Raw genomic sequence first — 57,671 nt, 5'->3', positions numbered from 1 at the left:
ACCGCCGCCAGGGGGCCGCCGTTCCACCTGGGATGTCTCGGGGTCGTCCTCCTCCCTGTGGGCTCGGCTGACGCGCGTGGTGACGGGCCTCGGCCTCCTCGGGCTGGCAGCGGACTGCCCCACGCAAGGACCCGGACGTTGCGCGGTGAGCCTGCGAGTCGATCTCGAGGGTGTCGGCGGCGGCTGGCCAGCGACGGAAGTGCGGCTCAGCCACCGTTCACGTCATCGGGCGGCGTGGGTCATCGTCGGGCATCGAGGGTGGTCTGTCGGTCGTGAGTCGGTCGCGTCCCGCAGAACGACCGGATCACTATGGGTTGAGCACCAGCCGCAGCGCGGCGTCGACCCGCCGCATCTCCTCGACGCCCAGGCGCCCGGCGCTGGTTCCCAGACGCTGCGGGTCGACCGCGGCGGTCTGCTCGGCCAGCACCCGGGTCACCTGCCCGCCGATCTCCACCGCGGGCCGGAAGGTCGCCGCCCGCGCCGATGTCGACGTCGGGGCGACCAGCCAGGTCGGCAACGGCAGCAGGTCCGACTGGACGACCACCGCGAACCGAGGCCCGGACTGCTCGTGGCCGCGGGCGTCGCGAGGCGCCCGGAGCCGGAACACCTCACCACGCACGCAGCGTCTCCATGTCCCGCAGCACCTGCGCCGCCTCCGCGCGATCGGCCTCGTCGGCCGCCAGTTCGGTCGCTTCCGCGCGCAGCCGCTCGGCCGCCACCGCTCGGGCGGCCCGGATCAGCGCAGCGCGCACGGCTGCCGAGACGGGTGTGCCGTCCTGGGTCAGCACCGCCAGAGCCCGCGAGGCGTCCTCGTCGGGCCGGAAGGTGATGGTGCCCGCCATCCGCCCATCGTGACCCAGGGTGTAAGACACGGGTGGACGGGAGACCTGGCCCAGGCGTCACCGACGACGCGACCACCCAGGGACAGGGTCGCGAGCCGGTACCGGCGATCAGGCCGTCACCGCAGCGGCCCGTCCTCGGCCTCGTCCTGTTCTCGATGGCTGCCGTGAGGTGTGGGAGCGACTGCGTCCCGGACGGCGCCGGCGAGCAGTGCGAGACCCACCAGGGCACCGAGGACCGCCGGCCCCCGGAACGATCTGCAGCAGGTCGAGCCCGCGAGTCACCACCGCTCGGCGAGCAGGTCACGCACCGGGCGGTGGGCCTCCGCGTCGATGCGGGCAGCGCTCTCGACCGGCCCCAGCCGCTCGGCGAGCACGGAGCGGGTGCGTGCCCAGGATGTGCGATCCGGTGGGAAGACGTCCGCGCCGATCGACCGGCGCACCGCCTCCGCCGCGCCGGTGAGACGGGCGGCGCGCTCGGGATCACCTGCGGCCACCGTCACGGCGGCCATCCCGTCGAGCGCCCGAGCGGTGGTCTCCCGGCTGTCCATGGCCCGGCTGTGCTCGAGCGCCTCGGACAGCACCCGGTGAGCCGTGTCGAGGTCACCGCGAGCGGCGTGCGCGAGCCCCAGGTTCACCAGGGCGTTGCCCAGGAAGACCTCCGTCCCGGCCGTCCGGGCAAGCGCGGCGCTCTCCTCGAGCAGCGGCACGGCGTCGTCCGGGAGGTCGCGGAAGAGCTTCGCCCCGCCGAGGGAGAGCAGCGCGAAGGCGAGGCCCCACCGGTCGCCGAGCTCCCGGAGGACGGCCACGGCTGTCTCGAGGAGGCCCTCACCCTCCGCGGGGTCGCGGCGGGCCACGAGCAGTCCGAGCGGGATCCTCGCCAGCGAGGCCGACCGGGCGTCATCCAGCTGGCCGTGGAGCTCGACCGCCGTCCGCAACGCCGGTAGGGCGCGGTCCTCCTCACCCGCCTCGAAGGTGAGCATCCCGAGCACGAGCGAGGCATCGGCGCGCACCGCCGGCGTGAGGCCTGGCCCGTGCGCCAGCAGCTCCTCCATCCAGCCGATGCCCGGCCGGAACAGGTGGTGCACCCACCAGAACTGCCACAGCGCGCGGCCGAGCCCCGCCGCCTCGACGAGGGCACCGCGATCGAGGAACGTGCGCATCGCGGCACCGAGGTTCCCGGACTCCGTGACGTACCGGTCGAGCGCGGACCGGTCGAGTGCGCCCCGCTCCGCCGAGTGGACACCGGCCGCGAACCGGAGGAAGAACCGCGCGTGGTCCTCCCGGACCCGATCGGCCTGGCCGCTGGCCTCCAGCCGCTCGAGCGCGAGCTCACGGACGGAGTCCAGCATGGTGAACCGCGGCTCGCCCGAGGCGGCGGGAACCACCTGGACCAGGCTCTTGTCCACCAGCGAGGCCACCGAGGAGAGCACCTCGGGCGCGCGCTCGTCGCCGCACACGGCCTCCGCGCCCTGCAGGGAGAACCCCCCGACGAACACGGCGAGCCGCGCGAGGACCACCTCGTCGTCGTCGTCGAGCAGGTCGAAGCTCCACTCCACGGTCCGGCGGAGGGTCCGCTGCCGCTCGGGCAGGTCCCGCGACCCGCCGACGAGGACGGCGAGCCGCGACCCGAGGCGGCGCAGCAGCTCGACCGGCTGGAGCAGCCGGACCCGCGCTGCGGCGAGCTCGATGGCCAGCGGCAGCCCGTCCAGCCGCCGGCAGATCTCGGCGATCGCCCGCAGCTGGTCGTCGTCCAGGTCGACGTCGGCCCGCGCGGAGCGGGCCCGGTCGATGAACAGCCGGACCGCCTCCGATCGGGCGAGGACCTCGATCGGCTCCTCCGCTCCGACGGTCCCCAGTGACGGGACGACGACCACGTGCTCGCCGGTGAGGTGCAGCACCTCCCGGCTGGTGGTGAGCACCGTGAGGCCCGGCGCCGCACCCAGCAGCTGCGTGATCAGCGGCGCCCCGCCGACGACCTGCTCCACGTTGTCCAGCACGAGCAGCGTCCGCCGAGGGGCGAGGAACGCCGCGAGGGCCTGCTCCGGGGGCCGCCCTCCGCCGTCGGGCAGGCCCAGAGCGGTCGCGACGGCGGCGGCCAGCAGCTCGGGGGCACGGACGCTGTCCAGCGGCACGACGGCCACCCCGTCGGGGAACGAGCCACGCACCTCGGCGGCGGCCTGCACCGCCAGCCGGCTCTTGCCGATCCCGCCCGGTCCGACGAGGGTCACCAGACGGGTGGCGGCGTCGGTCAGCAGGTCGCGCAGCCGGGTGAGCTCCTGTTCCCGGCCGATGAACGAGCTGGCCGGGGCGGGCAGCCGCCACTGCACGGCCTGGTGGCCGGTGGGCGGGGGCTCCGGGAGCGTGAACCGCTCGCTGAGCAGGACGGCGAGGTCGTCGGCCACCAGCCCGGCGAGTTCCTCGACGGTGCCGAAGCTGCGGTAGGAGAGCCCGTCCGAACCGATCCGTTCGATCATCTCCACCAGACGGGGAGCCCGGTCGGGCGCCGGCGTCTTGAGGTAGACCAGCTTGGGCTTGCCTGCGGCGGCCAGGTACTCGTCCTCGAGTCCCGACACGGTCATGCCCGGTGCGACCCAGCCGTACGACTGCCAGTAGACGCCGATGAAGACGTCGCTCTGCTGGAGGTAGGCGAGGTACAGCTCCCGCGGCGGGTGCGGTCGGGCGCCCAGCTCGAAGAGCACCGGCGTGAGGCGCAGCCGCTCGACCGCGCCGCGCACGGCGACGCGTTCGTCGGCCAGCTCCTGCATGGTCGAGCTGATGAACACCCGGAGTCTCTGGTCCGGCGTCCGGATCGGCATGACTGCCCCCTTGCACCCCAGGTCAGGCGATCAGCAGGCCGCCCGCACCACCCGGCCGGCCTCCGTCGACAGCCCGGTCAGCCCCACGTCGAGCAGGGCCGATCCGCCGATCTCCACCGCGGGCGCGGCGACGAGCAGGACGGCGGCGAGGTCGCGCGACTCCGTGGACGGCATCGCCTCTCCCCTCCGCCGGCGGGTGTGGCGTGCGCGCATGATGCCGCCTCGCGGCAGCCGCGTCACCCGGCTCCGACCCCGGACAGGGCGACGACGCGGTGATCGGGCCGGGCGGTCGCGGGGCGAGGATGGCGCGGTGGCTGACACGGCGGTCGCTCGGGCGGAGCGGGAGGTGGCCCGCGTGCGCGACGACCCGGTCGGGCGCTTCGAGCTGGCCCGGCGGTTCTACCGGCACGCCGACGGGCCACGGCGGCGGTACGGCCGGGCGGAGCTGAGGTTCCTGCGCTGGGAGCTCGCCCGCGGCGTGCTGGTGCCGGTCCACGCCGACCCTCCGGGTAGCCCCTGGTGGCGAGCGGTCAACCAGCGGCTGCTGCGCGACAAGGTCGAGGCGGACCTCCTGGTCGGCGGGGTCCCCGGGACGGCCGACACGGCCAGCGTGGAGCTGTGGACGGCGTTCATCCGGCGTCCGGACCCCGCGGCCTGGTACCGCGCCCACAACGCCAGCGTCGTCGCGGCCTATCTGGAGCACGAACCGCTCGCCGCGCAGGAGCTCCCGGTGGAGCGGTTCATGATGAACGTGGCCCTGCTGCGGCTGCTCTTCACCCACGCCCTGGTGGCTCGGCCGCGCGTGGCCCTGGGGCCTCTCGCGCGACTCGGGCCGGCCCTCGCCGACCCCCGCGGCCCCACCGTGGGGCTCTTCCTCGACCTCCGCCGGTCCTTCCCCACCCACTACCCGCTCCGGCTGCCCGTCGGGCAGGCCGTCGCGGCCGAGCAACCGCTGGCCCGAGCGCTCGACTACGGGGTCATCGCGCCCCGCTTGCCGGAGCTGTACGCGTTCTCCGCGGCATGCCTCGGCGAGCCGCGGCTGACCGGCCTGTTGGACCAGGGAGCCCCGGCGTATGCGTGGCCGCCGGAGGACCGGGACCTCTGGAAGGCCGGCAACACCGGACGACACCTGCGCTCGATCGCCCGGTTGACCGGTGCGCGCACCGGCTACGACCGGCAGTTCCTCTAATGACGTCTCCGGGCCACAGCGCCGTCGTGACGGCCGCGGCGGCCGAGCGAGCACCCCGGCTTCACGTGCGCCGGGATGCGTGCGTCAGGTGGCGGTGGACCTCCGAGATCGCCGTCGCCCCCTCGCCGACCGCGGCCGCGACCCGCTTGACCGACCCGGAACGGACGTCGCCGGCGGCGAAGACGCCGGGCACGGAGGTCTCCGACGGCAGGACCGTGGCTCCGGGTCCGGTGTGCCCTCCGTCGGACCGACCCGTGAGGACGAAGCCGTGGTCGTCGAGGCGGATCTGCTCCGGCAGCCACGCGGTGTCGGGAACCGCGCCGATCATGATGAACAGGGCGGCCGCCGGCACCTCCCGGCGCTGGTCCGTCCGCCGGTCCCGGAGGACGAGTGTCTCGAGGCGGACGGAGCCCCGTCCGTCGACGACCTCGGTGGACGGCATGACGGAGATGTTCGGAACCGCGCCGATCTCCCGGATCAGGTAGTCCGACATGCTGCTGGTGAGCGTGTCGCCGCGGACGACGAGGGTGACCCGGTGGGCGAAGCGGGCCAGGTGGATCGCTGCCTGGCCGGCGGAGTTGCCGGCGCCGACGATGTAGACCTCGGCGCCGCGGAGCACCGGCGCCTCCGACACTGCCGCCCCGTAGTAGACGCCGGCCCCGACGAGGGCCTCCAGCGGCGGGAGGCCGAGCCGCCGGTAGGTCACCCCGGTGGCCAGCACCACCGACCGCGCGCTGACCGTCCTGCCGTCGCTCAGCCCGACCCTCGTCGTGTCCCCGTCCGGGACGAGTGCCGTGACGCCGATGGTGAACAGGAACTCGGCGCCGAGCATCCACGCCTGGGCGAAGGCGCGCGCGGCCAGGTCGTGACCACTGACACCGCGCGGGAACCCGAGGTAGTTGCGGATCCGGGAACTGGTCCCTGCCTGACCACCCATCGCCTTCCGCTCCACGACCAGCGTGGCGAGCCCCTCGCTGGCCCCGTACACGGCGGCGGCCATGCCGGCCGGGCCGGCCCCGACGACGACGAGGTCGTAGCACGTGTGCTGGGGCACGGTGTGTGCACCGACGGCCTCGGCGATGTCCGCGCGGGTGTACTCGGTGAGCACCCGGCCGTCGCGCAGGAAGAGCACCGGCCGGTCCGGGTTGCGGTCGGGCACGGCGGACAGCAGCTCGGCCCCCTCCGGGGTGTCCTCGTCGAGGAAGGTGAACGGGATGCCGTTGAGGTCCAGCGCCTCGCGCAGCTCGTAGGCGACCGGATCCAGTCGTCGGCCCACGATCCGGAGCAGCTCGAACGGCGGGGTGTTGCGCCGGGCCCAGGCCTCCACCGCCTCGGAGACCACGGGGTAGAGCAGGTGCTCCCGTGGACGCCACGGCTTGGTCAGGTGGTGCTCGAGGTAGCCGAGACCCATCCCCTCGACGATCACCGGCTCACAGCGCCGGTCGCCGTAGTCGATCAGCAGCGCCCGCTGGGCCTCGGGGAAGAGCTGCTTGCTGCGGGCCAGCAGCACGGCGCCGGTGCACTCGCCCAACCAGTGCTCGGTGACGATCAGGGCCACGTCCCGGCCGTCGTCGCGGAGCCGGGCCAGCAGGTCCGAGGCGTCGTCGAACGACGTGGCCGTCGCGGTGTCGAAGTCCGCGCCGTACCGGCGCAGCAGGTCGGCGCTGAGCTGGTCCACGGTCGACCGGTCCCGGTCGACCACCACGAACAACGGTCGTTGCACGCCAGGCACCCCTCCACGTCAGGACGGCACGACCGGCCCGCCGGGGCGACGGGCACCCGGCGTCGCGTGGACGCCCGAGTGAGGAACAGGCCGATCCCGAGCGCGACGGTGGCCACATCCGCCCCCGCACTCCAGGCCCGGGCCGCCGTCAGGGCCTGGAGTGTCGAGCCGGACGGTTCCTGCTGGTCCGGCCTCCGGGGCAGCGGTGTCAGCCCGCGGAGCGCGCCGCAGCCGGTGGCCCGGAGCTGGCCACGCGGAGCGGTCAGGGTCGGCCGGCGCCGGACGCGACGTCCGCGAGCGAGCCGGTCTGCTTGGTGATGACGAGTTCGTCGACCTCCAGCCGGGCCAGGCGGAGATCACGCACCTCGGCACGGCCGATGACGAGGCGGCCCACGGCCAGGGAACCGATCGCCGCAGCACCGACCGCCAGGGCACCGACCGCGGCCGCTCCGGCCGCCGCCGCTCCGATCGCCAGCGAGCGGACGGCCACGGCACGCACGGCCATCGGGCCCACCGGCCCGACGACGGCGCGGCGCTTCGTGCTCAGACGTGCCCCTCCATCGTGTGTGCGCATCGGACTGTCCTCCTTCCGCAGCGGCAGCCGGGTGCCGCTGCTCCGATCCAGTGGGATGGGAGAGACGTCGCCGCCTCGACGGGCCTCACCGGCCGGCCCGATCGCGGCTCGGGAGCGGGATCGCGAGCACCACCCGCTGTTCGGGCCGGCCGAGCTCGAGGAGCCGGTGGCCGGGAGCGGCCTCCAGCGGGTCGAGGATCCGGAACCGCATCGCTGGCACCTCCCCCGCTCGCCCTCCCGCAGCGGATGGGGGTGGAGTCAACTCCGGTCGTGCCCGTTCCGCTAGGGACTGTTCGACGGGTCCTCGCAGCCGGGTCCGGGCCGAGCGCCCCGAGCGACCGGGCTGTCGGCCGGGCGCGTCAGCGTCGGGGTTCGACGAGGCCGGCGTCGTAGGCGTAGACGACCGCCTGGACCCGGTCTCGCAGCCGGAGCTTGGACAGGATGCTGGAGACGTGGGTCTTGACGGTGCCCTCGCTGACGAAGAGCTCGTGGGCGAGCTCGGTGTTGGTCCTGCCCTGGGCGAGCAGGCGGAGGACGGTGAGCTCCCGTTCGGTGAGGCGCTGCAGCTCCGGCGCCGGCGTGCTCCGTGGCGTCGGCCGGGCGATGTAGTCCTCGATGAGGCGGCGGGTGACCGAGGGTGCGAGCAGGGCGTCGCCCCGGACGACGCGACGGACTGCGAGGACCAGGTCCTCGGGCGGGCAGTTCTTGAGCAGGAACCCACTGGCGCCGCCGCGCAGCGCCTCGAGGACGTAGTCGTCGCGCTCGAAGGTGGTGAGCACCAGCACCCGGGTCGGGACGGAGCCGCCGAGGGCGCCGATGCGCCGGGTGGCCTCGAGCCCGTCGACACCGGGCATCTGGACGTCCATCAGGACGACGTCGGGGCGCAGCTCGGTGACCAGCGCGACCGCCTGCTCGCCGTCCTCGGCCTCGCCGACGACCGCGATGTCCTCCTCGGACTCCAGGATGAGCCGGAAGCCACCGCGGACGAGCGCCTGGTCGTCGGCCAGCACGACCCGGATGGTCACGGCGCCCGTCCGTCGTCCGGAAAGGCGGCCAGGACCCGGAAGCCACCGGCGGGCAGCGGCCCGGCGTGGAACCGGCCGCGGTGCAGCCCGACCCGCTCGCGCATGCCGATCAGACCGTGGCCCCCGGGCGCCGCTGCCCCGTCGGTCCTGGTGTCCCCGTCGTCGGTCACCTCCACGGTGAACACGCGGGGCTCGTAGCCGAGGCAGACCTGCACCTGCCCGGCGGTGGAGTGCTTGACCACGTTGGTCAGCGCCTCCTGGACGATGCGGTATGCCGACACCTCCACCGACGGCGGCAGCTCGCGGGGCCGTCCCGCGACCGACACCTCCACGGCGACACCGGTCTCCCCGACCTCGGCGACCAGCGCGTCGAGCTGGGCCAGGCGCGGCTGCGGGGCGAGCGCGTCGGGCTCGTCCTCCTGGCGCAGGAAGCCGAGCATCCGCTGCAGGTCGACCACCGCCTGCCGGCTGGTCTCCTCGACGGAGGCCAGCGCCTCGGCGGCCCGGGCGGGCTGACGGGTCATGACCCGGCGCGCCGCCCCGGCCTGCACGCCCATGACGCTGACGTGGTGCGCGACGACGTCGTGCAGTTCGCGGGCGATGCGCACGCGCTCCTCGAACACCGCCCGCCGGGCCTCCTCCGCGCGGTCGCGTTCCAGCCGGGCCGCGCGGTCCACCAGCGCCCGCTCGTGGGCACGCCGTTCGGCGACGAGGTCCCCGAACCTCCAGGCGGCGACGACGAAGGCAGCGTTGAACAGCACGAAGAAGACCGCCCGCAGCAGCAGCGGCCCCTGCACCGGCGCCCCGGCGGCCACGACCAGCCGGTAGGCGAGGAAGCCCAGCGCCGCGACGACGTTGATCCCGCGCACCCGGTTGCGCCAGCGCTCGTGCCCGTAGGCGCCGGCGCTGTAGAGGGCGAGCCACCACACGACGACGGAGACGGTCAGGTCCGGGACGTCGACGATCCGGTAGGGGAAGAAGACGACCGTGACCACGATCAGGACGGCCAGCGGACACCGGCGCCGCAGCGCCAGGGGCAGCACCAGGGCCAGCGTCAACCCGACCCACACCCCCGCCGGCGGCGGCCGGTAGCCGGGCGGAGCCGTGTCGATCCCGACCCGCACGGCCAGCACGCCCAGCACGGCGAGCACCGCCGCGGCGGCCGCGTCGGCGAGCAGGGGCCGCGCCTCGCCGGCGGCCCGCGCCCGGCGAACCCACCTCCGCACAGGGCAACGGTAGGGGCGGCGCCCGGTGAACTCATCCCCCGCCAGACAGAGACGTCCTGGCCGGAAGACGGATCCGGGAAGGTCGGGCGCGGATCCGGCGGCCGATCCGCGAGGCGGCCGTCCGACCCGCGGTGGAGACCCGGATCGGTCCGGCGGGCGATGACCCGGCCGGTGCCGGTGACCGACCCTGGATCCGGCGCCGGCCGTCCCGGCGAGCGGGCGGTGCACCGGTGCACGGCCCGGACGACTGGAGGTCCTGTCATGTACCTGCCCTCGAGCACCCTCCTCGCCGAGGACCTGCTGCTCCTCACCGCCCACCCGGTCCGGGCCACGGTGCGCCGTCCCACCGGACTCGCCCTGCCCCGGGCCCTGGCCGGCGCCGTGGTGCACGACCTCCTGGCCCTGGGCGCGGCGCGACTGCGGGGCGGTCTGCTGCTCCTGGCGGCTGGTCCCGCGGCTGGTCCCCCGGCAGCACCCCGCCCGCTGCACGACCTCTCGGACCGGCTCGCGACCGAACAGCCCGTGGACCGGGCGATCGACGTCCTGGCGGCGCCGCGGGCCCGGCTGGGACAGCACCTGCTGCAGTCCCTGGCCGACGGCGGTGCGGTGGTCCGCCGCGACCGGCGCCTGTTCGGCGTGCTGCCCGTCCCGTCCCACGAGGTCACCGCCCCGGACACCGTGCGAGCGCTGCGGACCCGCGTGGCCACCGCGCTGACCGGGCCCGTGGACGACGCCCGGGCCACGACCCTGGCCCGCCTGGTGTGTGCCGGCGACCTCCACCACCGCGTGGGGGTCGACGCCGGCCCCGCGCGCCGCCACGGCCGGTCCGTCGTCGCGCAGGATCCCGTGGCGACCGCGGTCGAGGGCGCCATCCGCCGGGCCCGCCGGGACGCCGCCACCACCGGCGCGGTCGCCGCGACCGCCGGCGGGGTCGCCGCGGCGGGCACCTGACACCGATGCGCCACGAGCCAGGACAGGACCGGGGGCCGGAGCGAGGATCACTCCCCGTGGTGCGCACGTGGATCACGCCCAAGGCCGTGAAGGGAGTACCCAGCGGGATCGCCGGGCGCGGTCTGCTGGCCGTCGAGCCGATCGGGTGGGGGGAGGTGGTCGCGGTCAAAGGCGGCCACATCGTGACCACGGAGGAGCTGCGGTCACTTCCGGAGCGGCTTCAGGACTCCGACGTCCAGATCACCGACGACCTGCACCTGGTCGCACTGACCGACGACGAGTACGAGGCCGTGATGCTCTTCATCAACCACTCGTGCGGACCCAACGTCGGCTTCGCCGGGAACGTGGTCCTGGTCGCCATGCACGACATCGCCGCCGGCGAGGAACTGACGACCGACTACGCGCTCTTCGACGACTACGACGGCGCCATGGACTGCGCATGCGGCCATCCCGACTGCCGTCGGCGGGTGGACGGGAGGGACTGGCAGCGGCCCGAACTGCAGGAGCGCTATCGCGGCTGGTTCTCCTGGTACCTGCAGCGCAAGATGACCGACACACACCCGTGATCGGTGAGCGATGGCCGCCGCCATGGACGGGATCCACCAGAGGGTGTCGCACCTCCTCCCTCGTGGACAGACCTCATCGGCGCCGGTCGTGCGCGACGACCTGCGCCGTGCCGTGGACCGGCCGGTTTCGAGTGCCTCACCTCGCACGTTCGCAAGACCGTGGCCACCCGGCTCGACGATGCCGGGCTGTCCGCCCGGCAGATCGCCGACCACCTCGGTCACAGCCGGCCCAGCCTGACCCAGGACGTCTACCTCGGCCGCGGCACCGCCAGCCCCCGCACGGCAGCGACCATCCGCCGAGCCCTGTAGCGATCAGCAACGAGAGGTTCTAGTGGCCGGCGACGACGCCGGGCGACCCGAAAGTCGGGGGTTTACAGCGAGCAGCACGATTGATGGTCGGCGCATCGCGCCACCAACGAGGCGCTCACCAGGAGCTCTGCTCCCCCGATTGGACTCGAACCAATAACCCTGCGAGTTGATCTTGAGGGTGTTGGCGGCTGTTGGTCGGCGACGAACACGCAGGTCAGATCCTCTTCAAGTCATCGATCTACGTTGGTCATCGTCGGGCGTCGAGGGTGGTTTGTTGGTCGTAAGTTGGTCGCGCCGCGGCGGAGGCCAGCGCGAACCGCCCACCAGCCTTGCGCCGACCCCGGCGCCGGACGTGGATGCAGGCCGCCCATCCCCGGACGCCTTGGCGCCTCCGCAAAGGCCAGGTTGCATCCCCGCCCCGCGGGAAGACCGAGAACGACCTCGGGCTCATCCGCCGGATCGACGCGCCCCTCCCCGGCGGAGCAGCTCCATGCTGGGTCGTTCGCCCCTGCCCGGGACGGTCGTCCTGCGTAGCGTGCGCAGGGACGCTGTCCGGGGCTCCCGGGGCGTGGACGGCCGGACCGGTCACCGAGAGCACCTCCGACCGGTTGACGGTCGGCGGGAAGTCGGTCGTCCATCGCGCCGAGTGCACGTTCACTTTGACCAGCAGCAACACCGGCGCAACGACACCGGTCACGGCGACGCTGACTCCTTCGCCCGCTCCGGTTCACGCCGATAAACAGGATGTGCTGGTCTACGGGGACGCCATCATCGAGCAAGGCAACCGGCTCGAAGTGCCCGGCGCCGCGACCGGGGGACTGCTGCAGCTTCGGTTGACGGCGGTTAAGGCTGATTATGCCGCGGTAGCCGCCTGAGCGGTGAAGGCGAGTTCGTACTCGACCGGGGTGCATTTGCCGAGGGCGCGTTGCCGGCGTCGGCGGTTGTAGGTGTGCTCGATCCAGAACACGATGGCGGCGTGCAGCTCGTCGCGGGTGCGCCAGCGGCGGCGATCCAGGACGTTCTTCTGCAGCAGCGCGCTTCCGGCTCGGCGGTGATCTGCGCGCTGACGCCGTCGGTACCGGATAGGGACTCGCCCGCGTCCTCCTCGACCCGCGGGTCCTGCGCCGGTGTCGTGCCGTCCGGCTGCAGCGGCGTTCACACCGCGCCGTCGGCCATGTCATCGATGACCAGGACGCGCACGAAAGCTGCCGTCTCGTTTCGGGGACGACCACCGCGGCTGCTGCCAACGCGCTGACTACCTTCCCCGGGCTGTCACCGGACCGTCACCGTCGCGGAGGGCAGTCGCCTGTGCCGGCGGCAGCACGACCGCAGCACGAGGCACCTGCCGCTGGTCAGCTCCGGGGCCGGTCGCTGGCTGCGCCGTCACGTTGGTCAGATGGTCGGGGTCCACGGCCCGGGGACAGCCTCGGCCTCGAGGGGGCCGGGCCAGGGCGGCATGGTGACGCCGATCGCCGCGAGCGGTTCCCGCCCGGTGTTGCGAAACTGGAAAGACGTCCCGACCGGAATGGTGAGACAGACCCCGGCGCGGAGGTCGATCTGGCCACCGTCGCCCTCGCCCCGCGCCCGCCACATGTGGCCCAGCCCGCCCAGCACGTACCAGATCTCGCTGACCGTGCGGTGACGGGTGGCACGCGAGACCGCGCCGGCGGCGAGCTCAAAGTGAGCCATGCCGCCGGCCGGGACGCCCACGAGGACGCGCACCAGGGAGCCGTCGGGTGCGACGTCGCCTGCCTGCACCGGCAGGAGGCACTCCCGGGGGTCGGCCGGGGTCCCCGGGCCGGTCATCGGCTCCGTCCCCTCATCACGCGCGTCACGCGGTGCTCACAACCAGTCCGCCGGCGCACAGCACGACCCATGCCAGCTCCCGGTGGACGATGTCGGAGTGGGCGCCCGAGGGCGGGCGCCCGCGTCGCACGACCGCCGCGACGTCCACGCTGGCGAGGTCTCGCGCCGGGAATGCGTAGGGCGACCCGACTGCCTGCATGGGCACCGCGTTCGGGCGGGGCTTGTGACCGCCGAAGCCGATAGCGCCCCACCGCCTGCGCAGCTCCTCCAGCGCCGAGGCGTCCTGCCCCCGGGCCAAGCTGGCCAGCGGGTAAAAAGTGCCGAGGGCCTGGTCGAGGTCGGAGTGGCAGGCCACGACCGGACCAGCGACGCGGGACTGCAATCCGCGCAGGACGCCGCCGCGGGCACGGTCAGTCGGCAGCTCGTCGGCGAACGTGAACTGGGAGAACGCCCCCTGTAGAAGCACGACGCCCTCCACCGACGCCGGCTCCTCGCCGAGCGAGCGGAGCGCGAAGGAGACCAGCCGGGCCCCGAAGCTGTGGCCGATCAGGGTCACCCGGAGCCCCTCGTCGAGCAGCGACCGCACGAAGGGGCCCAGGCCGCGCTCGCCTACGACACCGGCCCGATTCTTCATCTGCCAGTAGGTCGCCTGCCGCGCCAGCTCCTGCGCGCCGTGCCAGAGGCGCTGGACGTCGTCGGCCAGGCCCAGCTCTCCGCCCTGCCCCGTCGTCACGACCCCCAGGTCCTCCATCGCCTGGAGATAGGTCCTCGTGATCTCCTCGGCGCCCCGTCCGGGTTCGGCCACGGCGGGAGCGGCGCCCGAGCCGTCACCGTCGTCGACGGTCCCATCGCCCGCCGCGCCGTGCAGCAGCCCGGCGACGAGCTCGTGGGCCCGTCGCAGTTGCGACTCCTCCGGCGGACGTCGGCGGAGCAGGTCTACCAGCTCGTCGACGTCGTGGACCGCCTCGGGGAAGGCCGCACGCATGGCGTCGCGGGTCTCGTCGTCCGGCGGTGGCGGGGGGTCCTCGGCACGCGGAGCGTCGCCGATGCTCGCCACCCCGCCTCCCCTGCTCAGCTCCGGCGCCCCCGCAGGGTTGAATGCCGGTTCCCGCTCGTCGGACCAGCGTCGCGACGGCCAGTACACGCCGAGGGCGCCGACCGTCCGGTCCGGTGCGCCGTGCTCCGCCAGGAGCGGGGACAGCAGGCCGAAGAACCCGTCGTACAATCGGCGCGCCGTACTCGTGCTGTTGTTCCACCCGTGGCTAAACACCAGGACGTCGGTGACGCCCTCCTCGCGGAGGTCGGTCAAGGTCTGCTCAAGGGCGTCGTTCTGCACAACGCCCGCAGCGTCGAAGGACACCTCCCGAAACGGCAGGGCGTCGATGCGGTCCATGATCGCTCCTCCCCGGACTGCTACACGGACTGCAGGGCGCGCATTAGGTCGACTAGGCCGGCACCCTGGAAGTAGTGCTCCCTGCCGAGCGAGGTGGCGGTCCGGCAGAAGATCTCTTTGATGTGCTCGGGCTGGCCGATGAACTCCGGCCGCACGGAGAGGAAGGCGGCGACGGCGCCCGACACGTGCGGCGCGGCCATGCTGGTGCCGCTGTCCTCGATGTAGAGCGCCACGTTGGGCCGCCGCCCTCCGGCCACCTTGGCCGCGGCCTTGGCTCCGGCACCGCACGAGGCGATCCGCTCCCCCGGCGCCACGAGATCGGGTTTGGACCGGCCGTCCCCGGTGGGTCCCTTCGACGAAAAGTACGAGACCCCGTAGGTGTGGGGGCGGTCCCGGTGGGTGGCACCGACCGTGATTGCGCGCTCGGCGTTTCCCGGGTCATTGATCGTCATACCGACGCCCGCGTTCGTCTGCCGGACGACGGCGCTGAGCCGGCCGTACCCCGTGTTCCCCGCCGCGACTACGACCACGACTCCGCTCCGCACCAGGCGGTCGACCTCCCGGCACAGCGGACTCTGCCCACACGCGAACCACTTCGGGTCGAACTCGTAGCCGAGGCTGAGGTTGACCCCGTGGATGCGCATGAGACGGTCGCTGGCCGCGTTCACGTCGCGGACGTAGCGCAACGCGGCGATCACCCGGCTCGAGTCCCCGTCCTCGTCTGGGGGCAGCGCCTTGAGGCTCACCAGGCGCGTCCGCGGGGCCATCCCCATGAGCAGCTCGCGGGTGAATCCCCGCCCCGTCGCGTTGCCCGGGGCGTTCTGTTCGGCGTCGGCGAACTGGTCACGCAGCACCTCGACCTCCACCGCGCCGTCGCTCGGCGGTGCCTGCCCCGCGATGATGCCGGCGACGTGGGTGCCGTGACCCCGCTCATCGGTGAGCGCCGAGGCGGCGGTACCGGCCTCCGGCCGCAACGACGCCGTGAAGTCACGGTGCAGTTCTCGGACGTCGTCGTGGTCGACGTTCAGGTGGTGCTGGAAGTGCGGGTGCCCGCGGTCGATCCCTGAGTCGACGACCGCCCAGACGACCCCGTCACCGAGCGCGCTGAAGGAGCGGCGGGCGGCGTCGGCCTTGATGGCCCGGGAGGACGAGTCGATCAGCGGCTGCACCGGGAAGTCGGGCCAGACCCGGTGGATCACCCGATCGCGCTCCGCAGCGGCGTCCTGGGCGTCCGTCGTCACCATCTCCTGCATGGCGTCCATGGACAGCCGGACCGCGACAACGTCCTCCGTGAGCCGGGAGATGCGGTCCTGCGGGAGGTCCGCCACAGCGAGGGCCATCTCTGCGAAGCGATCCTGGGCCTCCAGGACGCCTCCCCGATAGCGGACGTTCAACTCGACCAGCACGGGGATGACGGCGGTGCTCTCGACGGGGAGGCCGATGCGTGCGCGCTCGTCGGGGTCGAGCAGCGGGTTGGCGATCACACTCGGCCGTACCAACGAGCGGTCCTCCGGTCGGCTGGTGACCGGAGGCAGCGGCCACGTGTCACCAGTGCCCTGCAGTCGGGAGTCCGCCTCCTGCGCCACCGACCGACCGACCTCGGTCAGCTGCCAGTGCCGGCGGTCGACCCGGACCCACTGGGCGGCGATCAGCCGCCGCAGGGCGATGTAGACGCGGCGCTGCCATTGCAGTCTCTCTGTCGACGAGGGCTCCTCGTCCACGGGGACCGGCGTCCTGTCCTCCGCCGTGAGCTTCTGGCCGAAACGCTGGTCGATGCGGTCCAGGACGTCTTGAGCGCCCGCGCTCCCGTCGTCGACCGCGAGCAGCGCGGCGAGCACGTAGTCCCCAAGCCGTTCGATCGGCGTGAACGCCATGGCCGTCTGAACCTCCTGCCCCGTCGACGGAGCTGCCTCGGGCAGCCCACCCGCCTTCACCCGTCCCGCGGGGCTCCCACCCACGCACCGGGAGGGGGACGCTAGAGTCCAGCCGTCACAGGAGCGTCACCGGAGCGTCACCGGCGGGGTCCCCGGACATGGTCCTTTCGGCAACTGGGCGCAGAGTCGCGGACCGACGGGCCCTCGCTGAGGTGACATGGCGGCCTGGGGACCGCGTGCGACGACCACCACGGGGTTGTCGGTGACGCCGCTGTGACGACGGTGTGGTGCCTTGTCCCGGAGCGGCCCACCCTGCTCGACGACTTAGCTCGGCTTTTAACCCCGGGCTGTCGGGCAGTTGCACCGGTGTGATTCGGGGCCTGGCATGAGGGCGGCCACCGCTGGATCCTTCGGAGTTGCGACGCTTCGAAGCAACGGCGGTGGCCGCGATGGACAGCGTGTGCCCGACCGATGGGGTTGACCAGAGCCTCGCCGCGGCTGCGCTGCGGGGCTTCCGCGAGGAGGCGTTCGGCTGTCTAGGGCGGCGCCGGGATGCGCTGTTCGAGCTGGTCGACGGCCTGCTGGCGGCCGAGTCGATGCCCTCGCTGCCGCACCTGAGCCTGGTACCGGTCCACCGCCGGGGCTGGGGCAGCGTGTATGCCGCGCTGGCCGCCGGCGAGGTGGACGCCGAACGGCTGGCCACGGTGCTGGCCGCGCAGACGCTGCCGGTGGCGCAGCCGGTGTTCGCCGTGGACGCCAGCACCTGGGCGCGCTGCGACGCCGAGTGCTCGCCGGGCCGCGGCTTCTACTACTCGCCGACGCGGCACTCAGCCGGCCAGCCGATCGTGGCCGGCTGGTGCTACTCGTGGATCGCCCAGCTCGGCTTCGACCGCGACTCCTGGACCGCACCGGTCGATGCCCACCGCGTGCTGGCAGGTGAGGACATCGGCCGAGTCACCGCCGCCCAAGTCCGCGCGCTGACCGGCCGACTGCGCGTCACCGAGACGGCGCCGATGTTCGTCTTCGACGCCGGCTACGACCCGATCGCGCTCACCGTCGACCTTGCCGATCTGCCGGTGGCGATCCTGGCGCGGATCCGCTGCGACCGGGTCTTCTACACCGCTCCGGCACCGGCTCCCGGGCGGTTGGGGCGCCCACCCCGGCACGGCGCCCGCTTTCTCTGCGCCGATTCAAGCAGCTGGCCGGCTCCCGACCAGACGCTTCAGGCCGACGACGAGCAGTACGGCCGGGTGCGGGTGGCCTGTTGGGGCGGGCTGCACCCCAAGTTGGCCGGGCGCGGCCGCTGGAGCGACTGCGCCGAACCGCCGATCGTGACCGGCACGGTGATCCGGGTCGAGGTCGAGCACCTGCCCCGGCCCACCGCCCGGGCGGTCAAGACGCTCTGGCTGTGGTGGGCCGGCCCCGGCCGACCGAACCTCGACCGGTGCTGGCGCGCCTACATCCGCCGCTTCGACCTTGAGCACACCTTCCGGTTCTGCAAGCAAGCCCTCGGCTGGACCACCCCGCGGGTGCGCACGCCCGAGCAGGCCGACCGCTGGACCTGGCTGGTGCTCATCGCCTACACCCAGCTCCGTCTGGGCCGCTTCATCGCCGCCGACACACGATTGCCCTGGGAACGGCGCCTGCCGGCACACCGGCTGACCCCAACCCGAATCCGACGAGATTTCCCGCGACTCCTGCCGCTGCTGGGCACGCCGGCCAGTCCACCGAAACCCTGCGGCCGCTCCCCGGGACGACCGGCCGGCAGCCGACGAGGACCAGCACCCCGCCAGCCAGCGATCAAGAAGACCGCCGCCTGAAGTTAAAAAGCGAGCTGAGAAGACGTTGCGGAAGTAGGCCCTCGGGCTTTATCGAGCTGGGGTAGATCGGCGCAGGGTCCGGGTCATGTCGTCGTCGGCGTCTTCCTCGCCGCCGCGGCTGATCAGTGACGAACTGTGGGCACTGGTCGAGCCGCTGATCCCGTCGCGTCCTCCGGCGGTGCACGGCCGCACTGGCCGGCCCCGCACCTCCGATCGGGACGTGCTCGAGGGCATCGCGTTCGTGCTCTCCACCGGCATCGGCTGGACCAAGCTGCCCGGCGAGCTGGGCTACGGCTCGGGCTGGACCTGCTGGCGGCGGATGCACGAATGGGCCGACGCCGGCGTCTGCGACCAACTCCACACCGCCGCACTCGACCGGCTCGGCGAGACCGGCCGGCTGGACTGGTCGCGGGCCAGCCTGGACTCGGTCAGTGTCCGGGCGAAAAGGGGGGTGAGCTGACCGGCCCGAACCCCACCGACCGGGCCAAGCGCGGCAGCAAGTACCACCTGCTCGTTGATACCACCGGACTGCCGCTCAACGTGCTGGTCTCGGGCGCGAACCGGCACGACAGCCTCTTTGTCGAACCGCTCCTCGACGGCATGCCGGCCATCCGCCGCGGCGGCCGCGGCCATCCGCGGCGCCGGCCGGTCAAGCTGCACGGGGACAAGGGCTATGACAATCCGCGGGTCCGCCGCTACCTGCGCCGCCGCGGGATCACCGCCCGGATCGCCCGCCTCGGCCGGGATTCCAGCGCTCGTCTCGGCCGGCACCGCTGGGTCGTCGAATGCACCCTGGGCTGGCTGCTGTCCTACAAACGCCTGGCGCTGCGCTACGACCGCAGCGCGACGACGATCACCGCGCTGGCCCGACTCGCGGTCACCCTGATCTGCGCCCGACGGCTCCCGACGAACTAATGCAACGTCTACTACTCGTCTAATCTCCGCGCAGGCTTGCCTTTAACCTCGACGCTGTCGAATCACATGGCTCCCCCTCCGGACGCCAGGGCCAAGGGACCAAACGACTATTCGGACCGCGCGGCCGTAAGCCCACCCGGCCGACGAGGCCGGCCGCCGGGCGAACGGTAGGGACGTCGGCGTCACCGTCCCATCGCTGATCCGTCACGCGAAGAGTGCTGACCCGGGCGCGGCCTGCGGCCGACCGAACGCCCCTACTGCCCGTCATCACGTGGCCCACCCTGAGGGGAAGAGGACGCGCAGCACGGTCACCGCTCCACGGCAACCCCCACCGCGGCGGTGAACACCACACAGGGGACCTTGACGGGCAGCGGCGCCACTGAGTCCCCGTGAAGGCGCGGCTCGAACCGGCCCGGCCCCTCTGACTCGTCGCCCCAGGTGCGGTTTGGGAGTGGGCCGATGGGAGCCTGGCCGTCGGGGCCAGGACGTGTCGGACGTCGGCAGCGGCGGGCATCCGCCGCCCGATCACCGGTCGGGTCGGGCGCGTCGCCGGTCCGAGCCAGCGCGGGTCCTCCGGGCGCAGCGGTCCGGCCAGCGGGTTCTCGGGGCGGGCGGTGCGCAGTGACGGAGCGGTGACGGCGCGGTGACGCCCAAGGGTGACCATGCGCGCCATGCATTCCTGCGCCCCGGCACCAGCGGTCTCGTAAGAGGCCGAGCATGAGCGCGGTGATCCTTGCTGCGGCGGACGACGCCGCGCGCTGGCACACGACCACGCCCGACGGGTCCATTCCCTCCCCCGCCCTGCGGGTCGAGGTGCACGAGGGCTCGCTCCACGTCACGGCCAACAGCGACGCGACCGGTCACGCGATGAGCCGCTCGATCGGCCCGGTCGACGTGACGGGCATGACCGAGATCCGGCTTCCGTGCCGCGGTGACCGACGCGCTGTGGCCGCGGGCGCGCCGCTGGGATTCGAGCTGCGGCTGGGCTCCGCGGCGCTGCCGTCCGGCGATCCGGCCAACACCTGGCACCGCCTCCTGCCCGTGGCCGCGCCGGGCAGCTGGGAGATCGTCCGGCTCGGCCTCGACGACCTGCCGGCCGAGGTGGCCACCGCCGTGACCGGCCTGGAGTTGGTCTGGCGCGGTACCGACCGTCCGACGACGACGTCGTTCGGCGACGTGCTCGCCGTGCGACCCCAGATGCTGGCCGACGCCGACGCGGCCCTGGTGGCGGCCCTGACCGGCGTCCGGGTGGCCGGTGCCGTCGTCCCCGTCGTCGTCCTCGTCCACGGTGAGGACGAGCCGCCATCGCCCGCGCTCACGATCCGGCAGGTCGACGTCCGGTACGCGCCGGCTCGGGCCGACGACCGGCGCCTCCAGCGCGACTTCACGCGCCAGGGGCACCGCACGGCCCTCCTCGGCGACCCCTTCGACGTCGACTACGAGGTGCGCCCGGCCGCGACGACGCGCGCGGCGCAGGCCGAACTGCTGGAAGCGGTGGTGGAACGGCTCGGCGCCCGGCGCGAGCTGGCCTCCCACGGCGAGCGGCTGCCGGCCGAGCTGGTCTGGCTGCCCGACCGCGTCGGTGGCGCCGTGAGGACCGTGCCGGTCCTGCACTACCGGGTGGGGGTGCGCGCACCCGTGGCGGCCCCGGCGGCGGCACACCCGGTCAGCGACATCGGACTGCGGGTCGATCACCGGGAGGCGGGATGAACCCGCCGCCCGGCGCCCGGCCGGCCACCCGCAGGACGTCGACCGCAGGCGCCCGCGCCTGCGTCCCGACCCGCTGAAGGAGCGATGCGATGGCCCTCAACATCGGCGTCAACGTCGTTGAGGTCGACGGCGCTGGCGCGCCGTCGGTCACCGGCGCCGCGACCTCGGTCGCGGGCTTCAACGTGCTCACCCAGAGGGGCATCCCGAACGAGCCTGCGCGGGTGACCAGCTTCGCCCAGTTCGTGGAGCGCTTCGGCGGCCACTTCGACGGCGGCCTCGGCGCCTACCTCGTCCGCGGCTTCTTCGACAACGGCGGCCAGACCGCCTACGTCAATCGGGTGACCGACCCGGTCGGAGCCCAGCCCGCCGCGCTCCCCCTGGCCGACGCGGGGGGCACGACCGTCGTCACCGCCGGGGCCGGCTTCCGCGGACGCCCCGATCCCGGCGAGTGGGGCAGGCAGGTTTTCGTCCGGGTCGCCCACAGCTCCCGGGCCACGAGCCGGCTCCGCGAGGCGGCTCCCGCCTCGATCGTGGGCCAGCCGCTGCCCGACGCGGTGGACATGCGCGACCTGCAGGCCCTGGCCCTGCGCATCGACGGTGGCGAGCCGACGAGGATCGCCTTCGCCGCGGCCGACTTTCCCGATCCGGCCGCGGCGACCCGCGAGCAGATCCGGGACGCCATCAACCGCCGGACGCACCTGGCGACCGCCGGCCTCGGCGGCGACGACGGCAAGAGCCTCGTGCTCACCTCGACGGCCGAGGTCGGTGCGGACTGGACGAGCCTGCAGGTAACCGAGGCGCACCAGCGGCTTGGCCTGCCGGAGATGGCCGAGCCGAGGATCGGGGACCCTGCGGAGCTGCAGGCCGGCGGCACGCACTTGGCCCGCCCGGTGCACTTCACACCGGGCGACGCGGTCGTCCTCGGCAGCGGATCGCAGACGGCGCACGTCAAGCTCCTGACCGTCGACGACGCCAGTGGCAAGGCGACCTGGACGCCGGACATCACGCCGGGTGCGTTCGCCGATCGGCGGGCCGTGACCGTGTCCAGCGCCGAGTTCACCCTCACAGTGGCCGCGGGCGCCGGGGACGACGAGCACGTCGTGGAGACCCACGCCGGCCTGTCCATGGAGAGCGATCTGCCTGACTACGCCCCTCGCCGGCTGAACCACCCGCTGACCGGCTCCCGCCACGTGCGCCTGATCGACGAGAAGGCGGCTGCGCCGGGCCGCGCCCGGCCGGCTGCCACGGACGGCTTCCGACCGCTCGGGGGCGGTTCCGACGGGACGCCCACCGCGATGCACTTCGCCGGTGACCCGGCGCGCCGGACCGGCTTCTCGGCCTTCGACCCGGTCGAGGTGCAGCTGATCGGCTGCGAGCGCACCGACCGCTCGATCACCCAGGCGGGCCTCGCCTACTGCGCGGGCCGCGGTGACGCGGTCTTCGTGGGGGCGGTGCCCCAGAACTCCGTCAGCGGGGGCCAGGCGGTCGCCTACGGCAAGGAGCTGCAGTCGAAGAACGCCTACGGCGCGCTGTACGGCCCCTGGATCGTCGTCCCCGACCCGATCGGACTCGGGGACTCGCCGCGGATCACCATCCCGCCGGTCGGCCACGTGATGGGCGTCTACGCCCGGATCGAGTCGACCCGGGGCATCTGGAAGGCCCCGGCGGGGGACGAGGCCACCCTCCTCGGTGTGCTGGACGTAGAGACGCGCCTGAGCGACGCCGACCACACCGACCTCGTCGTGAACGGCGCGGTCAACGGCCTGCGCCCGGTGCCCCGGGCGGGGATCGTCGTGGACGCCTCGCGCACGCTGAGCGGGGATCCGCGCTGGCGGTACGTGAACGTGCGCCTGCTGTTCAACTTCGTCAAGAGCAGCCTCCGCGACGGGCTGCGCTGGGTACGGCAGGAGCCGAACCGGTCGACCCTGTGGAGCGCGGTCGAGTACGGCACCGTCACCCCGTTCCTCATGGGGCTGTGGCGGCAGGGTGCCTTCGGCACCGGTACCCCGGAGCAGACCTTCACGGTGATCGTCGACGAGACGAACAACCCCCCTGACCAGGTCGAACAGGGCCGGCTCAACGTCGAGGTGTACTTCTACCCCTCCCGGCCCGCCGAGACGATCGTCATCACCGTCGGTCAGCAGCCGAGCGGCGGCACGGTCCGCGAGGCCTGACGCGACGGTTCATCCCAGAGGAGCACCCATGCCCAAGGTCGGCGACTTCTACGAGAGCTACCGGGCCAACGAGTTCGTCCTCGTGGTAGACGGGACAGAGAGCCCGGGGGTCAGCAAGGTGACGGGGCTCAGCGAGGGCGAGCTCGACACGATCGAGCAGCCCGACGGCGCCACCGGGCACGTCTACAAGCTCGCGGCGGCCAAGGTGAAGTTCGAGCCCCTCACCATCGAGCGACGGGTCGACGGCAGCGCCGAGGACAAGCGCTTCCGCGACTGGTTCGGCCAGACGTTTCGTCTGAACGCAGCCACCCAGGGCGGCTCGTCGGTCCGCAAGAACGGCATGGTCGTCAAGCGGCACTTCGGGGAGGACGTGCTGCGCTTCGCCTTCTACGGGGCCTGGGTCAAGTCGTCGAAGTTCAGCGACCTGGAGGCCGGCTCCACCAACCTCCTGCTCCAGACGATCGTCCTGGAGCACGAGGGCCTGGAACGGGTCGACTGAGCCCACTCCCGAACCGATCACCCGAGGAGACCGCCATGACCATGACCATGACGCCGCTGACCGGCAGCCACCCGGACGCCGATCCGCCACCGGTGACCAGCCGGGCCGGCGTGCGCGAGATCGAGGTGACTCTTCCGGTCGGGTTCGTCGACGGCGAGGGGCGGGTGCACCGCCAGGTCACCCTGCGCAAGATGACCGGGCGGGACGAGGCGCTGCTGGCCGACCCGGCCAACCAGCGGAACGGCGGCCGGCTGGTCACCGCGCTGCTGCACAGCTGCATAACCCGCCTAGGTGACCTCCCGGCACCACGGCGCGGCGACGTGGAGTTGATGTACTCGGTGGACCGCAACTACCTGCTGATCAGGTTGCGCAGCTTCACCTTCGGCGCCGAACTGCCCGCGTCCTACACCTGCCCGGCCTGCGGCGACCGGTTCGACACCGTCGAGGACCTCGACGCCCTGCCCGTCCGGATGCTGCTCGACGGCGAGCCGCCCGAGGACGTCGTGGTCGAGCTCGACGACGGCTACGTCGACCGGGACGGCTCGGTGCACACCTCGATGACCCTCCGGCTGGCCCGCGGCGACGACGAGTCGGCGGCGGCTCCGCAGATGCGGAAGAACGCCTCCCTGGGGAAGAACGCGCTGCTGGCCCGGTGCCTGCGGACCCTCGGCGACCTGCCGCAGCACCGGCTCGAGGCCCTGGGGCCGAAGATCTTCGCGGACCTCACCATGACCGACCGACGGCTGATCGACCGGGCATTCAACGCCGGGGCGCCCGGGATCGACCTGATCCGCGAGCTCGACTGCCCAGCCTGCGGCCACGAGGTCCGGGCCAGCCTGGACATGACGCATTTTTTAGCGCCGGAGTGAGCCTGGAGCAGCTCCGGCGGGAGGTCTTCTTCCTCGGCTACCACCTGCACTGGTCCTTCGCGGAGCTGATGGACATGGAGGCCGGCGAGCGCCGGGCCTACGTCGGCCTCCTGGTGGAGCAGATCGAGCACGAGAACGCCCACCTCGAGGACGCGCGCACCCGGTGAGACCACCCGGGGAGGAGGTTCGAGCGCCATGCCGCTGGCCCTGCTGCTGCAGAACGCGGCCTGGACCCTCGCCACCGCGGCCTCGACGCTGACCCCCTGGCTCGAGATCGTGGCACGGGAGTCAGTCGTCGTCGAGCGGGCCCGTAGCGCCTTCCTGGTGCACTGGTTCGGCGAACGGGTGCCCTTCGCCGGGCTCAGCCTCCGCGCGTACGTCACCAACCTTGGGGCCCTCGACGCGCAGTTCCTGCTCGCCCAGCGCTCGGTCGTCCGGAGCACGGGCGGTCCGAACCCGACGTCGGCCGTCCTCGGCCTGGCCGGCTCGCTGGCGGGGACGCTGATCAGCCCGGTCGGCGCCCTCGTCGGTGCCCGGCTGCTCCTGCGCTTCGGCACGCTGACGGTCGGCACGGCGCTCAAGGCCCTGCTGTGGGCCCTGGCCCCGTGGCTCCTCGCCGCCGGCCTGGTGGCGGCGCCCTGCGCGGTCGCCGTCCTCCTCGGGGGCGGGCTGGTCCTGGCCGGTCTGGGTTACGGCCTGGCAGCCGTGCTCGGCGGCCGCCGGGAGCTGCAGGCCGCGTACGACCTCTTCGGAGCCCTGGGGTGCTGCCTGCACGCGGCGGCCGGCCTGCTGAACCAGCTCAGCGGTCCCCGGGCGGGGGTGCGCAACCCGTTGCTCCTGCGGCTGCTGCGGCTGCTCGACCGGAGCGCCGCGCTGTACGCGCAGGCGCTGGGCGCCGTCGCGGTCCTCCTCACGCGGATCGGACCGGTGCTCCCGTCGGTGGCCGAGACGGCGCGAGGGCTGCTCCGGCTGGTGCGGGCAGCGGTCCCCGTCCTCGAGGACGTCGTCCTCGGCCTACTGGGCCGGCTGACGGAGCTGCGGGAGGGGCCGCTGTCGCTGCGGGCCGTGGTCGACCGCGTGGCCGCCGTCGCCCGCGGGCGGTTCCGCCAGGTCCGCAGGGTGTTCAGCGACGGACTGGCGCTTCTGCGTGCGATGGGGGCGGACCTGCTAAGCAGCCTCGACGACACCTACTCGCGGCTGCAGGACCTGGCCGTCGCCTTCGTGGAGGTGCTGTTCACCGGCCACCCCACCGCACGGCTGCTGAAGGCGTTCCGGACCCAACTGTCGGTGGTCACCCAGGCCTTCGCCACGGCCCCGGAGAGCAGCAGCTCCAGCTCGGGGCCGTCCCCCCTGTCGGAGCTGCTGGACCAGCTGGACCGGGCAGTGCCCCCGTGGCCCGACTTCCCCGAGCTCCCCGAGCTCCCCGACGCCGATCGCCTGCGCCGCTCCCTGGGAACCGGCGTCCCACCCCTGAGCGGCGCGGCCATCGAGGCGGCGGCCGACCGGCTCGGTAGCAGGAGCGGTCCGGAGCCACCCATCCAGCTGGGCACGGAGGCGGCGTCGGCGGTCCGGCGGGCCGCCGAGCGGCCGAGCGTCCTCCGTCGTGAGCGGCAGGCCTTCGAGGAGCGGTTCGGCGCGGCCCCGGGCCGGGCGGTGCGGCTGAGCCGCGCCGGTCTGGATCCGGTGCGCGCGGCCTTCACCGTCGTCGTCGGCCGCGTCCTCCCACCCGCGATGCGGGCCGGGGCGACGGCGCAGCTGGCCGGGGTGCTGGCAACCCTGGACGCCGACCTCTACGCCGGGCCGCAACAGCAGCTGGACCCCGAGACGCTCCCGGTGCTCGACCTGCCCGCCGACGACCGGCTGCGCACGGAGGTCCGGACGCTCCGGCTGCGGCTGCCGGGCACGACCGTGGGCGAGGCACGCCGGTTCGAGGAGCTGCTGAGACGGCGGCTCGGCCAGGTGGCACCAGCCGCCGCGGGGGGCTGACATGCCTCTGGACCTCACGGCCGTCGCCGGCGCGTTCGCCATGCAGCTCAGGCTGGTCGCCGTCGCGCAGAAACTGATCGCCCCCGTGCTCGGCCGCCGCCTCACCGCGGCCCGCTCCGTGGACCTCGCCACGCGGGCGTTCCCCGTCGTCCGCTTCGTCGACGGCGCGGTCTCGATGACCCTGACCCCCGGCCAGCTCGGCACCCTCACCCCCGCCGGCCGCCCGCCGTCCCTCGCGGAGCAGCTGGAGGCCGGCGGCAGGGCCTTCGTCGACGGCCTCTCCGCGGCGCTGCGCCCGCTGCAGGGCGAGGACGGCGCGGCGGCGATCCCCCGCTTCCTGACCGCTCTCGACCGTAGCCTGGCGGAGGTGGAGGCATCGGTCGCCCGCTTCGACACGGCCGGCCCCCGCACGTTCGACCCCGACAGCCGGACCGCCGCCGACCTGTTCGGCCTGCTGGCCCTTACCACCCGCGCGCTCGCCGAGGCCAGCCGGGCCGGCGGTCAGGTCCAGCAGCTCACCGGCCGGGTGCGCGCCGCGATGGGCATCTTCGACGTTCCGGCGGCGGACACGCCGGCCGCCGCCCCGGAGCCGGCCGCGACACCCGCGGCGGCCCTCTCGCTGACCGACACGCTCAACACCGTGGCATTCGGCGTCCTTGGTCTCACCGTGCTCGTGGGCGGGCTGCCGGCGGTCCTCGACGTGCTCCGCCAGGGCCTGGAGATCCGGGGTCGGCAGCTGGCGCTCGACGAGCTGGGCGGGCTGGAACGGAGCGTGCTGGAGCTCCGGCGCGACGCGGTCGAGGCCGTGTCCACGGGGCTGGCCGCCCACGCCCAGGACGGCGTCGCCCTGGCCGCCGGAGCGCATGAGGTGATCGGCGCCAACGTGCACCTCACGCTGCGGGTCTGGCGCGCCCTCGGCACTGAGGTCGCCGTCCGCGTCCGCGACTTCGTGCTCCAGGTCGTCGAGTACTTCCGGGAGGTGCTCGGGGTGCTGCGGGCCGTTCCGCGCATGCTCGGCATCCTGGTCGATTTCGACCTGGCCCAGCTGCTGCGGCCGACCCTGGGCCGGGCCGCCTTCGCCCTCGGCGTCCTCCCGTCGCTGTCATTGGGCGACCTGCTCGATGCCTCGGGGCGCGGGGTGAACCGGCTCAAGCAGTTCGAGCTCAACACCTGGATCGACGCCGGGGAGTTGTTCCTGGACAGCCTGACCCGGCGGGTGCCCCTCTCCGGCTTCTCGGGCAGGGTGCGCTACGCCCGGCGGCAGTTCCCCCGGGCCCGCCGGCTGGTCCGCGAGCTGTTCACCGGCGGTGGCAGTGGCGCGGCGCTCCCCGAGTTCCCCGAGGCGGCCGCGCTGCGGTTCCGGTCGGACTTCCCCGACCTGCGGAACGTCCTGGCCGGGCCCGCCGCGGGAGGACGGCTCGTCGAGGTCCTGGACCGGCTCGAGCAGGGCCTGCACGACGGCGTCACCGGTGCGGTGACCGCGTCGGCGCGCGGCCTGAGCGAGCTGGCCTCGACAGCGGACGCGGCGGCCGCCGACGCCGTGCACCGGCGCGCGGTCGGCAGCGGCCTGCGCCGGGTGGCCCGACAGTCCGGGGTGCTGGCCGACCTGCTGTTCGCGCCGGTCGTCGCCGAGCAGCGAGGGCTGGCCGCGCGGCCCGAGGACCCCCTGGCCCTCGCCCACGAGTCCTTCCTCGCCGGCTCCGGGTTCGACCTCGTCCAGCAGGTGCTCGAGGGTTACGTCGGCGAGGTGGCCGCGCACTGGCGGGCCCAGCTCGCGCAGGGCACCGAGCTGACGACGCCGGTCACCCCGACCTCACCCCGGATCCTCCGCCGGCGGGCCGCGCTCGCGCGCGTCGCCGTCCCCCGCCTCACCCTGCGCGTCACCCCCGGCCAGGAGCTCGACGAGGAACTGGCAGCCCTCCTCGCCGGCCAGTTCGAGGACGCCGTGCGCGCGGCCCACCGTCGCGGCCGGCGCCGGCTGGCCGAGCTGGCCGAGCAGGACGGTCCGTGATGGACGACGAGCTGATCGGCCAGCTGGGCCTGCTGCTGACCCAGACCCGGTTCGCCCGCCGGGCGCTCGAGGACATCGAGCGGGCCACCTCCACCTACGGCACCTTCGCCTTCACCTCCGTCATCGCGGCGGGACCCCGCTTCGGAGCGCCGCCCCTGTTCGACGGCGCGCTCAAGGTGCACGTGGTCAACATCGGAGACCTCGCACCGGGCGGGGGGTTCGGCGACTTCCTCTCGGGCCTGCTCGGCGGGATCGGCAGCTTCCTCGGGAACCTCCCCGGCGGGCTGATCGGCGGCACGCTGAGCTCCTACCAGCTCGTGCGGTCCCTCCCGACGATCGACTCCATCACCGGGCGGGTCGAGCGGATCCTCGCCCGGATCGGCACCGGCGAGCCGACGGAGGACGAGCCGGCGGCGACCTCCACCGGACGCGGCGGCCCGGTGGGCGGCTCGGGCCTGGTCGCCCAGCTCGAGCAGATCCGCTCCGCCGTCAACGGCCTCACCGGCCTGTTCCTGGCCGCGGGGCAGGGAGCAGGAGCGGCCCCGGCGGTGCTCCCGGCGACTCCGGAGGCGGACCGCTGGCAGCGGCTGCTGGACTCGCTGCTGCCGGTGCTGGCCGCCATCGGCCGCGTCGTCGACGGGCTGGTCATCGGGCTGCCCCTGCTGGTCGGCTCGCTGGCCTCGGTCATCACGCGGCTGGCCGACATCCGCCTGGCGATCGCCGAGACGCTGCGGTTCGCGCTGCGCGTCGCGCTGCTGGTGCGCGGTGCGATCACGGTCACCGCGTTCGACACCCTCGCGCTGGTGGCCCGGATGGGCGTCACCGTGGTGCAGGTCCTGGGATCGGCGGTGGCCGGTGTCGTCTCGAGCATCTTTGTGACCGTCCGCGAGGCGGCGCTCGCCGTCCTGGAGCTCGGTGCGGTGCTCGGGGACGCGGCCAAGACGACGGTGGACCGGCTGCTCGGGTGGGTGGTGCCGACCGTCGACACGGTCCTGCGCAACCTCGGCGACCTGCGCGTCTTCCGCGTCATCACCCACGTCGTCCGCATCCTGCCGGCGATCCTGCCGCCAATCTACGAGCTGAAGACCGACAGGCCCATGGAGTCCACGGCGGTCGAGGCACTACGCGCGGCCGCCGCGCCGTTCCTCGAACCCCTGACCGCGGGCGCGGCGGCACTGCCCGCGCCGCCGTCTCTCCCCGACTTCCGCGCGGTCCTCACCGACCCCGCCATGGTCGAGCGCGCCACGATCGCTTTCAACCGCGTGGAGCAGAGCGCGATCGAGGGCCTCGAGATGACCACCGAGGCCGCGCAGCAGGGGCTGCGGTCTCTCGCCACCCGACTCGACGCCGCGGCACTGGCGGAGACCCGACTCTCCGACGCCACGCTCGGAGAGCGGATGAGGGCCGTTGCCGCCCAGTCCGAGGCCCTGGCCGGCCAGGTCGTCGTCCCCGAGGTCACGCCGTCGAGGACAGGCCTGGAGGTCATCGCCACCGCCTACGAGCACTGGCTGCAGGCGGGCGGGCTGGACAGCCTCCTCGGCAGCATCACCCGGCACTTCGCCGGGGAGACCGGCCGGGCCGGCGTGCCCCGGGCCCTCGTCGAAGGCGAGATGGACCGGCCGCGCGCGACGGTGCAGATAGACGAGGTCGTCGTCGAGATCACCCCCGCGGCACCGGCGGGCGGGGCGGCCGGCGAGGTCGCCCCGGCTCCGGTGCAGGTCCTGGAGCCGCCGCCCGTGCTGGTGCCGGACGACATGAGCCAGTACCGCCGGATGCTCTTCGACGATCGACTGCGCGGCGGCCGGTGCTGGCCGCGCGAACCCTTCTAGGAGCCCCCATGGCCCGATCCGCCGGCTACCTCGCCAACATCCTCAACGTCCCCCCGTTGATCTTCCGGTTCCAGTTCCACCCCGAGCTGCTCTTGGAGAAGAAGAGCTTCAGCTACCGGGAGACGAACAATTTCGGCAAGTGGCGGTTCGACCAGACGGCCGCGGCGACCGGGTTCGGGGACGTCTTCGGCGTCATGGACGACCTCAGGGAGATCGGCAGCCTGCTCGTCGGCACCAAGCCGCTGGAGGCCGACACGGGCAAGCCCCGGACCTTTGCGCTCGACTTCGCCCTCGACGCGCGCGCGATGCCCGACGTGCCGCAGGGCAATGAGGGCGGGGTCGAGGGGGACGAGCGGTTCGGCGGTCGCATCGAGCCGAGCCTGGCCGTGCTGCGGTCCTTCATGAACCCTTCCTGGGACCCGCTGAACGACATGCTGGCCTGGGCCACGACCCCGAAGAAGTTCTGCCCGCCGACCCGTCCACCCCTGTGCACGCTCAAGCTCGGCGACGTCGACCTCGACTGCGTGATGACGGACCTGAACATCAAGATCACGAAGTTCAAGCCGGACCTCACCCCCGAGCGGGCCGAGGTCAGCGTGACGCTCAACGAGCAGACCCACTCCTTGTCGACCGGCCTGGACGTGCTGGGCCGCGTGGTCGAGGTGTGCAAGTCCTACGGCCAACTGACCCGGCAGGACTGGGTCCAGGCCCTGCCGGCCGCGGGCCTCGTGCAGAACGTCTTCGAGCGGTAGAGGGGGCCGGCCGTGGTCGTGTCGATCTCGTCCCGGTACCGGGGGCATGCGGTCCACGCCGCCGCGGACCCTCGCGGAGCCGTGCACGCCACGGTGTCGATCCGGCGCCACGTGCCACCCCCCGCGGGAGCCGCCTACCGGCACGTGGTGAGCGGGCTCGAGGACCTCGAGTACCTGGCGTGGCGGCTGCTGGGCAGCAGCGAGTCCTGGTGGCGAATCGCCGACGCCAACCCGCTGGCGTTCCCGCTGGACCTGCGGCCCGGGGACACGCTGACCGTCGCGGTCGCCGCCGACGCCGGCACCGGGCAGGTCGACCGAGAGCGGGTGTTCTAGTGAGCAGCGCGTCCGACGAGGCAGCCATCGCCACCCTGCAGGTGAGCGCGGACGGCAGCGACTGGCGCGACGTCTCGGCACCGGTCCGGTCGGTCGACATCGAGGACCACGACCGGCTCACCGACAAGGCGACGGTGGTGCTCGACGACGACACCGGCCTGCTGGCCGACCTCTCGTTCGAGGGGCTGGTCGTGCGGCTCGCCGTGGGGTGGCAGGCCGAGCAGGCGCCCATCTTCGAGGGTGTGGTGACCAGCACGCGCGTGCTGGCCCAGCCCACCGGCCAGCGCGTGGAGCTCACCGCGCTGGACTTCACCTACCGGATGACCCTGCGCCCGTACCAGCCCGGCGAGTGGCAGCCCGGGGAGAAGCTCAGCGCCGTCCTTGGCCGGATCGTCGGCCGCCCCGAGTACCGCATCACCGCCAGGCAGATCGAGCCGGCGGACGACGTCACGATGTCGACGACGCGCCCGGTGGCGCACGCAGGGCTCAACGAGTGGGAGTTCGTGCTCGACCAGGCGCGGCGCCAGGGCTGCCTGGCCTTCCTCGAGTTCGACGGGAAGGACGCCTCGAAGTTCTACTTCGTGCCCGTCGCCCGGGTGGCCTCCGCCGAGCCGATCGGCACGCTGCGGTACTGCCGGGGCATCGGCGAGCTGATCGAGTTCCGGTACGAGCGGATCGCCACCGGGGCGCTGCCCGTCCGCGCGGCGAGCTCGATCGACCCGGCCACGGGCGAGCCGGTCGAGCAGCCGGCACCGGCGCCACGGCCCCGGGAGCCCCTGCCTCCCCCGGCGACCGGACGGCAGCGCGACGTGGACGCAGGCCGGCGCGCGGCCGTCGAGGCGCTGGCCGAGCTCTCGGCCGCGGCCACAGCGAAGATCGAGCCGCGCAGGCAGCAGGTCACCGGCCGCCCCTCGGCCGGAGCCGACGCGCTGGCCGCCCAGGTCACCAGCGACCCGACCCGGGAGCTCGGCCTCAACGGCCAGGGCGTCTCGGTCGGCACCGTCCAGCTGCGGGCCAAGTCCCGGGTGCTCATCCAGGGCGTGGCGCCCTGGGCCGAGGGCGCCTGGTACGTGACCAAGGTCAACCATGTCTACACCCGGGAGCGGGTCGGCCAAGGCACGCGGTCCAGCTACTACAGCAAGTTCACGGCCACCAGATAGGCAGGACCGGGCATGAGCAGCGACGACCTAGACCGGCACGTCGGCCGGTACTACGGCAAGTTCCGGGGCACGGTCGCGGGGAACGAGGACGACGACCACCAGGGCACCCTGCAGGTGACCGTGCCCGACGTGTTCGGCGGGGACACCGTGGTCGCCGCGGCAGCCTGCCTGCCGTACGGCCTCTTCTTCGTGCCGCCGGTCGGTACGCACATCTGGGTGGAGTTCGAGGCCGGTGACCCCGAGCGCCCCATCTGGGCCGGGGTGTGGCACCCGCTGGGCAGCGCCCCGGAGGCCGCCCGCGTCTCCCCGCCGGACCACCGGGTCATCACGACGCGGGCCGGCCACACCATCGAGATCGTCGACACCCAGGAGGAGGAGCGGGTCCTCGTCCGCCACGCGAGCAACGCGTTCATCTCGATCGACCCGTCGGGCAGCGTGCTCATCGCCAACGCCAAGGGGTCGCACCTGCACCTGGACGCGAACAACGGGACCGCGACGCTGGTCGAGCAGCACGGGAACCATCTGACGATGGGCGAGAAGGGCACCAGCGTGGTCAACCCCGACGGCACGATGGTCAACGTCTCCGGGGGAACGGTGCACGTCAGCGCCGCCTCCGTGGTTGTGGACGCGTCGGCGGTCGCTCTCGGTCACGGGGCCGCCGAGGCCACGGTGCTGGCCGGGCCGTTCAGCCAGCTGTGGAAGGCCCTGCAGCTGCACACCCACGAGGGGGCGGCCGGGCCGGTCGCCCCCTCCGTCGCCCTGTCGACCGTCGCGCCGCAACCCGGCGTCCACTTCTCCAGCGCGGTCGTGGTGGCGTGATGAGCCGCTGCTCGTTCCCCGCCCTCCCCGCGGTGGCCGTCCCGCTCCCGGCGCCCCCGGGGCTGCCCTCGGTCCCGTCCCCGCGCCCGCTGCCGGCCCTCGCCCTGCCCGAGCTCCCCGGCCTGCCGGCCCCGCCGCTGCCGGCGGTCCGGGTGCCGCTGCCGCCCGTCCCCGGCCTGCCGCCCGTCCCGTCCCCGCCCCCGCTGCCGACCCTCGCCCTGCCCGAGCTCCCCGGCCTGCCGGCCCCGCCGCTGCCGGCGGTCCGGGTGCCGCTGCCGCCCGTCCCCGGCCTGCCGTCGGTGCCCGCCGCACCGGCGCTGCCCAGCCCGCCGGGCCCACCACCGTGCCCGCTCGACTGACGCCCGACCCGTTCGACAGGAGGATCCCGTGACCGAGCCCGCGGGGACCGCGTTCCCGTTCCGGATCGACCCCCACACAGGCGGGGTGGCCTTGAGCCGGGGCGACCAGAAGGTCCGGGAGGACCTGCGCCTGCTGCTGGGGACCCGGCTGGGCGAGCGGCCCATGCTTCGGGACTTCGGGACCCGCCTGCACTCCCTGGCGCACGAGCCGGACGACGACGTGACCGCCGACCTGCTGCGACGTCAGGCGCACGAGGCCGTCGTGCGCTGGGAGCGCCGCCTGATCGTGACGCGGGCCCGGGTGTCCCGGCGGGACGGCGAGCTCCGGCTGGTCCTCGAGTACGTCCACAGCGACCGGCCGGGGATCGGCGAGCTCAGTCTCCCGCTGATCTGAACCGACCCGTCCGCACTGACCCGGAAGGACGTCGCCATGAGCAGCCCGGACGGTGGACCGGCGCCGGTTCCGCCGGCGATCGACTACACCGACAAGGACTTCCGCTCACTGCGCGCCGCCATGCTCCGCCTGGCCGAGCAACGAGTGCCGGAGTGGACCGACCGCTCCCCGGCGGACCTCGGCATGCTGCTCGTGGACCTGTTCGCCTACGTCGGCGACATCGTCCTGTACTACCAGGACCGCATCGCCAGTGAGCTGTTCCCCAGCACGGCGACGGAGCGGGAGAGCGTCGTCGACCTGCTTCGGCTCATCGGCTACGAGCTCTCCCCCGCCGCACCGGCGATGGCTGACCTGACGCTCGTCTTCCCGCCGCAGGACCGGACGGTGCAGGTGCGCCACGGGACGGCCTTCGCGGCGCCCGGGGCCGCGGGGGCCCCGGTGCCCTTCACCTACCTCGGCCCCACGCTGGACATCGCCCTGGCGTCGGACCAGGTCCGACCCGGCGTTGCACCCGACGGAACGCCGGCGGTGTGCTACGACGACCTCCCCGTCGAGCAGAGCCGCCGGGCCGGGCCGGTGGTGATCGGCTCCTCCACGGGCGAACCCAACCAGTCCTTCCGCCTACCGGACCGGACGATTGTGGTCGACTCGGTGCAGGTCGAGGTTAACGAGGGCGCCGACTGGGTGCCCTGGCACCGCCGCGACAGTTTGCTGTTCGACATCGCCCCCGACGGGCGGGCGCTGTTCTCCCACCCCGAGGCGCGGCACTACCAGCTGATCGTGGACGGCAGCGACCGCCCGCACGTCGTGTTCGGCGCCGGGCGGCGGCCGCCGGTCGGCATCGACAACGTCCGCGCGAGCTACCGGGTCTGCGCAGGGGCCGCGGGCAACGTCGCCGCCGGGGCGATCGTCACCGTCACCGGGCAGGTGCCCGCCCTGCTGGCCGTGTTCAACCTGCGGGGAGCGGGCGGGGGCAGCGACGCCGAACGGTCCGACCACGCTGCCCGGTACGCCCCGTTCGCCTTCCGCTCGACCAACCGCGCCGTCACCGCCAGCGACTACGTGGCGCTGGCCCACGGCACCGGCACCGTGGCGAAGGTCCGCGCCGGCGCCGTCGCCGCGGGCCGTGTCGACCTGTACGTCGCGCCCGCCGGCCACGAGCTGCGTCCCGTCCCCGAGGCGCTCCGGCACCGGCTCATCGGCTACTTCGAGGACAAGCGCATGGCCGGCACGCTGGTGCACGTCCTGGACGCCCAGGGCGTCACCGTCGACGTGGCGCTGTCCCTGTCGGTCGATGAGCGGTTCGTAGGTGACGCCGTGGCCAGCGGCGTCGAGACGGCCGTCCGCGAGCTGCTCTCGTTCGACCGCGTTGACTTCGGCCAGAACCTGCACCAGAGCGACCTCTATGCCGTCGCCGAGGCCGTGCCGGGTGTGCTGTCGCTGAACATCACCCGCTTCCGGCGACGCGACAGCCCCGCCGTCGACGTCGACGCCGAGCTCGCCCGCAGCGGTCTGCCGCCGCTCGCGGAGCTCCCGCCGTTCCTGCGCGCCGCCGTCTCCCTGGAGGTCCCCCCGGACGGGCGCATCCCGATCGGCGAGAACGAGATCCCGGTGCTGGGCTCCCTGGACGTGACCCTGCGGACCGGTCCGCCGTGAGGATCGAGTCGTTCTCCGCAAGCGCCGACCTCTGCGGACGCCGGGTCTGGCTGCGGTGGGCCTTCGTGGCCGACCCAGGGGAGGCGCTGCCGGTGCCTCCGCCGGTCGTCGTCCGCCGCAAAACCAGGGACTTCGAGTTTCCGGCGTCGGCCGGCGGGGTGGACCCTTCCCGGCTCTACGACAGCGCCGCCTTCCCCCCGGCGCCGCTGCCGGCGGGGATCTCCGCGACCGACCTGCCCGGTGCCGACCGGCTCGTCGGAGCCCGGCGCATCCGGGAGCACACGGTGACCCTCACCGAGGTGGTGGACGGGCAGCGCTGCGAGGTCCTGCGGGAGACGGTGCGGACGGTCTTCGCCGCGGACCGGTCCGTGGTGCGCCGCGAGGTGGAGGTGCTGGACGTCGGCGGCCCCGGGAGCCGGCTGGAGGCGGGCGTCACCTACTACTACCGCCTGGACTCCCCGGGCCCGGGCGACGGGCAGCACTTCCGGGCGACGGCCACTCCGGGAGAGGTGCACGGATACCACCGCACCCTGTACGAGCTGCTCCCCGAAGTGGTCCGCCGGCACGACACCGTCGCCCGCCGCCCCGACGCCGGGACGGGCCTGCTGCCCGAGGCCAGCACCGTCGGCGGCCAGCTCCGTCGCTTCGTCGACGTCTTCGGCTCCACCCTCGACGCCCTGCGCAGCTCCGCCGACGGCCTCCGCACCCTGCGCGACGTCCCCGAGGTCGACCAGCGGTTCCTCCCCCTGCTGGCGCAGTGGATCGGGTGGGACCTCTCCACGGACGAGGACGTCGCCCGTCAGCGCAACGAGATCCGGACCGCTCCCCGGCTCTACGGCTCCGTCGGCACGGTTCCTGGGCTGCGCAGCGTCGTGGACCACTACACCGGCTGGTCGACCCGGGTCGCGGAGTTCACCCAGAACGTCGCCCGGACCAACGTCCCTCCTCAGCGCAACCTCTTCGCGGCCGAGCGGCGCGCCGGCCGGTGGTGGGGCGTGGACGAGGCGGCCCCGCTGCTCGGCTTCGCGCCGCCGGCCGACCGCGTGGCCGGCTCCGACGGGGTCCCGGCCACGCTCACCGGAGCCGCCGTGGAGCCGTTCCCCCTGCGCCCGGGGATGACGCTCACCGTCGCCGTCGATGGGGACCTCCCGGCGACCCTCACCTTCGGGGCCGCCGACTTCGCTGACGTCGGTGCGGCGACCGCCGCGGAGGTGGCCGCGGTCGTCTCCCGGGCGGTCCCGGAACTCGAGGCAGGGGTCGCCGGGCGCGCCGTCCGGCTGCGGTCGCTCCTGCGCGGCCCGGCGTCCCGGGTCGAGGTCGTGGCCGCGCCGGCCAGCCTGCTGTCCCTCGACGGCGCGCCCACCGGCCGTCCGGCCGCGGCCGTGGACGACGCCGGCCGTGCCTGGCTGGCCTACGCCGGGACCGAGGGGGCCGGCGCGCGCCAGTCCCGACTGCACGTGAAGGCTCAGCTGGGCGGCCGGTGGTCGGACTCCCGGCTGGTCCAGGAACGCCCCCTCGCCGCGGCGGCCGACCCCGCGCTCGTCCCGCTGCCCGACGGGCGGCTGTGGCTGGCCTGGGTGGAGCATCCCGGGACGGCCGGGGCCCGCCTGCGCTGGCGCCGCGGCGCACCGCCACCCCTGTCACCCGCCCGCCTGCGCGGTGACACCTCCGGGCCCTTCCGGCTCGTGGTCGGGAGCCGCCTGACCTTGGCCCTCCCGGGCGGCAACGAGGTCTTCACCGTGCGCGCCGGCGACTACACCGACCCCCGGTCAGCCTCGGCCGAGGAGGTCGCGGCCGCGATGAACGACCAGTTCCAAGGCATCTCGGCGGCGCCCGCGGCGGATGGGTCCCTGGCCTTGCAGACGATCCAGGTCGGACCGGACGCCCGGCTGCGGGTCCTCCTCGGCTCCTCCACGGCCGCGCGGGCGCTGGGCCTCGGCGACCGGCGGCTAGCCGGTCGGGGCCGGTCAGACCAGGACGTCAGCTGGGGACCGCCCCGCGATGTGACCTCCGTCGGTCCCGGCCGGCTGGCCGGGTGCAGCGCCGTCCTCGACGCCGACGGAGCGGTGCGCCTCTTCTGGAGCACCCACTACGCCGGTCAATGGACCCTGGCCCGGAGCCGCTGGGACGGCCGCCTGCTGGTGGTCACTGGAGGGGACGTCGCCACCCTCGCCGAGGACGGCACGTGGTCGGCCCTGAGCGCGCCGGGGAGCCTGGCCGGCGCGGAGGTCCGCGAGGTGGCCGTGGACGCCGACGGCTCGACCTGGTTCGCCACCGCGGCCGGCGCCGCCGTCCGCGCCCCCGGCGGTGACGTGACCGTCCTGACCGCCGCGAGCACCGGCGGGGGCCTGCTCGCGGACGACGTCCGCGACCTGGCGCTGGCACCGGACGGCACGGCGTGGTTCGCCCTCGCGGGCGGGACGAGCGCCCGCCGCCCGGACGGCACCTGGGAGAGCGCTGCGGTGGCGAACGGCCTCGCGTCGGACGACGCCCGGGCGGTCACCGTGGGCACCGACGGGACGGTCTGGGTGGGCACGACCGGCGGCTTGTCGTGGCGGGTGCCGGGCAGTCCGTGGCGCAGCGTCCGGACGGGCGACGGTCTGCCCGACGACAACGTCCGGCAGGTCGTCCTGGCCGCGGACGATGCGGTCTGGGTGGCGACCGCCGGTGGTGCGGCGCGCGTCGCGCGGGACGGGACCATGCGGGCCGTCGACCTCTCCGCCGCCGGACCGGGTGCCGGCGAGGTCCGCGCCGTCGCCGCACAGACGGTGGCGACGGCGCGCACGGGCGACAGCAGCGGCCCGGTCTGGTGGGTCACCGGCGCGGGGCTCGTGGAGTCCGGCCCGGGCTCGGCCGTGCGGCTGCACCCGGTGCCCGGGGTCGACCCCGCCGACGTTCGCAGCATCCACCTCCCGGGGGACGGCACCCGCTGGCTCGGGACCTCCTCCGGCCTCGTGCGGCAGGACGCGGACGGGAGATGGCAGACCGTCCCCCCGGGCGCCGGTCCGGCCGGACGGCCGGTCACCCGCCTCCACGGGCCGTGGTCGGGGGTGGGGGTCTTCCCGGCCGAGGGAGCGGGCGACCGGGAGCCGCACGCCCTGAGGGTCGGTGGCTGGCTCTGGCTGGCCTGGTCCCAGCGACGCGCGCCCGGTCCGGAGGGAGGGCGGGACAGCTGGCGGATCCGGGTCCGCCGGTGCGACCTGGCGCGCGCGGACTGGTCCGGCCCGGCCGACCTGACCGTTCTCGCGGAGCGCGGCAGCCGGGACCGCGAACCGGTGCTGGTCGCCGGCCCCTCGGGGCCCCGGCGGGTCTACTTCCGCAGCGACCGGGACGGCGGGGACCGGCTGTGGGCGGTCGACGTCGACGACGCCGGCGTCCCCGGCGCTCCGGCCAGGGTGACGGCCGGCCGGGCCGTGGACAGCGACCCCGCGGTGGTCCCCGGACCGGGTGGTGTGGAGTGGCTGGTGTTCCGCAGCGACCGGAACGTGGCCCTCGGCAGGCTGGGCGGCGGGGTGCCCGGCGCGGCTCAGGAGGGCGCCAGCCGCCGGGCGCCCGAGGAGGCCGCCGTCCGGCGCTTCGCCGGTTCCACGACCTCGGTGCCGGCCGACCTGGACCGCAACCGGGGCCGCAGCCAGTTCGGCGACCTGCTCGCCTACACGCCGCAGCAGCCCGGCGGCGGTCGGCCGGCTCCGGATGAGCTCTACACCCCCGCCACCATCGGTCTCTACGTCGACCGGGGGCGGGCCGGGCGGCCCCTGGTGCAGCGCGATGCCGACCGGCTGCGCCAGCTGCTGGAGCGCTTCCGCCCGGTGGACCTGCGCGTCGTGGTCATCCTGCAGTCGGGCCAGCTGGAGGAGCTCGTGTTCCCGCCGGAACGCCAGCTGCAGGACTCCTTCACCGACCACTACCCGTTCGCCGAGCGCTTCCCGCCGGCGACCGATGCCACCGCCGTCGCGGCACCGCAGTGGCTGGTGATCCTGAGCGGGGACGGCTCGAGCGTGGTCGTCGACCCAGCCGACCCGACGACCCTGCGGCGGCGGACGTGGTGGCCCCCGCTGCGATGACATCCGAGGAGGGGTGCGAGATGAGCAGGGCCGACCTGAACGGGCGCGGTACCGGTGGTGACGAGCACCTGACCGGGCTCCGGGGGGAGTACCGGGACGTGCTGGTGCACCCGTCGGGCCGGGTGGTGCTGGACCGCGGCTGGCGGTGCAACGCGATAGCCGACACGTGCCGGCGGCTGCTGGCGAGCTTCCTGCGCGGGGCACCGTCCTCGACGGGGTTGCTGGGCCTGCAGGTCGGGGCCGGCCTGGGTCAGTGGGACATCACCGGTCCCCCGCAGGCGAGCAGCGCCCAGGCCGGGCTGGTGGACCCGCACCCGTTCACCGTCCCGGTGGCCGACCTCCGACTGGACTTCCTCGACGGCGGGACGGTGACGGACGCACCGACGAACCGGCTGCAGGTCCAGGCCGACCTGGGGCCGGACGTGCCCCCCTGGCCCGACGTCCACCACATGAGCGGGAACCTGCGCGAGTTCGGCCTCGTGGCCGAGCTCGGCGACGCCCGGGTCCTCATCAACTACGTCACCCACCCGGTAATCGCCAAGGACCCGGCGAGCACCCTGCAGCGGACCATCTGGCTCACCCTGTGACGCCCCAGCGGGCCCGGTCGGTGGCCCCCCCGACCAGCCCTGCAGGCCCACTCCCCACCAACCGGCAAGGAGTCGGACATGGCCACCATGTCGCCCAGCACCTTCAACCCGCTGCTGCGGTACGTCAACGTCCGGCTCCAGCAGGGCGTCCCCATCGTCGACGCCGACGTCAACGAACTCGACGACGTCCGCCGGTTCGAGCTGCGGGCCTTCCTGAAGTGGTTCGTCGGCGACGGGGTACCGGAGGGCAACGACGGCTTCCGCATCACCGGGGACCTAGACAACGACCTCACCATCCGGGCGGGCGCGCCGGCACCGCCGGCAGAGGCGGCGCCCGCCGACGTGGCCCTGCGCCACGTCGGGCGGATCCTGGTCGACGGGGTGGACGTCATCACCACCGCAGATCTCCGCTACTCCCAGCAGGACCTGCACGAGGACCGGCCCGGAGCCGCCGCGCTGGCCGCCCGCCTGGGTGTCTCCGTCGTCCCGAGGCTCCGCACCCCCACCGCGTCGGAGACGTCGGTGGTCTACCTCGACGTGTGGGAGCACCTCGTCACCCCGGACGACGAGCCCGACCTCATTCACCCGGGCCTCGGTGTGGAGACCTGCGCCCGCATACGCCGTGACTGGGTGGTGCGCGTCCGGCCCGGCACCGACCCGCCGCGCCCGGGCCAGGCCGACCACCTCCCCGGGCACCTGTACTACGCCCTCGCCGGGCTGACCCGCCGCAAGGACGAGGCGAGGATCGGCCCGGGCGCCCTCACCGACCGCCGGGAACGGCAGCTGTCGTTGCCACCGGCGCACCTGCTCGCCGACACCCTCGGCGTCCGGCCCGCGGACTACCGCCGAGGGCAGGACCGTCCGGTGGTGAGCCTGCGTGCGGCCGTGAACGCCTTGCTCGCCGGGCGGCTGCCGACCATGCCGGAGATCCCGGTGTCGCCCGCCGCGGGCCAGGACGTCCTCTACCGCGCGTGCACCGTGGACGCCCTCGACGGGCTGATCGTCGTGTGGCAGTCCCAGCGGGAGGCGCCCACCACGCAGATCGTCGCGTCGCGGCTGGACACGTCCCGGGCCGACGCCACCTTCTCCCCGGCCCAGATGGTCACTACCGGCGGCCCCGTCCCGCGCTCCGCGCCCACCGTCGTCGCGCTGCCGGGCGGTGAGGTGCTCGTGGCTTACCAGGAGGGGCCCAACGACGTCGCCACGACCGACGTCAGGATGAAGCGCGCGCGCTTCGACGGGCTGGCCGACGCCGACGCCGTCCCGGTGGCGAGCACGGCCGGCGCCGCCGACCAGTTCCCGCACGCCGTCGTGGTGGGTGACCTCGTCGTCTTCTTCGTCCAGGTGGCCCTGGCGGCCGGGTCCCGGTGGTTCTTCCGCCGCTACCGGCACACCGACGGCACGTTCCTGGACGCGGTGCCGCAGGAGCTGAGCCCGGCCACCACGTCCGTGCCCGCGCCCCTGCACGCCGCGGCCGGCGGCGACGTGGTGTGGGTGGCCTTCCCGGACGGCACGCGGCTGCGCATGATGCGGCTGAACCCCCGCACCGGGGCGGTCGACAACCGGGGCGAGTTCTCGGCCCCCGGCGCGCTCGACGTCTTCGTCTTGGGGAACAGCGCCACCTCGGCGACGGTCTTCGTCGACGGGGACGGCATCAGGACCATCAACGGCAGCGGCGCGGGCTGGGCCTCGGTCGCGGAGCCCGTTCCGGGGTCCGACGGGGACGACACGCGGCCGGCCGCCGTCCGCGACGCGGATGGGGTGACCTACCTGGTCACCTTCCGGCCGGTCGAGGGCGCGAGCAACGACATCGTGCTGAGGCGTCGCGACGTCGTGACCGGTCACTGGACGCCGCCGCAGCGGTTGAGCGAGCACCCGTCAAACGACCAGCGCCCCGTGCTGGTCATGGTGCCCGGCCAGGGGATCTGGGTCTTCTGGATGAGCAACCGGCTCGGGACCTTCGACGTCTTCGCCAAGCGCGTCGTCACCGCGATTTGAAGGCCCGGCCATGACCCATCCCGCCGTCACCGAGCCGTCGCCGCGCCGGTTCGCCATCCGCGCGTCGAAGGCCTTCACCGCAGAGCTGAACCAGGCCATGGACCCGTTCACCACCCGCACCCTCCGAGTGACCTACGCGGAGGACGGGCCGGAACCGGTCATCGAGCTGCGCCGCGCCGGAGGCACCTTCCTCGACCTGCGCCAGGTCCCACCCGGCGTGGGGACCACCATCGGGGACTACCAAGTCCTCGTGGAGACCGGCGCGCCGGTGGACGGGACCGTGCAGCTCACCTGCAACGTCATCAACAACGGCGGGGACCAGGTGGACGACCGGTGGGAGCTGCGGGGCCGGCGGGCCGCCCCGGCGCCCTGGACGGTGACCATCGCGGACCAGACCGCATCCACCACCGTGCACTACCTCGCCTGCGACCCGCGGGCGGAGCTGACCGTGCCGACCGGCGCGCCCGGCCAGCAGCTGCGGCTGGAGGCCGCCGACGCCCGGGGCACGGCGACCGAGCCGACGGTCGTGGGCGCCCTCCCCCCGGACCTGCGACCGGGCTACGCGTTCCGGGAGACCACGGCCCCGCCGCACCTGGCCGGGCTCCCCGAGTGCACCGCCCAGCCCGGCGTGACCCTCGCCGTCCCATCGGTGGCCACCCCCACCTCCGTCGAGGTCGCGGTCGCCACGTCCTTCGGTGGGATCTGCCCCGAGAACTCCGCGTACCTCGAGAACCTCGGTGCGCCGGTGCAGGCGACGATTGTCCCGCCGCCCGCGGTGCCGCTGACCATCGCCGAGGCGTCGGCACCGGCGGTCAACCGCATCTGGTCCCTCGACGGCATCCTCACCGTCACCGACTCGACGGCGGACGTCACCCTCCAGGGGACCACGGGGTCGGGCTTCCTCCAGTCCCGGACCTGGCCCGTGGGGTCACCGGGGACGGTGGCGCAAGGCCAGTTCGGCATCGAGTGGCGGGTCAACCTGGCCGGCCTGCGGCGTACCCGCCGGGGGCGGATCGCGGCGACGCAGCTGCGCGTCGACGTCGGCCCCGTCATCCCGCACGACTACGACTTCGACGGCGACCGCGAGGACGTCTTCGTGGTCACCGGCGGGGCGCTGGGCGACGTACGGCTGGCCGGCGCGGTGCAGACCGGCAGCACCGTCGTCTTCACCTTCGCGGCGCCCGGCATCGTCCCCGGCGTCGATGGGCCCGGGCAGGGGAGCTTCTTCTTCGGCCTGACGTCGGCGTTCCCCGCGCGACCGGTCACCGCGACGCTGGTTGACGCCTCCGGCCGGGAGTACCCGCTGGCCGCCCGCGCCCCCGGCCACGCCTGAGCCGCGACCACGACCCGCGGCGGCGCGGGATCAGGCCTCCAGCGCCTCCACCCGGGCGCGCAGGGCCGCGTTCTCGTCCCGCAGCTGCTTGACGGCCTCGATCAGGATGCCCGTCAGCCCCGCGTAGTCCACGGCGAGGTACGCCTCCTCCCCCATGGTGGACACCAGCTCCGGGAACTCCCCCTCCACCTCCTGAGCGATGACCCCGATGCCCGCCGTGCCGGGGGCGTCGCCGTCCGCGTCAGTCGGGCGCCGGACGTAGGTGACGCCGCGGATGCGGCTGACCCGGGCCAGGGCATCGTCGACGACCTGCACCCGGTCCTTCAGCCGCCCGTCGGACAGGTTGCAGAAGCGGTCGGCGCAGGAGTCCCCGTGGACCTCGAGGCGCCGGTGGACGTGCGTGGTCTCCGTCTGCGAGTGCACCGCGAACAGCTTCTGCCAATCGGTTCCGCCGGGCGTCCGCGTGCCATAGATCTCGCAGCGGCCGTGCCCGTTCAGCGCGTCGTCCAGCTCGATCGTCATACCGCGACGGGCCGGATCGGGACAGCGCCATTGGTCGTCCTGACCGTGGAAACCGTTGTAGGTGAGGCTGCTCCACCCGGCCCGGCCGCTCAGGAACAGCTGGTTCTGCCGCACCCCGGCGGTGTCCATGACGCTGAGGGGGTGGGTGGGTGCAGTGGTGCCGATACCGACCTTCCCGTCGGCGATCCGCATCCGCTCGACGCCCATCTGCTCGAAGGCCAAGACGTCGTCCGCCCCGGGCCCCACGCCCACGGTCAGCCGCGACTGCCCGGCCGACTGCGCCGCGGAGTAGCGGAGGAAGGCTCGGCCAGCCGCCTGACCGGGCACGCCGGCGAACAGGATGCCGGCCGCCTCCCCGGCGCCTGTCGCCGGCATGATCGCGCCATCGGCGACGTGCACCCGCGGCGTGGGGGTACCGCCGAGGGGCACCTGGCCGGTGGGCCCGATCCGCAGGTCGCCGGCGACCGAGGTCCCCCCCTCGACGCTGAGCTCCTCGACCGCCACCGCCCCGTCGGCGATCCGCATCCGCTCCTCGCCCATCTGCTCGAACGACAAGACGTCGTCCGGGCCCTCCCCCACGCCGAGGACCAGCCGCGTGCCCCCGACGCCCGGAGGGGAGGCGAAGTACCGGAGCCAGGCCCGGTCCGCACCCACTCCGGCCCCGGCCGAGGACGGGAAGAGAATGCCGGCGCCCTCCCCGTCGCCCGCCGCCGGCACGATCGCGCCATCGGCGACGTGCACCCGGGGTTGCGGCGCGCCCCCCAGGGGCGCCTGGTGCGTGGGGCCCACGAGGAGGCGGCCGCCGACCGACGCGCTGGTCGTCGCGGCCAGCCGGTCGGCGGTCACGGTGCCGTCCGCGATCCGCAGGCGCTCGCCGCCGGCCTGCTCGAACATCAGCACGTCGTCCGCACCGTTCCCGACGCCCAGGACCATCCGCGTCCCGCCGAGCCCCGGGGTCGGCGTGTAGTACCGGATCCAGGCCCGGTCCGCAGCGGCTCCGGCACCCGCGGCCGATGGGAACAGAATGCCGGCGCCCTCGCCGTCGCCCGCCGCGGGCATGATTGCCCCGTCGGCGACGTGCACCCGCGGCGGGGGCGCGCCACCCAGGACCACCTGGTCGGCCGGCCCGACCTGGACCTGCCCGTCCACCGCGATCCGCCCGCTCACGGCCAGTTCGGTCGCGCCAGCCGTGCCCAGCTCGGCGCCGCCGCGGAGCCGGGTGACGCCGTCCACGCGGAGGTCTTCGGGGATGACGGTCTCGGCCATTGCCGTGCCTTTCCGGATCGACGGCGACCGTGCGCCGACGCGACGAGCAGTGCGACTCGAGGAGGTCGACGGGAGGAGCGCCAGTGCGGCGCTTGAGGCACACCATCCCCGTCGGGCGGAACGACGGCGGCAGGGCCGAGGAACTCGTCCGACCCGCCGCCGTCGCCGACTCGGGAACGGCACGTCAACGCTAGGGCCGGCGCCCCGGCAGGTAAAGGGCGTCGCAATCGCGTGGCCCGCGCGTCGCGGACGACGCGGCGGCGTGTCGCGGACGACGCGCCGACGGGTCGCCGTCTGCTGCCTCCGGGCAGCGTTCCGAGCCCCGCGACGCCGCCATCCGGCGCGGTAACGTGCAATCGCCCTCGGCGTCCCCACCCAGTCTCTGGGAGGCAGCCATGCTCCACGACGAGTCGGGCCCGGGTGCGGTCTCCCACGACAGGGGTCCCGAGCGGAGCCTGACCTCGCGGGCACCGGACATCGCGGAGTTGCTCTCCTTCCTCGCCGGGCCGGACCTCGACGACTTCGACCTGGACCTGCGCGTCGGGGAGCTGTGGCAGCCGGGCGGCGGAGGATGCGCCTGCTTCGGCCCGCAAGCGGCGCAGACCGACGGCGCCGGGTGCCTGCCCACCGGTGGGAAGGGCACCTGCAACACCGCGGACCCCACCTGCCCCAACACCTGCGACGACGCAACATGCCTGAACACTTGCCCCAACACGTGCGCGCCGACGTGCCGCGCCACCTGCGCGGGACAGACCTGCGGCAATACGTGCGCCCCCACCTGCCCGAACACATGCCGCAACACCTGCGCCCGCACGTGCGACGGCTTCACCTGCGACGGCGAAGCCACGTGCGCGCGGACCTGCAATAACACCCACTGCTTCACCTGCCGCCCCGGGTGCCGGACCCCGTGACCCGGCCATCTGGAAGGGGCGTGACACCGGATGACACCGCCCGCGAGATCGGTCTGCGGCTGGCGCGCGACGAGGTCCTCGCGGCGGCCATCGAGTCCTTCCGGGTGCACACGACCTTCGGTGAGTCCGTCCACTGGCGCGCCCCGTCCGTCGCCCAAGGCCATGCCGGGCTGGCGGTGCTCTTCGGCGCGCTCGACACCGCCTTCCCGACGGACGGGTGGGACCGCATCGGCCACCGCCACCTCACCTGGGCCTCTCGGGCCTTCGAGCGCGGGCCCTCGCACGACGCGTCCCTGTTCACCGGCGCCGCAGGCCTCGGCTTTGCTGCGCTCACCCTCGCCGGCGGACGGACGCGGTACCGTCGCTTCCTCGCCGCGGTAGACGCACAGGTGACTAAGGCGACCCAGGACGCGTGCGAGTGGCTGGATGCATGCGCGGAGTGTCCAGTCGGCGCCTTCGACCTCATCTCCGGGGTGACCGGGATGGGGGCCTATCTGCTGGCCCGAGACGCCCCGGAGGCCGACGCGGCGCTGGACGTCATCCTGCGGACGCTGGTGCGGCTGGTCCTGTCCGCGCCGGATGCGCCGCCACGATGGCACACCCCCTTCGACTGGCTCGGCAGCGCCGAACAGCAGGAGGCGTACCCGCACGGCAACCTGAACTGCGGACTGGCACACGGGATCCCCGGGCCGCTGGCGCTCCTGTCCCTCGCCCTCTCCCACGGCCACGAGCCACCCGAGGCACGCGACGCCGTCGACCGAGCGGTGCGGTGGCTGGCCGCGCACCGGATCCAGGACGCCTGGGGGACCACCTGGCCGGCCGCCGTCCCCCTCGCACCGGACGGCACCCCGGCCGGCACCGAGGAGCCGGCGCGGGCCGGATGGTGTTACGGCGCGCCCGGTGTTGCCCGGGCGCTGTGGCACGCCGGCACGGCCCTCGGCGACAGGCACATACGGGCATCGGCGGTCGAGGCGATGACCGCCGCCCTCGCACGACCGCCGGAGCACCGGGCCCTTCACTCCCCGAACTACTGCCACGGTGTGGCCGGGCTGCTGCACATCACCACCCGCTTCGCTGAAGACACGGGCCTGCCCGCGTTCCGCCAGGCCCAGGCGGACCTGCTGGCGGAGTTGATGACGGCGTACGAGCCCGGGTCCCTGCTCGGTTTCCGCAACGTGGAACCCGGCGACGTCCGGGTCGAGCACCCCGGCGTTCTAGACGGGGCCCCGGGCGTCGCACTGTCCCTGCTCGCCGCCGCCGGACCCGCTCCGGCGACCTGGGACCGGCTGTTCCTCCTTGCGTGACCAGGGAGCTCCCGTGACCGGTCCGGCAGCCACCGAACCCTCATGGCGTGGAAAGCGACGTCTCTACCGGCCGGTGGGCAAGCCGGTGCTGCGTGCGCCGCTGCTGCCGATCGAGCGCTACGAGGCATTATCGGCCCCCACCCGGGCCGGGCATAGGACGACCCTGCTCACCCACGTCGACGTCACCGTGCGCCATGCCCTGACCGTGGCCAGCCCGTCGGTGGCCGCCGCTGTAGACCGAGCGGTCGCCGCGGAGTCCGTGGACGCGCGGCTGAGCAGCACGCTCCTGAGCTACCTCATCCGCATGTCGACCCGGCCGACGCCCTACGGCGTGTTCGCGGGCGTCGCGCTCGCCGAGTGGTCCTCACACACCGATCTGGCCCTCGACGCAGCGCCGCGACGGACCCGCACCCGTCCTGACATGGGCTGGCTGCTGCCCCTGGCCCTCGGCCAGGAGGCGGACGAGTCGGTGCGTCACCACACGGGCTTGGTCATGAACACCTGCGCCTTCGAGCGGGACGGGCGCATACACGTGACCGAGCCGGTGACCCCACACCGCGGCCTCCCGGGGGACGTGTCGGTCCGGGCGTCCCCGGTCGTCCGCCGTGCACTCGCCCTCGCCCGCGGGCCAGTCCCGTATCGGCAATTCTGTGCCGCGCTCCTGGCGGCGACGCCGGATGCCACCGCGGCGCAAGTGCAGGCACTCCTCGACGACCTGTGGCGGCAAGACCTCCTCCTCAGCGACCTCCGCCCACCACTCACCGGTGATCCCGCCCGGTATTTCGCCGAACGGCTGTCCGGCACGGGGGCCGGCCCAGCAAGCGCTGACCGACTGCGTCGCCTACTGGCGTCGGCACGGCTTGTCGACGACGCCGCCGGGTCGGCGGCGGGGACCGTCCTGTTAGACGTCGCGCGCCGGGCCCGGACCCTCGCGGGCGCCGACCGCACCGAGCTCCTCCAGGTCGACTCCGCGCTCCCCTTGCAGGGGAACCATCTGTCGACGACCGTTGCGGACGACGCGGCCCTCGCCGCGGAGCTGCTCCTTCGCCTGCACCCCGCGCCGGGGGGCTCCCCGGCGCTGAGCGCGTACCGGCACGCCTTCCTGGCGCGCTACGGCCACGAGCGGATGGTCACGCTGCCCGAGCTGCTGGACCCCAGGTTTGGCCTCGGTCCGCTGTCCGGTCATGGACCAGCCGGTCACGGCGGGCAGCACGCCGCGGGGACGGCGCACGGAGCTCGACGCCAGGAGCGGCTCCTCGACCTCGCCGCGGAGGCACTGCAGGAGGACCGGTTGGAGGTCAACCTCAACCGAGACGACCTCGCGGAGCTGGCCCTCTGGGAGCCGGACCCCACCCGGGTGCCCGCGTCCCTGGAGCTCAGTGCGGTCGTGCTGGCCAGGGACCGCGCGGCAGTCGACCGGCGGGACTACCGGCTGATGGTGGCGCCCGGACTCGGCTCCGGCGCCGCCGGAAGGAGTCTCGGTCGCTTCGCGGACCTGCTGGGCGAGCCGGCCGTGCAGGCTCTCAAGGAGATGGCCCGCGCCGAGGAGGCGCACCACCCGCACGCCGTGCACGCCGAGCTGGTCTACCTGCCGACGGACCCGAGGTCGGCCAACGTCGCAATCCGCCCGGTGGTCAGGGACTACGAGATCCCCGTGGGCGTGACACCCGGGGTGCCGCTGGATCGCGTGATCCCCGCATCCGAGCTCGCGGTGGGGGTGCGGGACGGCCGCCTGCGCCTGTGGTGGGCCCGACACGGCACGGAGGTCCGGGTCGCGGCCGGGCACATGCTGAACACCCGGGGTGCTCCGGAGATCTGCCGCTTCCTGGACGAGGTTGGCCGCGACGGGGTAACCGACCTGCACGAGTTCGACTGGGGAGATGCGGCGGTCCTCCCGCGGCTTCCCCGTGTGGTGCACGGGCGAATCGTGCTGTCCCCCGCTCAGTGGGTGCTCCGCGGGGGGACCATCCGCCGGTTGCTCGATGGCACCGCCGCTGGCTTCCCGGACCGGCTTGCCGCGTGGCGGGAGCGGTGGCGAACCCCGCGCCGACTGTACCTGACCGAGGGGGACAACCGCCTGCTCCTCGACCTCGACGAGCCCTGTCAGACCGAGATCCTCCGCCGCGCCTTGAACCGCGGGCGCGGGCGCAGCGCGCTGCTGCAGGAGACCCTACCGGCGCCGGAGCACGCCTGGCTGCCCGGGCCGGGCGGGCGTTACCTGTCGGAGGTCGTGGTCCCGCTCAGCCGGACTCCCTCGGCGCCGCCGCAGCCGCCCTGGGCGCCGGCCCTGTCTCCGGAGATTGGGGAGGACCAGCGACGCCGCGCCCCGGGCAGCGACTGGCTGTACCTCAAGCTGTACGGGCCCGCGGCTCGCCAGGACCACCTCGTCTCCGGTCCGCTGCTGCGCTTCGCCGAAGCCTTGACGAGGACGGGCTGCCTGTCCGGGTGGTTCTTCCTCCGCTACGCCGACCCTGCCGAACACCTCCGTCTCCGTCTCCACGGAGACCCCGCCGTCCTCGTCATGGAGGTATTGCCGGCGGCGGCCCGGTGGGCGAGCGAGTTGCTCACCCGGGGCGAGTGCACGGAGTGGTCGACCGACGTTTACGAACGGGAGCTGGAGCGGTACGGCGGGCCGGCCGGGACCACGGCCGCCGAATCGGTCTTCGCGGCCGACAGCACGGCCGTCGCGCAGCTGCTCGCGATGAGGACCGACGCGGCGATCGATCCTGTCGAGCTGGCCGTGCTCACCGTCGACGACCTCGTCGGCGCGCTCCGGCTCGACGAGGGCGAACTGACACAGGTGTTCAGCGACCGATGGCTGACCCCCGAAGCCGGCCGCGAGTACCGGCGACGCAAGGAACGGCTGCAGGAGCTGCTGGCAGCGGGTCCCCAGGGAATCGGCCCGGCGGCCACCGGCGTCGCGGTGATCCTCGCCCAGCGCCGAGCCGCAGTCGCCGAGCCGGCTGCGCGCCTGCGGTTCCTGGCGGATCGCGGGGCGCTATCGGTCCCCATCGCCGACATCGCCGCCAGTCTTGTTCATCTGCACCTCAACCGGTTGTCGGCCGGATCCGAGGAACGCATGGTGATGGACCTGGTCCGCAGGACCCACCGGGCTCGGCGCACAGCCTCACGGACCCCGCCAGAGTGAACCCGGGGAAGGTCCCTGCCCTCCGCCCCACCGCCGCCGCCGCGGTCCGGCCGGAGGAGGTGAGGACAGACGCTGCTTCGCCACGACTGTCCACGACAGGGAGCGGCTCGGGCATCGTCGCGGAGTCCTCGTCCGCGTCACGCAGCGTGCAGGGGCCGGCTGCACGTTCCGGCCCGCTCCGGCCGGGCTCGTCCCTGCCGGGTCCGTTCCCGGCCGGGGGGCGCCACCGTGCCCGGACCGGCGCGGTGCAGTACGTCGCCCGTCGTCTCCAGGTCCGCTCGGATCCACCCCCGGACGTCGTCGCCTCGCTGGTGCGGCGCGGGCCTGTCCGGGGACCGACGCCGCGGCCGCGAGTCAGAGGTCGAACTCGGCGACGAAGCAAGTCGCTGGCGGCTCGGCGACGGCCTCCGCGCACGTCGGCTCAGCGCGTAGACGGCGACACGGGCCCGCTCGGCCTCATCGCCGCTGTCGAACCCGGGTTCCCCGCCGGGGCCGGGCGGATCGGACAGCGGCGTCGACTTGATGTGACAGGTGCTCAAGTCGACCGGATGCCGGGGCGCCATGAATTTGAGCGCGTAGCGCGGCCCGGCGCATGCCTGGGATGCGAGTGCCCTCGTCGTCGACATGGATTGCGTCCAGCCCAAGCGCAAAGGCCGTGATCTCCGCGACGAGGGTCAGCGGACGTCGTGACACGAAGCCGACCCGGATCGGCCGCTGGCCCTGCTCTACGCGGCGATACGGCCCTGTCAGTCCCCACCAACCCGTTCGGTGAGGGTCGGCCAGGGCGTCAGGTTGCCGACTTCTGCATGGCGAGCACCTCGGGCCCAATGGCCGTGATGACCCCGGCCAGGGCATCAAACTTGGCCTCGTACACGCTTTGGCCCCTGGGCCCGCCCGCCTGTCCGGGCCGGAGCACGTCCTCGAGGTTCCACATGCCGGGCGCCTCCCCGTGCCTGCTCGCTGCGGCGCGGGCGCCCACGCCATCACCCGTGCCCCAGGACGTTCTGCACCAGGACATGCCCGCCTCGGTGACACCGGTCCCGGGTCCACTGGTGCACACCCCCCGAACGTCCGCACTCGGCGCTCTGTCACCGGCCGCCGGTGGACCACGAGATCGATCACCGTGGCACCCATCGCGATCTTGGTCCTGGAGGTGGGCTGCACCCCGCGTCCGTCACATTCCAAATGGCATCGTCAGCTCCCGGGCGGCTACTGCCGCGCTGCCTGCAGGCGTTCGGCGAGGGATCGGGTGTGCTGCGCGGTGTGGGCGTCGAAGGTCTGCAGGGCGTGAGGGGTGAGGCCGCCCAGCACCTCGCCGGCGAGCTCGGGATCGCCGGGCCTTTCGACGAAGCGCCCCTCGACGAAGCGGACGGACGGTCGCTCGGCGTGGATCCCGGCTGCTCTGACGATGGCGGCGACGACGCCGTCCTCGGCTCGACCAGCCGCGCTGCGCCGGACCCTGACCTCCTCCAGGGACTCCCCCGCGGCCGCGAGGAAGTCGCTGCCACCCATGGCGAACCAGGCGCCGACGTCCGGGCGGAGCAGTATGAGGGCGTCCCTCTCCTCGTCGAGGTCGTGCGGATGAGCGATCCGGATGCGCAGCTCCGGTCCCCGGATCACCAGGTCCTCGTACTGGTCGGGGCCCCGCTCAACAATGAAGCTGAGCAGGGGGGTGATCCCGAACTCTCCCGGCTCGGCGAAGGTGAAGCCGCCCGACCCGAACGTGAGGTTGACGTTGTTGCGTAGCGACTGGCCCGGTGGGAGCGCGTCCGGGGCCGAGGCGTCGACGTCGAAGCAGCGTTGCATGATGGGCACGAAGGGCTGCGCCTGGGCCAGTGGGGTGCCGGTGCGCCCGGTGACGCGCCGGACCAGCAGTTCGAGGAACCCGGCCTTGGGGTCCAGAACCTCCGGCGGCAGCTGCGCCGCCTGGGAGGTGTTGTTGCGCAGGGTCACCTGGAGGAACACCGGCTGGCCGAACGCGAAGACGGGCCCGGCGGTCGGCGGCGCGAGAGTCAGGTCGAAGCCGGGCAACGGGAGCTCGGGGAAGTAAGGCGAGTAGCCACCCGTGCCGTCCGCCCAGTAGTTGACCGAGTGGAACGGCGCCCGGCCGGGCTGCAGCGCGGCCCGCGGGGCGTGCCGCAGGAACTCCAACTCGTCGGCGTCGAAGGCGAAGGCGAACCGTCGCCAGAACTCGTCGCGGCGGTTTCCGCCGCGATAGCGCCAGTCGTAGTTCATGAACGACGTGGAATCCGCCCGCCCCACCTGGCGCTCGAACCGGTGCGTCAGGTTGAGCGCGTGCCCGAGCTCGTGCACGGCGGTCTGGATGATCTTCCGGTCCTGCTCGGCCGGTGGGACTACATCGCGGATAGCATCGACGAAGACGGCCGCTCCCTGGCGCGGCAGCACGTCCGCCGAGTCGAACATGACGCCGAGCAACCTGCTGCGGGTGCTCCGGCCGAGCATAAGCAGGTGCAGCTCCCACGCGGGCGCCGTGAGCGCTGCCTGCGCGGTGCGGGTCATCAGGTCGTCGAGCACGGTCATCGTCGTGGACAGGTTCCAGCCCTCCGGCCGGGCGGGCACCGTGGTCGGCATGCCCACGTCGTGCACCACGAACCCGCTGCGGCGCAGCGCCTCCGGGATCGACATCGGCACCCCGCCGAGCGGCACGGCCGCCGGCAGCTGCACGCCCTCTTCCCGCTCGAGTTCCAGCCCGATGCGGCGCAGCTCGGCACCTGCCCGACGGACGACGACGACGAGGTCGGCGTGCGGGGGCAACCCGTTCAGGCGCTTGTCGAGCCGCAGCGTCGCGAGTCCGCCGTCCAGGCCGTCGGGCCCGGCCCGCAGCTGGACCGACCCGGTCACGACCTCACCCGCGCTGTCCTGCCACACCGCCGGCCACCGCTGGTCGGTGCCGGTGTACCGGGTGCCCGGAGCGGTGCGCAGCGACGCGACGTACTGGGGGCCCTGGTTGCTGGCCCTGTAGACGTCGCCGCTGAGCACGGCGGCACCGGCCGAGTCCACCCGCAGCTCCACGACCAACTGGCCGTCGCCGCCCTCGTAGCGGCCGTCCCGCGGAACCGCGGCCACCCGCTCGCTCGCCGGTGCCGGGCGCAGCCGCTCGAGAGCCTCTTCCAGCGCTCGGATCGCCGCGGTCATCGCGGCGCTTCCCACCGGCGCTCCGCCGTTCCCCGCGCCCGACCCCGCATCGGTGTCGGTCATCGACCCGCTCCCGGGGACAGATCCGGAACCGACCGGGGGCGGACCGACAGCACCGTCGGCTCGGGCATCCCGCGGTGTCTCGGTCGGCCCGAACCGCGGCGGGGGGATCACGTTGTCCTGCTGAGCTCCAGTGACGGCCATGGAATTCCCCTGTCGTCCGCGAGGGCGTGCTCCTTGGTGGAAGCCTGCGCCGGTCCCACGGTGATCCAGAGGCGTCACCGCATCGTCATCTCCGCGTCACCGCACTCGCTTGGTCGAGGAGGACCCAGGCGGGAAGGGACCGCCGACGGTCCCGATGGACGGAGGTCACCGAGGCCCGGGACGTGATCTCGACGACCGTCGACGGCGGGGGACGGAACATTTACGGTCCGGATCCGGTGGCCGTGACACATCGGTGACGGAGCGGTGACGAAGGCCCGCTCTACTGGTCCCGCCCACGCCGCCGCCCCAGGGCGGGCGCTCGACGGGACACCGCCGAGAGCGGGGCGGGCACGGCTCCGCACCGCCACCCCGACCCTGGGCCGGCGGGACGACCCGCTGCCCCGGTCCGCCGCACCGCTGCCCGGAGGCTTCCATGCCGGTCTTCCACATCACCACCCACGGGGCCGGCCGCGAGGCCATGGCCGACCTGGTGCGGGTCCACGGCGTGCGGGTCCTCCCGCAGACCTTGCACGAGGACGGCGGCAGGGCCCGGGTCGACGCCCTGGCCGACGAGGCCGCCATCGAGCGCCTGGTCGGCGCGGGTTACCGGGTAGAGCGGCACGAGGACGTCGACGAGGCCGCCCGGGAGGACCTCGAGCAGGTGGGGCAGGGCAACCGGTTCGCCGCCGAGCTCGCCGCGGCGGTGCAGGCGGGGACCGGGCAGACGAGCAGCGCGCAGGCGGGGGAAGGCCGGTCGTGAGCTACCTGAACGTCGCGGAAGTGGAGACCGCCCTCGCGCTGGCCGCGCGGCCGGAGAACGCCGCGTTCACCGAGCTGACCACCCTGCCCTACCGGACGTGGGAGGGGCGGACCTGCTCGGCCCTGCGCATCGGGGCGGCCCGGGCCGCGCGTGCCGGCGTCTACCTGCTCGGTGGGGTGCACGCCCGCGAGTGGGGCAGCCCCGACATCCTGATCAACCTGGCGCGGCTGCTCACCGACGCCTACCGCGACGGCACCGGCATCACCCAGGGCGGGGCGAGCCTCGGCGCGGACGAGGTCCGCCGCATCGTGACCACCCTGGACGTGGTCGTCCTCCCCCAGGCCAACCCGGACGGCCGGCACCACTCCATGACCCGCGACCCGATGTGGCGCAAGAACCGCCGCCCGGCCAGCCCCGGCCACCCGCGCTGCCCCGGCGGCGGCGGGCGGGGCCCGGGTGTGGACCTCAACCGCAACCACGACTTCCTCTGGGACCACACCACCGCGTTCAGCCCGCAGGCGCCCGTGGCGACCTCCGCCGACCCATGCGACGAGGTCTACCGCGGACCGGCGGTCGCCTCCGAGCCGGAGACCGCCAACGTCACCTGGCTGCTCGACCGGTACCCGTCGGTGACCCACTTCGTCGACGTGCACTCCTTCGGCGAGCTGATCCTCTACAACTGGGGGGACGACGACGACCAGACGACCGACCCGTCGATGAACTTCGCCAACCCGGCCTGGGACGGCAAGCGCGGCATCCCGGACGCCACTCCCGGCGGCGACCTGCACCAGTACCGGGAGTACCTGCCGGCGGCCGACTGGACGAGGCCGTCGCGCTGTCCGGCGTCATGCGCGACGCCATCCGGGCCGCGCACGGCCGGCAGTACTCGGTCAGCAGCGCCGTCGGGCTCTACCCCACCTCGGGCACCTCCGACGACTGGGCCCTCTCCCGCCACGTCACCGACCCGGCCGACCGCAAGGTGCTGGGTTTCACGATCGAGTGGGGACGGCAGCGCCCGTCGATCCCGAAGAGCTTCCACCCCGACTACCCGGACATAGTGCCTGTCCTCGAGGAGGTCACCGCCGCGCTGCTGGCCCTGTGCTCCACCGTCGCCGGCCGCGCCGCCGACTCCGCACCGGGCGACCACGCCCCGGCCGTGCCCGGACAGCGGTCGCACGCCGACAAGACAGCGGACACCGCGAGAACGCCTCCGTGAGCACGCCCTGGGGGTTGGCCGCCCCGTCACGGCCGCTCCCCGGTGGATGACCGCGGCCGTGGTTCTCCTGGCGCTGACACAGAGCCCCTCAGGCTGCTGGCGCAAGTCCCGATCGGCGGCCCGCTCGTGGCACAGGAACCGCGTCGAGGGTCGGTGACCGAGCGGGACACGGGTCGCCGGGACACATCTGGTGGCCGCGCTTAACGGGCGGGACCGCGCCGTCGGCTCCTCGCGGACCTGCCTTGGCTGAACCGGCCCGGGCACCCACGGCCTGCGGGCGACCACCAGGACGGCAACGGAACGAACTAAGCACCGGGAGGGCGCCATGATGAGGATCGGGACCTGGAACCTGGAGAACCTCTTCCCGCCGGGCACCCCCGGCGGCCCGACCACCGGGCAGGCCTACCAGGCCAAGCTCGCCGCCCTGGCCGAGACCATCGCCGCCCTGGACCCCGACGTGCTCGCCGTGCAGGAGGTCGGCGACCCGAGCGCGCTGGACGACCTGGCCAAGGCCGTCGGCGGCTATCCGCACACCGCTACCGCCGACCCCGACGGCCGCGGCATCCGGGTCGGGTTCCTGTCCAAGCTCCCGCTGCTCGACGTCCAGCAGAACGCGGCGTTCCCTCCCCCGCTGCGCCCAATCCAGGTCGACGACACCCCGGCCGCCACGGGCGCGATGAGCCGGCCCGCGCTCGTCGCCGCCGTCACCACCCCCGGCGGCACCCGCATCGACCTGATCACGTGCCACCTGAAGTCCAAGCTGCTCACCTTCCCCGGCGGGTCATTCACCACCGGCGACGAGGACCTGCGTGCCCGTGTCGCCGCCTACGCCCTGTTCCGCCGCGCGGCCGAAGCGGCCACAGTCCGTGCCACCGCCACCACCCTGCTCGGCGAGAAGGGCCGGCAGCGTGCGGTGATCGTGCTCGGTGACCTCAACGACACCCTCGAGGCCGCGACGACCCAACTGCTGTCGGGCCCGCCCGGCTCGGAGATCGGCACCCCGGGATACGACCAGCCCGACCGCGGCGACGGGCAGCGGCTGTGGAACCTCGCCGCCCGCATCCTCCCGCCCGAGCAGCGCTACTCCCGCATCTACCGGGGCAGTAGAGAGCTCATCGACCACGTCCTCGGCAGCCACCTGGTCACCCGGCACGTCGGCGACGGCGACGTCATCGCCGGCGGCCCAGTGCCGGCCTCCGTCGGCGACGATCCGGCAGCCCGCCGGAACGCGCCCGCCTCCGACCACCGCCCCCTCGTCGCCAGCATCGACCTCTGAGCAGCCGGGAGCCGCACACCGGCCGCGGCGCGAGCCAGGCCGCGCGTCGACGACGCGCCGGCGAGGACGGCACCGCGCTCCCGCCCGCCGGCGCCGACGCCGGCGGGATCCCGATCCGTCCACGGAGAGGAAGCCAGGATGGCCATGATCGGAGCGGTCCCGGAGGGCGACGGCTCTCGGGTGCGGGTGTTCGCACCCAACGCCACCTCGGTCCGGGTCGTCGGCGACTGGAACGGCTGGACCGGGGGGGGGGGGGGGGCCCGCGCCCCGCCCCGGGACGGCGGGTGGGTCGGCCACGACGCCCCCCTGCGCGCCCGCGGCCGGGAGCAGCTCTGAGTAGGCCGCG

General features: G+C 73.9%; 47 protein-coding genes and 1 pseudogene. 33 read left to right on the top strand and 15 right to left on the bottom strand.

The genetic code is table 11. The features are described from left to right. Window positions 1-307: 307 nt before the first annotated feature. The 4 genes from ACI780_RS07025 to ACI780_RS07010 all read right to left on the bottom strand — a co-directional run bounded on the left by ACI780_RS07025 (window position 308) and on the right by ACI780_RS07010 (window position 3,832). Window positions 308-619 carry a type II toxin-antitoxin system PemK/MazF family toxin gene (locus tag ACI780_RS07025; RefSeq protein WP_457001800.1) on the bottom strand — a complete coding sequence of 104 codons (312 nt, stop codon included), beginning with the start codon at window positions 617-619 and terminating at the stop codon, window positions 308-310. After that, window positions 609-842, bottom strand: coding sequence for a hypothetical protein (locus tag ACI780_RS07020; protein WP_457001798.1), 234 nt, complete (start codon window positions 840-842; stop codon window positions 609-611). The genes ACI780_RS07025 and ACI780_RS07020 overlap by 11 nt, the downstream gene beginning before the upstream one ends. A gap of 278 nt (window positions 843-1,120) precedes the next feature. Beyond that, on the bottom strand, window positions 1,121-3,658 hold the full coding sequence (locus ACI780_RS07015) for a DUF4062 domain-containing protein (RefSeq protein WP_457001796.1): 2,538 nt from the start codon (window positions 3,656-3,658) through the stop codon (window positions 1,121-1,123). A gap of 30 nt (window positions 3,659-3,688) precedes the next feature. Further along, window positions 3,689-3,832, bottom strand: a complete 144-nt coding sequence (locus ACI780_RS07010) for a hypothetical protein (RefSeq protein WP_457001794.1) — start codon at window positions 3,830-3,832, stop codon at window positions 3,689-3,691. 136 nt (window positions 3,833-3,968) lie between these two features. On the opposite strand from ACI780_RS07010, the gene ACI780_RS07005 reads away from it, so the two are divergent. Further along, a complete protein-coding gene (locus ACI780_RS07005; RefSeq protein WP_457001792.1) occupies window positions 3,969-4,847 on the top strand; it encodes a hypothetical protein in 879 nt (292 codons plus the stop codon). Window positions 4,848-4,908: 61 nt separating this feature from the next. Here ACI780_RS07005 and ACI780_RS07000 read toward each other — a convergent pair whose 3' ends face one another. The 5 genes from ACI780_RS07000 to ACI780_RS06980 all read right to left on the bottom strand — a co-directional run bounded on the left by ACI780_RS07000 (window position 4,909) and on the right by ACI780_RS06980 (window position 9,395). Continuing rightward, window positions 4,909-6,570, bottom strand: coding sequence for an FAD-dependent oxidoreductase (locus ACI780_RS07000; protein WP_457001790.1), 1,662 nt, complete (start codon window positions 6,568-6,570; stop codon window positions 4,909-4,911). 262 nt (window positions 6,571-6,832) lie between these two features. Beyond that, window positions 6,833-7,075, bottom strand: coding sequence for a hypothetical protein (locus ACI780_RS06995; protein WP_456872845.1), 243 nt, complete (start codon window positions 7,073-7,075; stop codon window positions 6,833-6,835). Window positions 7,076-7,229: 154 nt separating this feature from the next. After that, entirely contained in the window at window positions 7,230-7,355 is a 126-nt protein-coding gene (locus tag ACI780_RS06990; protein WP_456872846.1) for a hypothetical protein, read from the bottom strand. A 148-nt stretch (window positions 7,356-7,503) separates the two neighbouring features. Then, window positions 7,504-8,169 carry a response regulator gene (locus ACI780_RS06985; protein WP_457001787.1) on the bottom strand — a complete coding sequence of 222 codons (666 nt, stop codon included), beginning with the start codon at window positions 8,167-8,169 and terminating at the stop codon, window positions 7,504-7,506. After that, complete coding sequence (locus ACI780_RS06980; RefSeq protein WP_457001785.1) at window positions 8,166-9,395, bottom strand: sensor histidine kinase; 1,230 nt, start codon at window positions 9,393-9,395, stop codon at window positions 8,166-8,168. The genes ACI780_RS06985 and ACI780_RS06980 overlap by 4 nt, the downstream gene beginning before the upstream one ends. A 261-nt stretch (window positions 9,396-9,656) precedes the next feature. Between ACI780_RS06980 and ACI780_RS06975 the strand changes: the two genes are divergently transcribed. The 4 genes from ACI780_RS06975 to ACI780_RS06960 all read left to right on the top strand — a co-directional run bounded on the left by ACI780_RS06975 (window position 9,657) and on the right by ACI780_RS06960 (window position 12,096). Continuing rightward, a complete protein-coding gene (locus ACI780_RS06975) occupies window positions 9,657-10,346 on the top strand; it encodes a GPP34 family phosphoprotein (RefSeq protein WP_457001783.1) in 690 nt (229 codons plus the stop codon). Between the two features lie 56 nt (window positions 10,347-10,402). Beyond that, window positions 10,403-10,912 carry an SET domain-containing protein gene (locus ACI780_RS06970; protein WP_457001781.1) on the top strand — a complete coding sequence of 170 codons (510 nt, stop codon included), beginning with the start codon at window positions 10,403-10,405 and terminating at the stop codon, window positions 10,910-10,912. Window positions 10,913-11,071: 159 nt separating this feature from the next. Further along, complete coding sequence (locus tag ACI780_RS06965) at window positions 11,072-11,221, top strand: hypothetical protein (RefSeq protein ID WP_457001779.1); 150 nt, start codon at window positions 11,072-11,074, stop codon at window positions 11,219-11,221. Window positions 11,222-11,880: 659 nt separating this feature from the next. Then, on the top strand, window positions 11,881-12,096 hold the full coding sequence (locus ACI780_RS06960) for a hypothetical protein (RefSeq protein ID WP_457001777.1): 216 nt from the start codon (window positions 11,881-11,883) through the stop codon (window positions 12,094-12,096). Here ACI780_RS06960 and ACI780_RS06955 read toward each other — a convergent pair. The 4 genes and pseudogenes from ACI780_RS06955 to ACI780_RS06940 form a co-directional block, all read right to left on the bottom strand. Continuing rightward, a pseudogene (locus tag ACI780_RS06955) lies at window positions 12,075-12,257 on the bottom strand (IS3 family transposase); the annotation flags it as partial. The gene ACI780_RS06960 and the pseudogene ACI780_RS06955 sit on opposite strands and share 22 nt — an antisense overlap. Window positions 12,258-12,613: 356 nt before the next feature. Further along, on the bottom strand, window positions 12,614-13,027 hold the full coding sequence (locus ACI780_RS06950) for a cupin domain-containing protein (protein WP_457001775.1): 414 nt from the start codon (window positions 13,025-13,027) through the stop codon (window positions 12,614-12,616). A 25-nt stretch (window positions 13,028-13,052) separates the two neighbouring features. Then, complete coding sequence (locus ACI780_RS06945; protein ID WP_457001773.1) at window positions 13,053-14,420, bottom strand: hypothetical protein; 1,368 nt, start codon at window positions 14,418-14,420, stop codon at window positions 13,053-13,055. A gap of 20 nt (window positions 14,421-14,440) precedes the next feature. Beyond that, on the bottom strand, window positions 14,441-16,294 hold the full coding sequence (locus ACI780_RS06940; RefSeq protein ID WP_457001771.1) for a S8 family serine peptidase: 1,854 nt from the start codon (window positions 16,292-16,294) through the stop codon (window positions 14,441-14,443). Between the two features lie 416 nt (window positions 16,295-16,710). Between ACI780_RS06940 and ACI780_RS06935 the strand changes: the two genes are divergently transcribed. From ACI780_RS06935 to ACI780_RS06835, 21 genes are all read left to right on the top strand, one after another. After that, the gene (locus ACI780_RS06935) at window positions 16,711-18,114 is read left to right on the top strand and encodes an NF041680 family putative transposase (protein WP_457001769.1); all 1,404 of its coding nucleotides are present in this window, start codon (window positions 16,711-16,713) and stop codon (window positions 18,112-18,114) included. Between the two features lie 85 nt (window positions 18,115-18,199). Next, window positions 18,200-19,029, top strand: a protein-coding gene (locus ACI780_RS06930) for an IS5 family transposase (protein WP_457001767.1) whose coding sequence is annotated in 2 segments (ribosomal slippage) — window positions 18,200-18,556 and window positions 18,559-19,029 — 828 coding nt in all. Because the reading frame shifts where the segments join, the coding sequence is not laid out codon by codon here. A 717-nt stretch (window positions 19,030-19,746) separates the two neighbouring features. Next, window positions 19,747-20,739: a hypothetical protein gene (locus ACI780_RS06925; protein WP_457001765.1), complete on the top strand. Its 993-nt coding sequence runs from the start codon at window positions 19,747-19,749 to the stop codon at window positions 20,737-20,739. Window positions 20,740-20,828: 89 nt separating this feature from the next. Next, entirely contained in the window at window positions 20,829-22,913 is a 2,085-nt protein-coding gene (locus ACI780_RS06920) for a phage tail sheath family protein (RefSeq protein ID WP_457001763.1), read from the top strand. A gap of 28 nt (window positions 22,914-22,941) precedes the next feature. After that, window positions 22,942-23,412, top strand: a complete 471-nt coding sequence (locus ACI780_RS06915) for a phage tail protein (protein WP_457001761.1) — start codon at window positions 22,942-22,944, stop codon at window positions 23,410-23,412. Window positions 23,413-23,447: 35 nt separating this feature from the next. Beyond that, complete coding sequence (locus ACI780_RS06910; protein WP_457001759.1) at window positions 23,448-24,281, top strand: T4 family baseplate hub assembly chaperone; 834 nt, start codon at window positions 23,448-23,450, stop codon at window positions 24,279-24,281. After that, window positions 24,278-24,448 carry a hypothetical protein gene (locus ACI780_RS06905; RefSeq protein ID WP_457001757.1) on the top strand — a complete coding sequence of 57 codons (171 nt, stop codon included), beginning with the start codon at window positions 24,278-24,280 and terminating at the stop codon, window positions 24,446-24,448. Before ACI780_RS06910 ends, ACI780_RS06905 begins: the two co-directional genes overlap by 4 nt. 28 nt (window positions 24,449-24,476) lie before the next feature. Continuing rightward, window positions 24,477-26,267, top strand: a complete 1,791-nt coding sequence (locus ACI780_RS06900) for a hypothetical protein (protein ID WP_457001755.1) — start codon at window positions 24,477-24,479, stop codon at window positions 26,265-26,267. A 1-nt stretch (window position 26,268) separates the two neighbouring features. Continuing rightward, window positions 26,269-28,278, top strand: a complete 2,010-nt coding sequence (locus tag ACI780_RS06895) for a hypothetical protein (RefSeq protein ID WP_457001753.1) — start codon at window positions 26,269-26,271, stop codon at window positions 28,276-28,278. Then, window positions 28,278-30,107 (top strand): hypothetical protein, encoded by a 1,830-nt coding sequence (locus ACI780_RS06890; RefSeq protein ID WP_457001751.1) that lies wholly within the window; start codon window positions 28,278-28,280, stop codon window positions 30,105-30,107. Before ACI780_RS06895 ends, ACI780_RS06890 begins: the two co-directional genes overlap by 1 nt. Before the next feature lie 8 nt (window positions 30,108-30,115). Beyond that, the gene (locus ACI780_RS06885) at window positions 30,116-30,859 is read left to right on the top strand and encodes a hypothetical protein (RefSeq protein WP_457001749.1); all 744 of its coding nucleotides are present in this window, start codon (window positions 30,116-30,118) and stop codon (window positions 30,857-30,859) included. Window positions 30,860-31,006: 147 nt separating this feature from the next. Next, entirely contained in the window at window positions 31,007-31,192 is a 186-nt protein-coding gene (locus ACI780_RS06880; protein ID WP_457001747.1) for a hypothetical protein, read from the top strand. Beyond that, on the top strand, window positions 31,192-32,352 hold the full coding sequence (locus ACI780_RS06875; protein ID WP_457001745.1) for a hypothetical protein: 1,161 nt from the start codon (window positions 31,192-31,194) through the stop codon (window positions 32,350-32,352). Before ACI780_RS06880 ends, ACI780_RS06875 begins: the two co-directional genes overlap by 1 nt. A gap of 12 nt (window positions 32,353-32,364) precedes the next feature. Next, complete coding sequence (locus ACI780_RS06870; protein ID WP_457001743.1) at window positions 32,365-33,171, top strand: phage baseplate assembly protein V; 807 nt, start codon at window positions 32,365-32,367, stop codon at window positions 33,169-33,171. After that, the gene (locus tag ACI780_RS06865) at window positions 33,171-33,530 is read left to right on the top strand and encodes a hypothetical protein (protein WP_457001741.1); all 360 of its coding nucleotides are present in this window, start codon (window positions 33,171-33,173) and stop codon (window positions 33,528-33,530) included. The genes ACI780_RS06870 and ACI780_RS06865 overlap by 1 nt, the downstream gene beginning before the upstream one ends. A gap of 28 nt (window positions 33,531-33,558) precedes the next feature. After that, a complete protein-coding gene (locus ACI780_RS06860; protein WP_457001739.1) occupies window positions 33,559-33,924 on the top strand; it encodes a GPW/gp25 family protein in 366 nt (121 codons plus the stop codon). Between the two features lie 36 nt (window positions 33,925-33,960). Next, window positions 33,961-35,580, top strand: coding sequence for a baseplate J/gp47 family protein (locus ACI780_RS06855; protein ID WP_457001737.1), 1,620 nt, complete (start codon window positions 33,961-33,963; stop codon window positions 35,578-35,580). Next, window positions 35,577-39,644, top strand: coding sequence for a phage tail protein (locus ACI780_RS06850; RefSeq protein ID WP_457001735.1), 4,068 nt, complete (start codon window positions 35,577-35,579; stop codon window positions 39,642-39,644). The genes ACI780_RS06855 and ACI780_RS06850 overlap by 4 nt, the downstream gene beginning before the upstream one ends. Before the next feature lie 20 nt (window positions 39,645-39,664). Beyond that, complete coding sequence (locus tag ACI780_RS06845) at window positions 39,665-40,231, top strand: hypothetical protein (RefSeq protein ID WP_457001733.1); 567 nt, start codon at window positions 39,665-39,667, stop codon at window positions 40,229-40,231. 78 nt (window positions 40,232-40,309) lie between these two features. Next, window positions 40,310-42,229, top strand: coding sequence for a DUF6519 domain-containing protein (locus ACI780_RS06840; protein ID WP_457001731.1), 1,920 nt, complete (start codon window positions 40,310-40,312; stop codon window positions 42,227-42,229). A 10-nt stretch (window positions 42,230-42,239) separates the two neighbouring features. Continuing rightward, the gene (locus ACI780_RS06835; protein WP_457001729.1) at window positions 42,240-43,562 is read left to right on the top strand and encodes a hypothetical protein; all 1,323 of its coding nucleotides are present in this window, start codon (window positions 42,240-42,242) and stop codon (window positions 43,560-43,562) included. Between the two features lie 30 nt (window positions 43,563-43,592). Here ACI780_RS06835 and ACI780_RS06830 read toward each other — a convergent pair whose 3' ends face one another. Continuing rightward, complete coding sequence (locus ACI780_RS06830) at window positions 43,593-45,533, bottom strand: tail fiber domain-containing protein (protein WP_457001727.1); 1,941 nt, start codon at window positions 45,531-45,533, stop codon at window positions 43,593-43,595. A 748-nt stretch (window positions 45,534-46,281) separates the two neighbouring features. Between ACI780_RS06830 and ACI780_RS06825 the strand changes: the two genes are divergently transcribed. Together ACI780_RS06825 and ACI780_RS06820 are read left to right on the top strand one after the other, a co-directional pair. Continuing rightward, on the top strand, window positions 46,282-47,565 hold the full coding sequence (locus tag ACI780_RS06825) for a lanthionine synthetase C family protein (RefSeq protein ID WP_457001725.1): 1,284 nt from the start codon (window positions 46,282-46,284) through the stop codon (window positions 47,563-47,565). A gap of 13 nt (window positions 47,566-47,578) precedes the next feature. Continuing rightward, the gene (locus ACI780_RS06820) at window positions 47,579-50,713 is read left to right on the top strand and encodes a lantibiotic dehydratase (RefSeq protein ID WP_457001723.1); all 3,135 of its coding nucleotides are present in this window, start codon (window positions 47,579-47,581) and stop codon (window positions 50,711-50,713) included. Window positions 50,714-51,922: 1,209 nt separating this feature from the next. Here ACI780_RS06820 and ACI780_RS06815 read toward each other — a convergent pair. Then, entirely contained in the window at window positions 51,923-53,932 is a 2,010-nt protein-coding gene (locus ACI780_RS06815; RefSeq protein WP_457001721.1) for a hypothetical protein, read from the bottom strand. Between the two features lie 574 nt (window positions 53,933-54,506). On the opposite strand from ACI780_RS06815, the gene ACI780_RS06810 reads away from it, so the two are divergent. The 5 genes from ACI780_RS06810 to ACI780_RS06790 all read left to right on the top strand — a co-directional run bounded on the left by ACI780_RS06810 (window position 54,507) and on the right by ACI780_RS06790 (window position 57,661). Beyond that, window positions 54,507-54,833, top strand: coding sequence for a hypothetical protein (locus ACI780_RS06810; protein ID WP_457001719.1), 327 nt, complete (start codon window positions 54,507-54,509; stop codon window positions 54,831-54,833). Then, window positions 54,830-55,891, top strand: coding sequence for a M14 family zinc carboxypeptidase (locus ACI780_RS06805; RefSeq protein ID WP_457001717.1), 1,062 nt, complete (start codon window positions 54,830-54,832; stop codon window positions 55,889-55,891). Before ACI780_RS06810 ends, ACI780_RS06805 begins: the two co-directional genes overlap by 4 nt. Next, window positions 55,891-56,049 (top strand): hypothetical protein, encoded by a 159-nt coding sequence (locus ACI780_RS06800; protein WP_457001715.1) that lies wholly within the window; start codon window positions 55,891-55,893, stop codon window positions 56,047-56,049. Before ACI780_RS06805 ends, ACI780_RS06800 begins: the two co-directional genes overlap by 1 nt. 325 nt (window positions 56,050-56,374) lie before the next feature. Further along, entirely contained in the window at window positions 56,375-57,325 is a 951-nt protein-coding gene (locus ACI780_RS06795; RefSeq protein ID WP_457001713.1) for an endonuclease/exonuclease/phosphatase family protein, read from the top strand. Between the two features lie 138 nt (window positions 57,326-57,463). Further along, on the top strand, window positions 57,464-57,661 hold the full coding sequence (locus ACI780_RS06790; RefSeq protein WP_457001711.1) for a hypothetical protein: 198 nt from the start codon (window positions 57,464-57,466) through the stop codon (window positions 57,659-57,661). Window positions 57,662-57,671: the final 10 nt, after the last annotated feature.

It is taken from the genome of Geodermatophilus sp. SYSU D00814 (genome assembly GCF_054050055.1).
Note: the sequence above shows the minus strand (reverse complement) of the source record. Positions and strands in the feature narration are given on the sequence as shown.

Excerpts from the sequence above, each read along its gene's own strand:
- ACI780_RS07020 (WP_457001798.1), bottom strand. The coding sequence starts at position 842 with ATGGCGGGCACCATCACCTTCCGGCCCGACGAGGACGCCTCGCGGGCT.
- ACI780_RS07015 (WP_457001796.1), bottom strand. The coding sequence starts at position 3,658 with ATGCCGATCCGGACGCCGGACCAGAGACTCCGGGTGTTCATCAGCTCG.
- ACI780_RS07010 (WP_457001794.1), bottom strand. The coding sequence starts at position 3,832 with ATGCCGTCCACGGAGTCGCGCGACCTCGCCGCCGTCCTGCTCGTCGCC.
- ACI780_RS06995 (WP_456872845.1), bottom strand. The coding sequence starts at position 7,075 with ATGGCCGTGCGTGCCGTGGCCGTCCGCTCGCTGGCGATCGGAGCGGCG.
- ACI780_RS06990 (WP_456872846.1), bottom strand. The coding sequence starts at position 7,355 with ATGCGGTTCCGGATCCTCGACCCGCTGGAGGCCGCTCCCGGCCACCGG.
- ACI780_RS06975 (WP_457001783.1), top strand. The coding sequence starts at position 9,657 with ATGTACCTGCCCTCGAGCACCCTCCTCGCCGAGGACCTGCTGCTCCTC.
- ACI780_RS06950 (WP_457001775.1), bottom strand. The coding sequence starts at position 13,027 with ATGACCGGCCCGGGGACCCCGGCCGACCCCCGGGAGTGCCTCCTGCCG.
- ACI780_RS06945 (WP_457001773.1), bottom strand. The coding sequence starts at position 14,420 with ATGGACCGCATCGACGCCCTGCCGTTTCGGGAGGTGTCCTTCGACGCT.
- ACI780_RS06940 (WP_457001771.1), bottom strand. The coding sequence starts at position 16,294 with ATGGCGTTCACGCCGATCGAACGGCTTGGGGACTACGTGCTCGCCGCG.
- ACI780_RS06925 (WP_457001765.1), top strand. The coding sequence starts at position 19,747 with ATGAGCGCGGTGATCCTTGCTGCGGCGGACGACGCCGCGCGCTGGCAC.
- ACI780_RS06920 (WP_457001763.1), top strand. The coding sequence starts at position 20,829 with ATGGCCCTCAACATCGGCGTCAACGTCGTTGAGGTCGACGGCGCTGGC.
- ACI780_RS06915 (WP_457001761.1), top strand. The coding sequence starts at position 22,942 with ATGCCCAAGGTCGGCGACTTCTACGAGAGCTACCGGGCCAACGAGTTC.
- ACI780_RS06910 (WP_457001759.1), top strand. The coding sequence starts at position 23,448 with ATGACCATGACCATGACGCCGCTGACCGGCAGCCACCCGGACGCCGAT.
- ACI780_RS06900 (WP_457001755.1), top strand. The coding sequence starts at position 24,477 with ATGCCGCTGGCCCTGCTGCTGCAGAACGCGGCCTGGACCCTCGCCACC.
- ACI780_RS06895 (WP_457001753.1), top strand. The coding sequence starts at position 26,269 with ATGCCTCTGGACCTCACGGCCGTCGCCGGCGCGTTCGCCATGCAGCTC.
- ACI780_RS06890 (WP_457001751.1), top strand. The coding sequence starts at position 28,278 with ATGGACGACGAGCTGATCGGCCAGCTGGGCCTGCTGCTGACCCAGACC.
- ACI780_RS06885 (WP_457001749.1), top strand. The coding sequence starts at position 30,116 with ATGGCCCGATCCGCCGGCTACCTCGCCAACATCCTCAACGTCCCCCCG.
- ACI780_RS06870 (WP_457001743.1), top strand. The coding sequence starts at position 32,365 with ATGAGCAGCGACGACCTAGACCGGCACGTCGGCCGGTACTACGGCAAG.
- ACI780_RS06865 (WP_457001741.1), top strand. The coding sequence starts at position 33,171 with ATGAGCCGCTGCTCGTTCCCCGCCCTCCCCGCGGTGGCCGTCCCGCTC.
- ACI780_RS06855 (WP_457001737.1), top strand. The coding sequence starts at position 33,961 with ATGAGCAGCCCGGACGGTGGACCGGCGCCGGTTCCGCCGGCGATCGAC.
- ACI780_RS06845 (WP_457001733.1), top strand. The coding sequence starts at position 39,665 with ATGAGCAGGGCCGACCTGAACGGGCGCGGTACCGGTGGTGACGAGCAC.
- ACI780_RS06840 (WP_457001731.1), top strand. The coding sequence starts at position 40,310 with ATGGCCACCATGTCGCCCAGCACCTTCAACCCGCTGCTGCGGTACGTC.
- ACI780_RS06835 (WP_457001729.1), top strand. The coding sequence starts at position 42,240 with ATGACCCATCCCGCCGTCACCGAGCCGTCGCCGCGCCGGTTCGCCATC.
- ACI780_RS06815 (WP_457001721.1), bottom strand. The coding sequence starts at position 53,932 with ATGACCGACACCGATGCGGGGTCGGGCGCGGGGAACGGCGGAGCGCCG.
- ACI780_RS06810 (WP_457001719.1), top strand. The coding sequence starts at position 54,507 with ATGCCGGTCTTCCACATCACCACCCACGGGGCCGGCCGCGAGGCCATG.
- ACI780_RS06795 (WP_457001713.1), top strand. The coding sequence starts at position 56,375 with ATGATGAGGATCGGGACCTGGAACCTGGAGAACCTCTTCCCGCCGGGC.
- ACI780_RS06790 (WP_457001711.1), top strand. The coding sequence starts at position 57,464 with ATGGCCATGATCGGAGCGGTCCCGGAGGGCGACGGCTCTCGGGTGCGG.